Source organism: Fodinibius roseus, from assembly GCF_900129315.1.
GTDB lineage: Bacteria > Bacteroidota > Rhodothermia > Balneolales > Balneolaceae > Fodinibius > Fodinibius roseus.
The window spans coordinates 1-57671 of record NZ_FQUS01000014.1; the positions used below are offsets into that span (position 1 = coordinate 1).

Consider the following 57671-nt stretch of genomic DNA (forward strand, 5'->3'; position numbering starts at 1 on the left):
CCCACGGCATCAACGCCCCGATCCCGGCTTCCGTTCGGGGAGCATGATCCGCTACCATGGCCGTCTCTGGGACAACACCGCTAATATTGGTTTTAATATCAGTGTCGGAACTTTTCTTCTGAGCAAACGCTGGTTCCATAAATAGCAGGGTAATAAGTAATACAAAAAGTATTCTCATGTTTAAAACAGCCTATTTAGTTATAAATAAAAATCGCTGATGCTCTACATTCTTTATTTGCTTTTAACCTTACCCAGTGGGCGCTGAACCCCTTTGGAAACTTAAATTCTTTTGATTGACCCGGTTCTACCGTTATTTTTTTAAATTTGTGCCATCTGTTATAGTCATCTCCCACCATATCAACATTCATAGCAAAATCAATTTCGATGTCAAACCGAACGGGACTGTCAATATCATGTGATAAGGTTAAGATTTTTTCGTCAAATCCTGTCATTAAATAAGGTTCGGAAGGATTGCCGGCATAAACCTTAGCATTTTTCCAGGGTCCACCGATCCCGGTGGGCTTCCCCAACTTCCAGAGATCATCCACATCGCCAGCCCATAAACCCACTTTATCGTCATCACTTTTAAAAAAATGTTCACTTTCGTCACTTATATTATTTTGACAACCAGCTAACACTAACATCCCCCTCCAGGAACAAAAATCAGTGATTCGTTTATTATGAGTAGTAATGGGTTTAATATGAGCAATACCTCCAGAATTAGGCCGGGGTAAGTAATACAAAATGCCATGAGCATTAAAGAGGTCTCGTTCGGTAACGACTTCCCGACGGTTTCGGGGCCAACCAAAATCGGTGGCCGAATCAAATGCAGAATCTCCTTTAGGCAGACGATAAGGGCGTCCATTTTGATCTTTTACAATAACGGAGGCCAAATCTACCGTAAATTCAGGAGTATCAATTCCTGCTTCTTCCTTTAGCTTTTTATGAGCTTGGGGATCTTTTACCCGATGCAGGTTCATATCTTCTCCTATTTCATAATAACCCGCTTCCTTAGCCTGATTTTTGCTGTTTACAGTCCATGCGGCAAATTCGAGCGTCCCACGATCTTCACCGCGAGGGCGGACCAAGCCGACGTTTCGGGGTACATCAGGTGCAGCCGGTGCCAACGCTTGAAAAAGATCAGGGTTATGAATTACTCCGCCGCCGGTGCCAAAATGAAAATATGCTGTAACGTACTTACCTCCCTTATTGGGAATCAACCGGATCCACTCAGCTTCCAATCCTTCCGAAAATGAATGATGAACATAACCGAATGGAGGTATATTTATCTCAGTTAGTTTCTCCCAATTGCCAGATCCTCTGCGATCAATCTCCACTGCAAATGATATGCCATATCTATTCTTATGGCTAATATGGAGCTGCCTGTTTGAAAATCCTTTAAAGGAATAGGAATCGGACGGAGTACCGGCTTCGATACTGTCATGAAGCCACGGGCCGCCAAAACCATAGGGACGCCCGTTATTTTTTAAATCTTCCCATTTTGTGAACCACAAGTTGGACTGCGATTGCCCAACTAAGCTTTCCCATTCTCCAAAAGTACTTAAAGCCGCATCATCACAGGCAAAGACAAGTTTATCATTCCATCGTGCAAAATCTCCGCTAATCTTCAGATGACTTGCTATGGGAGCGGGAGCGCGATAGTTATTCCCGGAAAAATCACCAAAGAACTCAAACCACATTCCGTGGTGATTCATCAAGTACTGCCCATCCGGTCCCACCTGACGAATACGGGGCCACTCCGTATGCCATCCATGCAAACCCTCATAACTGTAGTCTCCTTTGGGCAACCGGAAAGTATCCCATTCCCCGTCTTCACATATTTTCAGTATCAACGATCGATAATCCCATCCCAAGCTCCATAGGGGATCTTCTTCATTCATGTTACCATAAATTCCGCCTGGCCCGGTTACTTCTGTAAACTGCCGATTCTCAATAACCTGCCATTCCTCATCTTCTCCATCCCAAGAGGCCAAACACCCCGAAGGCAACGTAAAATCAGTCATATCACCTCCACCGATTCGTCCGTTGTTTGCATAAATTACATGTCCCTGCCCAGTATATCCTCCTTTGCCATGGTATCCAGGCAAACGTTCTCCGCCCATGGACCGATATCCCGTATAACCGGGATCATCTTGTTGACCGGATTGTCCGGGAGCTACATTCTGATCGCGATAGAGCGTATTAACTTCGAGTGTTTTGACATCTATTTCATACATTCCCTCCTCCATCGTCATATAATAAATTTTATCCGCAGGCTGGGTAAGATGCCGTGCATTAGCGGTTGGGCGACCGGGCATCTTATCATAAGGGATGGGACGAACATTTCGATCTTTATCTATGGCATAAGGCCCGATAAACAGTTGATTTGATTCCCGGTGAATCATCCGATTGGCTGGAGTTCCACCAATAGATTCTTTCCGTTTAATGATGTCAAGATTCTGAGTAATTTCATACAGCCCGTCATGGTCATTACCATAAGGATGATGAGGACTGTAGGTTACGGCCCACAGTCGATCGGCCCAGGGGACCACAGCACCAATACCACACTCTCCTCCGTGATTAAACATGGCTAAATGTGGATACCGGCCACTTATATTTAAGCAAGTTTTTTTTCCATTATCCCACTTATCCAGCCCCTTAATCGGCAAAGAGCTCAACATGATTCCCCCGCCCATTACCAAAGAAGTTGTTTTTATAAAATCCTTCCTTGAAATTTCTTCCATTATAGTCTTTCCCTTATCACCAATATTTTTCATCCTATGTAGCTTTATAAGTTAATTTCCCGATTTTCAGTTATTAAATTTTCCCCTTAGACTATCCATATCCCGGGAAAGCTCTTTAACTACGGAACGATACTTTTCATCATCAATTACGTTAGTCAATTCATGAGGATCGCTATCCAGGTCATACAGCTCTTCATAGGCTATTTTATCCCTATCATTTAATTCATAGGTCCGAATATATTTGTAACGTTGAGTCCGAACGGCATGAAGAGGCCAACTCCCCAGCTGCGGTTCAGGGGCTTCATAATAAAACCGATCTCTCCACTGAATTTTCTCTTCATGTTGAAGCAAAGGCAAAAGGCTCCTACCATGAATCTTATTAGGAATCTCAATATCAGCCAGTTCCATAAGGGTCGGCAAAATATCAATATTCAGAACCATATGTTCGTTTGTTCCCGGTTCTATGTTCGGACCATTAACAAAAAAAGGAACGCGTATAGACTCTTCATAAGCGAGGACTTTACTCGTAAACATATGATCCCCTATAAACCAGCCATTATCCGATAGGACAAAAATATATGTATTCTCATCTAAACCCTCTTGATCCACATATTGAAAGACCCTTCCTAAAGCAGTATCCATATCTGTTATAGCTGCGTAATAGCGTTTGGTTAGATTTGCCAGAGTATCGCGGTCCCGATACCCATAATCGACAGCCAATTGCCTATGCCGGCCTGTTTTCAGGTACGGCGGTTTGCCTGACAAGTCATCTTTCCAATCTTGGGGTGGGTCTAAATTAATATTCTCATATTTCTTAATAGTTTCTTTGCGAGCATCCCATTCGTGATTATGGTCTAAATGAGGCAGTTGAGGATTGAGAAATAAAACAAAAGGCTCATGATTATTTCTATTCTTCAAAAATTCTATTGCCTGGGCCGCATTATAATCCTCTATAAAACCACTTGCCGTTTTCTCTTCTCCCTGTTCAAATACTTTTCGATTATACCACGACCCATTAGAAATAAAATAGCTGTAAAAATCGAAGCCAATATCCTTCGGTGAATTCTCTAAATGCCACTTCCCAACCATTGCTGTCTGGTACCCAACATCATTAAAATAATCGGGGATTGTCCTCTCATCATCATTAATAGTCGGATTTTTATTATACGTGGTAACTCCATTCGCTGAACCATACCTGCCAGTCAGTAAGGCGGCCCTGCTTGGACTGCAAATCGAAAGTGTTACAAACGCATTTTTAAAATTAATTCCGGACCGGCTCAGAGAATCAAGTGAGGGAGTCAAAATATTCGTGTTATCATTTGCTCCAAGCGCATCAAATCGTTGATCATCGGTATATACAATAATAAAATTAGGAGATTCTCTGTTATCAGAACAAGCACCTATCAAAAATAAATACAGAATTATAAATAAATATCTTTTACTAACCATAATAATATATCCAGAAGGTGCCGGCAGACATCCAACTTATCTTTTAGCGCTATATATCCATCTACCGGCATTTCCTTTAATAGCTACTCAATCATCAGTAATTTGGATTTTGTTCTATTTCATCATTCACGTCCAGCTCAGCTTGCGGGATAGGCCATAGATAATCCCTGTCCGGATCGAACCCTAAGGGTAATACACTTCGATACTGATCCTTTAGTGCCCCATAATCCGGATGATAACCCAAATCTTCATCAATTTCGGGGGCACTTTCTATCTCACTATATGCACCACGCGGTCGTCCAACCAAATCACCCGTCATTACCTCCTCTATTATCCCCCAACGACGAAGATCAAATAGTCTAAATCCTTCGTTCGCCAATTCGACCTTACGTTCATACCGTATCTCTCTGCGAAGTTCTGTTTGATTCATAGTGACCACTGCAGGATATTCACTGGTTGCAGATGGATCAACTTCATAGGCTCTTGCCCTTACTCGGTTCATTGCATCTAATACCGATTGATCAATATCATTATTCTCAATTTTAGCTTCAGCATAGGTTAATAATACTTCTGCATATCGTATTAGAATCCAATTCAATGTAGATGCGTCAATGTTTCCCGGGAAATCTTCTTCAGCCAGATACTTACGCCATAAATAACCGGTGAAAGTAGCGAATGGATTTGTCACATCCTGATTACTAACTCTAATACTGTCCGTTCCTACGATTTGCCATGTTTCCGTACTGTCCGGATGCGTTTCGAATACATATCCTGCAAACACACTTTGAGGTCGGACAATTGAAGCATCCAAGCGTGGATCTCTATTTTCAAATGGATTTGATGGATCGTAAACGGATGAATCATCAATCGGTTCTCCATCACTGGCCTGATAAGAATCCACCATATATTGAGAAGGTACATTAGTGCTCCATGCCCCCAAATTTCTTGGGCCAAATCGTCTGGGGATACTTGTCGTCTCAACTCCCTGGCTATAAGGGACATCGAAAATCACTCCTGAACTACGAACACCTTCATATTGAAATTGTCCTTCATAGTCCGGGTACAAAGAATATTCACCTGATGCAATGACCTCTTCAGCGGCTTGAGCAGCTGTCCCATAATCTTCATTATACAATGCAACCCTCGCTTTTAAAGCAAGAGCAGCACCTTGTGTAGCACGGCCTTCATCGTCTCCCGACCAGTTTGCAGGTAAGTTTTCTGCAGCAAAATTTAAATCACCCATAATCTGATCTACCACTTCACTTTTAGGAGAACGGCCAATTTGCGATTCTTCCAATGATGGAATTTCTGTTATCAAAGGTACATCTCCATAGAACTCTATTAAATAATGGTAGAAATAAGCACGTAAAAATCTGGCCTCGGCTTGAATTCTTGCATAGAATTCTTCTGAGACTTTGTCTTCAGCCCGGGACATTTTATCCAGCAAATTGTTTGCCCTTCCAATGCCGCTATAAAAATGATTCCAGGTAGATTCAAAAAGGCCGGTTTCGGAGGAATGAGCGCCCGTTGCCAAATCCTGTAAACCACTTCCTCTTAAGAAACCAATATCAGTGGTATTGTCAATCTCTTCCCAAGCAGGTATCCCCCTACTCTGCCACCAAATATTTTCATACACCCCATTTATTGCCACTTCCAACTCGCTTTCATTAGAGAAAAAATTCACATCTGAAGGTGCATCCAAAGGTGCTTGATTGAGTTCATCCTGGCAAGAAAAAAGAACCGTAAAACTCAGTACTAAAAGCAGTAAAATATTTAACTTATTCATGAGAGTCATTATTTCGAATTAAAATTCTATATCTATACCTACGCTCATCAATCTTGTAACCGGGTAATAGGCACCAGATGTACCATTAGGCACATTGGGATCTACTCCTTGAGGCAAATCATCAAATAAGGTGAACAAATTCTGACCTAAAAAGAAGATCCTGGCGTTTCTTATAGCGAGACTACTTGTCAATTCAGTAGGAAGATTATATCCTATTTGCATGCTTCTTAACCTCAAATAGGAAGCATCATAGACCCAATAGTCAGTAGCCCTAAAGTTATTATGGCTGGTCGTCTGTGTCAGCCTTGGATAGCTGGCGTTTGTATTATTTGGAGTCCAATAATCGTCTGCCTGCCAGGTTCGTATCTTACCAGCATTCCATAAGGCCCAAACGGCATCACCTTGTAACATTACATCCCTGCTTCCAACCCCTTGAAAAAAAGCAGAAACATCAAAATTTCTATAGCTTGCCGACAAATCTATTCCATAATTAAAGGAGGGGAAAGGGTCGCCTATTATTACCCTGTCATCCGAATTGATACTCCCATTCCCATCCTGGTCCACATACTTAATATCCCCGGGTGCAACTTGTCCTGATTGCGTCGCATGTTCTTCAATCTCATTTTGGGAATTGAACAATCCATCCGACTCATATCCGTAGATTGCATTTATTGGATCCCCTACCTGGATAATTTCATTACCATCAATAAAGGGTCCTGCTCCTTTAAGATCAGTCACCTCATTATTAACATCGGACAGATTAAAAGCTATACTATATGAGAAATCAGTACCGATATTTCCGTTATAGCCAGCTTCAAACTCCCAACCCTTATTTTGTACCTCCGCAGCATTTTGAAAAGGTGCATTTAAACCGATAATGCGGGGTACGGGCAGCTGCAAAAGTATATCACTGGAAATCCGCTTAAAGTAATCAAAGGTAAAGTCAAAACGATCATTAAATAGGCTGGCATCAATTCCTATATCCAATGTCGTAGTCTCTTCCCATGAGATATTCGCATTAGCCAAATCTAATTGAGCGCCCCCTGTCACCGTATTTCCTCCGAATATATAGTTCTGCCCAAGATTTACAACAGAGGCGAAGGGATAGTTACCTATTTGTTGATTTCCAAGCTGTCCCCATGAACCTCTTATTTTCAAACTGCTGATAAACTCAGCAGTTTCCATGAATGATTCTTCAGAAATCACCCATCCTGCAGAAAATGAAGGAAAAATACCCCATCGATTATCCTCTGTGAATCTGGAAGATCCGTCATATCTTACGTTGGCTTCAAGCAGATATTTATTTTGATAATCGTAGTTTACCCGACCGAATAACGACTGCAATGCCCATTCTGCTGCACTTCCTGAATTTTGCATATTCGATTGTGAACCGGCATTCAACTGTTCAAAATCCTGCAGTGGAAAATTATCCCTGTATGCATCAAAATAATCGGTGCGGAAATGTATGAATTCATACCCGCCCAAAAGACTGATATTATGATTCTCCAAGCTTTGATCGTAATCGACGGTTAAATTTATATTATTTTCAAAATTCCTGGAAAAATTTTGAGAGAGCTCATTTTTGCTCGGGTGAATGCTTACAACTTCACCTGTGTTGGGATCAACTATCTCAAATTGTTTTCTCATGCGCTTATAAAAACCTGCCTGATATTCGGGTGAATACATTAAGTTTATCTCAATTGCTTCCGCAGGTTGATAGGAAGCATTTAAGCGGGCACGAACTTTCGAAGATTCATTCATTGTTATACCTCCCTCGTGTACGTTACCGACAGGATTATCACCATTCCACCCTGGTCCCCACCCGCCATTTGAGTATTGGGCTGCATATACAGGCGGAACTCTGTAAGCATCTTGGGTAATATGGTTAAGCCCTTCTGCCGGTTCTCGTCTATCACCTCTTTGTACATTAAGATCTACGGCAAAGTCAAATTTTTCAGAGACCGTTACATCGGTATTCAAGCGCACCGAATACCGCTTAAACGAAAAGTTAGGTATATTGCCGTTTTCTTCATCATATGTTAATGATCCCATATAACGTATTAATTCATTCCCACCCGAAATATCCAAATTCTGTTTCTGCTGAAATCCGGGGGCTGAAAATACAGCATCCACCCAATCTGTATTGGGATAGTTATCCGGATCTGACTGGTAATTATTTTCCCATTCTTGAATATAACTCTCTGACCATATAGGATCTTTACCCAAATTAGTCGCACCAATATTTTCTAACTCCATGAATCTTTTACCTTCAACAAACTCTGGCTGTCTTGTAGCTTCTTGCCATCCGACAAATCCCCTATAGCCAACTTGTACCCTTCCTTCCAGACCTCGTTTGGTAGTCACCAATATCACGCCATTAGCCGCCCTTGACCCATATACCGAAGCAGCTGCAGCATCTTTTAATACAGATATACTTTCGATATCAGAAGAGGAAACATCATCAATACTTCCCTCAACCCCGTCAATTAGAACCAATGGATTGGAATTACCCAGGGTTCCGGTTCCTCTTATTCGGATGGTTCCTTGGTTTTCTCCCGGTTGACCAGAGTTTTGAATAACCTGCGTACCTGAAATTTTGCCCATTAATGCCGATGAAGTCTGCACAGCAGCCTGCTCAGCGATATCATCACCTGAGATCTGTTTAATTGAACCAGTTACATTTTCTCGTTGCTGAGTACCATACCCCACAACAACCAATTCCTCACCGGCAATAGCCTGTGTCCGCAGGGCTACATCAATCTCCGTCCTCCCGTTAATCGGCACTTCCCGGGTTTGATACCCAACAAAAGAAAAGATAAGCGTATCCTGCAGCGACTCCACGGTTAACTCAAATGCACCGTCACTGTCGGTAGAAGTCCCGGTAGTCGTTCCCTTTACGATGACATTAACCCCCGGAAGTGTTTCGCCCGATTGAGCATCAGTAACCGTACCGCTTATTTCTTCCTGAGCTTGAATCTTCAACAGCTCCTCTTCGGAGTCATATACCAGTAAATAGCCATCCCGTGAAAACAGATAATCAAGCTTCGTTCCCTGTAGTACATAATCCAGGGCATCACTGACGCTTATCTTGTTATTCACCAATGTTACCTCCTTTCTTTCCATAATATCACCGCGATAAGTCAGCTTCATCCCGGTAATATCAGCGATTTCCCTTAGGGCTTCTTCAACAGTCAGCCCATCCACTACAACGCTGATCTTTGTGTCGAAATCGGTCTTATAAAAAGCTTCGTATTCATCCAGTATTGTTGCATACGATATTTCATTGTATGTATATTTTTGATTATTCTGAACTTGCAGCGCCTCCAGATCTGCTGGTAGAAATCCAACAATAATCAGGCATGTTAATCCGCATCGAATATACCGTATCCACTTATCCATTTGTCTGTCTCCACTATTTAACTTTAACATTTTAAACACCCACTGTTTTCAATGTATTTATCCCTGCTAATTCCCCTATCGGAAAAAAATAATCAGTTACTGTTTTTGGGCCTGTAAAATTCTATCTCATTCCCCTCCCGCCGGTACTCCATTTTCATAGAAGCAGATAGTACTTGTAAGATCTTGCTTAATTCCCTGTCTCTGAAGGTACTGGTAAAAGGCACCTCCAGGATACTCTCAGTGGCTGATACAGAAATATGAACATCAAATTTTCGTTCAATCTGGAGGAATACTTGTTTGAAGGGGACATTATCAAAATACATCCCTCCATTCAGCCAAAGAAGATGCTTATCAACGTCTATATTCCGAACGTCTGAAATTCCCTCTCCTTCTATTACACTCGTAAACTGTCCTCTGCCAAGCAGTACTCTGTCCCTCTGCCTGCCGTTTTCAGCTGTGCTAACCGCTACTTTTCCTTCACGTACCCCCACATCAACGGCGGCATCCTCTTTCCAGGCCCGAACATTAAATTTCGTACCAAGTACCTCCACATCTGCTCTACTGGTATGAACGACAAAGGATTTATCCGCATTGGAGGCTACCTCAAAATAGGCTTCACCCGTCAGATATACCTCTCGTTTTGATCCCTTAAATTGTTTCGGATAACGCAAGGAACTGGCGGCGTTCAACGTCACGACCGTCCCATCAGAAAATGATATCTGTGCTTTTTCACCCTTTTGAGTCTCAATATTCTGTTTCTGCTCTTGATATGTTTGTTCTTCTGTCCCTTGATCAGCCAGGTATTGCCAGGAAAAAAATCCGACAAAGACCATTAGCAATATAGCGGCTGCCGCTCGAAACATTGTTACCATGCGGCGACTGCCCGACGAAGTTCTGGTTCTGTTTCTTTTCTTTTTATTCGACAGAGGACCTCTCATTTCTCGAATCCGAAAACGGTCCCAGGCATCCTGGACACTCATCTCAAAATCTTCTTCCGGGGTAAGCGACCAAATTTGCTCCAGCTCTTCAACCAATTTTCTGTTGGCCGGATCTTCCTCCATCCAGCGCTCTACCTTTCGTTCTTCTGATACGGAACACCGGTCGGTAACATAGCGCTGTATCAATCTCCACATATCTGCTGTTGGCATCTTTCAAATCATTTTTTTAATACCTTTGTTAATAAGACGATTGAAAAATTCAGGACCCTGCAATTTATTTTCAATTAATTTTTAAATCATGCGGTAAAAATTTAAAAATACTTTAACAGGCCGCTTGCAAATCTCATTCATTCCCTCCTGGCGCTGTTATCAATAATTCCTGCAATCACACTTTAAAATCTTTTTTATATCGGAAGTTAATCCGAGTCTCAGGAGTTGACTGGCACGAAGTGTCCAAATAAAGCTCTTGTAAAATAAGGGGGGGGGTGGTTATACGGTCAGAGAAGCAATCAGAAGAAAGGGCAGCAGGTAGGACAGACGCTTCCGCAGTCGTTTTAACGTTCGGGTCATTTGTGACTCCACCGTTTTCACCGAAACATCCATCACTTCGGCAATCTCTTTATAGGTTAAGCCATCATGCCGGTGTAATTTGTAGGTCATCTTACTTCGGGGCGGGAGCGCCTCTATTTCTTTGTTTATGGCTTTTCGAATCTGTTCTTCTCGGCGGGTATCCTGCAAACGTATGGTGGGATGCTCTCTCTTTTCCCTCCACTGGGGATCATATTCATCCCGTACTTGCTCATGTTTCAGGTAATCCAGCGCCTGGTGCTTGACAGACTGGTAAAGATAAAGTTTTAGAGAACTGGTCGGATTCCACACTTTCCTGTTATCCCAAATATCGGCAAAAACTTCCTGGACTAATTCCTCTGCAACAGCCTTTGATTTTACATACCGCCAGGCAAAACGAGACAAATCATAAAAGTATTTCTTAAATAGTCGTTCAAAAGCTTTCTCATCCCCTTGCTGAACATTATCTATCCAGTTCTTTTCGTTGTAGTCTTCTGCATCCATCCAACTTTTTTAAATAAGCAATCAAAAACCACTTTTAAAAAAGCAACTTTTTCCTAAAAAACAAATAAATTTGTTAAACAATATTATAATCAAGGATAAAATTATTCCCTTTTTCCTGTCTCAAAAGGTGAAACATTAAAAATTTGTCTATGAAAATTTTTGGATCAAGCCGGATAACAATCGGGGTAACAATAATGGGCTTTTCCTTTTGAATGAATAAAGTAACTGTACAGAATGAGGCAACCCTATTTTTTATTATTTTATCAGAATCTATAGATAAGTCCCCGTAAAAAAAGCTTTACGATAAATATCTGGAATGGACCAGATCCTGATTCCCGGGGAGCAGTCTCACCGGAAAACCCAACAGTGCCGGAGCCGGGGCATCTCGGTCGAGGAGGCTACGCGCAAGGAATTGCAACGCCTGTGTCGGAAACTCAGAATCAACTTTGCGCTTCAGGAAGTCGGATAAAAATCTTATTCAAGCTCCTTAACTTTGATATTGCGAAATTCTATCCTGTTTCCATGGTCCTGCAAGCCTATATAGCCTTCCCGGGCGTCGCCGAATTCGGGATGCTCACGGAACTTGCTGTTGCGGATCATCTCGTACCACTCGTTGGTCCACAGTTCATATTCCACTACTTTCTCCCCGTTTTGCCAGTGCTCGATATTAGACCCGTCCGCTACTATTTTCACGGAATTCCACTGGCCAAAAGGGTTCGTATTCTGTGGTTGCGCGGGAATCAGGTCATACAGGGATCCCGCCTTGCGATTGCCGTTTTCTCCCCGCTCGGCATCGGGATGATTTTCATTGTCCAGGATCTGTACCTCCGGGGCCGACCAATAGATAGGCTGGGTCGGCTGCTCCATAGCCCGGTAGAAAATACCCCCGTTCGCACCTTTGGCCGCTTTCCATTCCAATTTCAGCTCAAAGTCGCCATATTTTTGCCGGGTAATGATGTCTCCGCCCCCTCCATCCGACAGTACCACTAAATTGCCCTCTTCCAAGGTCCATCCCTGCTCCGGAAAAGCTTCCTTGTTATAGCCCCGCCACCGGTCGGTTGTCTCCCCGTCAAAGAGCAAAGTCCAGCCCTCGTCTTTTTCTTCCTCTGATAATTCATTATGCTGGGCCTGGCTCATGCAACTGCTTGTGATGAGCAGTCCCAGCGATAAACTTAGCACGGATAAAAATTTCATAGCATTCATATAATTATCGTATTTAGTTAAAAACAGGTTAATAATTTTCTTTCTCTTATTAAAAAAGGATCAACATGTATCCCGTCGCTATCGATTCTATTTTCTCCAGGGTTTCCCGGTGATTACGCCTGCACTCCTTATATTCCTGTTTTTTAATCAGCGAGCATTTATTTTAATCCCGGCAATCCTTTCCCAGCAACACCGGAAGCACTCAGGCGGTACTTCTTTTTTTATCAGCGAGACCGATATGTTCAAGGGCTTCGTGAGAACAGCCCTGCCAGTCGTAGGGCTGGTTGCCCATATAGCCGATATCTTCAATTCCGATTTTACTAGACCAAAAACCGGAGGCCACCAAATCTCTGAACCGGTTAAAAAAGGTAACGCCCGGCTGCATTTCGGGTCTCGCCACATCCGGGTAGGCAATCTCATCAAGCATTTCGGTTTTCTCTTGCTCCGTGCAGTCTATAAATTTCTTATTGAACCGTTTCTGGCACTGTACATCCAGCCAGCTCAGTCCTCCGCGGATCGGCGTCTGGTTTTCGGGACGATCCAGCATCATGAAATCGATAAACTCCGGAACGCCGGCATCTTCGGCATTCCCCGAACGCTCATCGGCCGGAATAACCATGTTGGCCAATTGCCGTACTGTTTCAAACTCATGGTCGGTAAAAAACTGCGTTTCCCACTTCTCAAGGTCCTCTTCCGTTACGTGCTTCCAGAACTTGTGCTGTTTAGCCGCTTCTTCGGGAGCCTGCTCGCAGCCGGTCATCGCGAAACTGGCTGCCAGCGTTCCCAGGGACAACGTTTTTATCGCATCTCTTCTGTCCATAGTGTTTGTTCGTCTTTGGTCATGAGTCGCAAGTCACAAGTAAAAAGCACCGGAGATTAATCAAGGGCTTCTCACTACTGTAGGACTTATGACTCACGGCTATAATTATAGATTTCCTTTATTCATTTGATCAGCTATATACTCCGAGGTTCTCATCGACAAGGCCAAAATAGTCCATGTGATATTTTTATGGGCCATAGATACAAAGGGTCCCCCGTCGGCAACAAATAAGTTGGGAACATCGTGTGCCTGACAATATTCGTTAAGTACCGATGTATCGGGATCCTCACCCATTCGGGTGGTGCCGCACTCATGGATAATTTCACCGGGATTGGTAATGCCGTATCCCTCTTCTTTGGGAGGAATATCCCACAGCGGGGTTCCGTCCATCTCTTCTATAATACGGTGAAAAGTCTCCTGCATATGTTTTACCTGGTTATACTCCTGATCGCTCCACTCATAATTAAATCGCAATACCGGAATTCCCCATTCATCTACCACATTCGGATCTATTTCACAATAGTTATCTTCATAGGAAATAGCTTCGCCCCGGCCTGAAAAGCCAACCATGGAGCCATAATAGCGACGGTAATCTTCTTTTAACTGTTTTCCATAGCCACCACCGCCTTTGGGACGATCATCATAAATATCGGTATAATTCTGGATCCCCCCCATAAACCCGTAGCTCGGCATACCGCGTCCACCCCACAGTTCTACGTGATAACCCCGGGCAAAGTCTAAATTGCTGTTGTCTTCCCACCAGGGGATGTACAAATGCATTCCGCCGGTACCATCTTCATTGTGAGCAGGCGCATTCATGAGGTCCGGGATAAGCCCCATAACCGATGTCCCGGTCGAATCATTGAGATATTTCCCAACCACTCCGCTCGAATTGGCAAGCCCATTGGGAAAATCAGCAGATTTTGAATTCAAAAGCAACCGGGCGGATTCGCAGGCGCTGGCTGCTAACACTACGACCTTCGCCCGAACTTTATACTCTTGCTTGTCCTCCTTATTAACATACGAAACCCCCGTGGCTCTGCCATCGCTATACGTCACCTCGCGAACCATAGCGCCGGTCCTAATTTCCAGATTCCCGGTATCCAGGGCCGGGGGAAGCAATACGGAGGGCGACGAAAAGTTAGAATGCGTGGAACAACCGCGGTTACACTGCCCGCAATAATGGCAAGCCGCTCGGTCATTATGAGATTCCGTAATAATCGACAAACGGGATGGAATACATGGAATACCCATATCATCGCAGGCATCCTTAATCAAATATTCATAGCAACGCGGTTCCGGGGGATCCATATAAATCCCTCCGGGGGCATTCGGAATACCTTCGTTCGTTCCAAAAAGCCCGATCAGCCGATCAATCCGGTCATAGTAGGGTTTGACGTCCTCGTAGTTAATGGGCCAGTCATCTCCGTGTCCATCGATACTCTTCCCGTTGAAGTCATCCGGACCAAAACGCAGCGAAATACGTCCCCAGTGGTTCGTCCGTCCCCCCAACATGCGGCCCCGGAACCAGTCAAAATTACTGTCGTTCTTTTGGGTATAAGGCTCGCCCTCAATATCCCAACCGCCGAAACAGGCGTCGAATTCTCCAAAGGGCTGCAGTCGGGTGCTGGCCCCGCGGCGGGGCGACTCATAGGGCCAGGTAAACATGGCAAAATCCTCCGAATCGAACCATCCCCCGGCTTCCAGCATAACGACATTTGCCCCCGCCTTGGTAAGCTCATGGGCCGCCATTCCGCCCCCGGCTCCGGAACCTACAATACAAACATCATACTCTTCGGGACTTTCTTTAATCTGCATAAATATTATCCTGTATACTTGTTATATCTCAAATTATACGAAGGCTTTGCAAAACGGTTCTTTTGGCCAATCGCTGCATTTTTGCGCATTTAACACCCTCATATAGGCCTTGTATGCTGGGGTTTTGAATGCGCTCAGGGGTTGATATTGACTAACATTCCTGATTTTTCAAAGCCTTCTAAAACTACTGGTGTGTAAATAAAAATTACACTGGCTTTCTATTCCTACTATTAAAACAGAATGTTGCATTCTAATCGAAATATATTCGAGATGCAAATCCAACACCAAGAAAGTTTAATACCCCGGATTTTGTTCAAGTGCAGGATTGGTCTGGATTTCATCATCCGGAAGCGGGTACAACAGATGATGTTCTTCATATGTTTGTCCCCAGTTATTGGATTGACCGACCACATCAACAAAGGTGATCTCACCCGGATTGCTTTCCGAGGGTACGGGGTATTGCCGGGTTCGCTGAATATCCGACCAGATCTTAAAGTTCAGTGCCAATTCACGAAGTCGCTCTTTCCAAACTTCCTCAACGAATTCCTGCTCGGAAAGTCCGGTTAAAGAAGCTTCAATCTCACTTCTGTCCGTTTGCCAGTAAGCACGATTTCTTACATCCGTAAGATAGGAAACAGCTTCACCGGTGACCCCTTCCGAACGGGCGATCGCTTCCGCCGCAATTAAAAGGACGTCAGCATAGCGATACACTCTGATATCTCGTCCCCCTCTGCCGGTCTCAAAGATAGCATCTTCCTCGAACCACAGGTAGGGAGCCCACTCTCCAAATTGATATTCTTGTCCGCCGCGTTCGAGGGAATTATAAAACAGCTGTTTATTCTGTATTCGAAGATCTTCATCCGGATTATAGAACCGGGTGAATTCTTCTATAGGCCGATAGGCATTTAAGGTACGCCCGTAATTAATTCCTTCCGGTCGTATGACGCCCGGAACCGTTATGCGGGGATACTCGCTGGGATCGATCTCTGATTCATATTCGATCCCATAAATATACTCCCGGTCGGTATCTGAGGTACGCATTTTATTATAAGCACTCTCCTCTGTGGATTCTCCGTGTTGTACCAATTCATGGGTGCCGGACTGGATAACGGCTCTTGCAGCTTCGGCCGCATTGGCATAATGAGCAGTCTGCTGAAGAGGATAACCGGCCATTTGAAGATTAACCTCGGCCAACAGGGTAGAAGCGGCGGCCTCCGTTATCCGGTAACCGTTCATCGAAAATGCTCCCTCGGTTAATGATCCCTGGTTCAGTGCCCACTCCAAATCCGCTATAATTTGATCATATACCGTTTCAGAACTGGTCCGTTCCACCTCTATATTCTCTAACCCTTCTACCGGTTCCGTAACCAATGGTACATCGCCGAAAAATTTAACCAGGGAGAAATAATTCAGAGCTCTGAAAAAACGGGCTTCCGCCAGCAATTGATTCTTTTCGTCGTCAGATAATCCAGCCATATCCGGAATATATTTCAGGGCTGTGTTGGCCCTGGATATCACTTCATAGTGACCCGACCACCAGCCGTCAAAAAATTGATTCAACACTTCGGGACCAACCTGAAGGTCCTGGGCGACCTGTCCCTGTATGCGTTCTCCCTTCCCTTCGTTGTCGAAATAGCCGGACATGTAGCCGCCCATCATGACATCAGCACCTCCGAAGCCCCCGGAATCGTAAAAGCTCTGACCCTGCCCATCCCGGTACAGCCCATTCACCAGTCCGCGGGCGCCTTCCGGCGTATTCAGCAGCTGGTCCACAGAAATTTCATCCTTCGGGGTTTCCGCCAAAAAGTTATCACACGAACTGAACGCCCCAAAAGACAATACGAGAACAAAAATTAACTTCTTCATAATGTTAGAATATGTATTTTAAAAAATTCGTGTTTAAAACCTGAAGTTCACTCCAAGGGTAAATGTTCGCGGCTTGGGATACTGGTAAAAGAAAATGTTTTGTGTATTCGGATTTCCCTGCCATGACGACCCTTCGGGGTCGTGACCTTTGAAGTCGGGATGATGAATCACAAATGCATTTTCCAGGCTTGCCGTAATCCTCATTTGCTGCACCCCCATCCGGGAGGTCATATTCTGGTCGAACGTATATCCTACCGAGAAAAGATTCCCCCTGATATAGGAACCGTCGACGATCCAGTGACTGTCAGCCTGGGTATTTTGTCCGGAAATAGGCTGGTGCCTGATTCGCTGAATGGGCGTGTCCTGATTGTCTACGGTCCATGCATCATGCAGTTGGGTGCTGATCCCATTCGTAAGCGCCTGCCGGTCTTCGGCGGTATGTAAGAACTGCTGCATGATTTCACTGCCATAGACAAACTGCAGATCAGCCGTAAAATCAAAGTTTCCGAAATTAAACTGGTTGGAAAAACTTCCGGTCCAGTCGGGCATGCCATGACCGATAATTTGCCGCTCTTCCGACCGTTTGGCCTCTCCCGGTATTCGACCAGCATCAGCAGCCTCTTCCGCTTCGTCGGTATTCCATGTACCCATCCGCTTGAACCCATAAAAGGTGCCTATCGGCTCTCCTACTCTGAGTATCGTCTGGCTTCCGGATACCCAGTTGGGACCCGGGAAAATATCTTCATCCTCAGCGCCCAGACTTTCAACCCTGTTGATGTTGTAATTAAAGTTAAGAGTAGTAGACCAGAAAAAGTCTGAAGTCCGAATATTGTTGGTTGTCATCATAAAATCCACCCCGCGGTTCGATACAGATCCCACATTGTCCATAACCACGTCAAAGCCGGTGGTAGCCGGGATCGGACGGTCAAGCAACAGATCATCCGTGAGTTTATAATAGTAATCGGCTTCTAACGATACGATCTGGTTGAACAGGTCGAGCTCCACTCCGACATTGTACTGGGTGGTTTTCTCCCACTCCAGATCCGGGTTGGCTAACCTCTGTAAACTACTGGAGGTTCGACGCGTTCCCCCGATTAAGGCCGTCCCTGAACTTATGGTCGATAACGACTGGTAAACTCCGATTTCAGTATTGCCGGTTTTACCTAAGGAACCTTTAAACTTTAAATAGTCGATAAATTCTATATCCGACATAAAATCTTCGTTTGAAGCCGTCCAACCCAGTCCCAACGATGGGAAAAAACCATATTTATTGTTTTCCCCGAACCGGGACGATCCGTCCAATCTACTCGTAAAAGTTGCGCTATACGTTTCATCATAGGTATAGCTTCCGCGGACAAAATAGGAATTCATTGTCCAGTCATAGGCATTGGAGGCCGGAATGCTGTTAATGTCGGTTGCCGCATCAATATTGTTGGTGCGATACAAATCGTTGGGAAACTCCCGCACATCCGAAGAATTGGCTCTGTAGTCCGTTCCCTGCCAGCTGGCTCCCAAGACCGCGTTAAGACTGTGGCTACCGCTATCAATGATATAGGTAAGATAATTTTCATTCTGCCAGTAGGTGGTTTCACTGTTTTCTATGCTGGCATTTCCTACCGACGTGGATGGAGATTCCAGGTCAGTCGGCTGGTAGTTACGGGCTTCAAAATTGGTATTATTTATTCCGAATTGCGTACGGAATTCTAAGTTTCCCGTAATCTGAAATTCAGCAAAGGTATTACCGAACAGTTGAATTCGATCCCGCAATCTGTCTTCTTCCAGAGCGCGATGGACCGGATTAGGTTGGCCTTCAAGGGTCAGGCTTTGCACATCGTTAAAGTGCGTATATGAACCATCTTCCCATCTTACCGGCAGTATGGGAGCAAACTCAATCATTGTCCGGCGGATCTCCTGGCCACCGCCTCCTTCTTCAATATTGTTTTCCCAGGTTTTATTTACGGTTAGGTTTGTTCCTATGGATAACCAGTCAGTGGGATCGGCATCATACACAATTTTAGCGCTGGCGCGTTTCATCCATGAATTGAGAATAATTCCCTCATTATTGGTATAATTTAAAAATCCACCGAAAGATGACTCTTCTCCTCCCGATTGTACTCCTATCTGGTGATTGTGTGAAAGAGCTGTTCGCGTGACGGCATCCTGCCAGTCGGTATCATAAATAGGGTTACCCTGATCATCAAACAACGTTCCTATATCGGGAGAAAGGTCTAAGGTAGGCTCTTCACCCGGTGCATAATCATCAAACAGAGGGGCATTTTCATAGCCGATCCGCTGAACCTCCATAAACTCTTCAGCATTCATGGCATCCATGCGGCCCCGCATCCTACCGACACTAAAAGAGCCATCATAACTTACAGTAACACCTTCGCCGGCCGAATCACCCCGCTTCGTGGTCACTAAAATAACTCCGTTAGCTCCCCTTGAACCGTAAATGGCCGTAGCTGAGGCATCCTTCAGTACTTCAATGCTTTCAATGTCGTTTGGATTCATATATTCAATGCCATTTTGCATTGCAACACCATCGACAACATATAACGGGTCCGTATCGGCATTTATAGACCCGGATCCCCTGATCACTACCCTGTTGCTTCCGGTGGGAGCACCGGAATTGGTAAAAATGTTAACTCCTGCTACTTTACCTCTTAAACTCTGCAGGGCGTTGAATGAAGGTTGTTTTTCCAACTCCTCTCCGGATACCATTCCGATTGAACCGGTGACATCGGATTTCCTCTGAACGCCATAACCGGTGACAACCAGTTCCTCCCCCGATACGGCTTGAGACTGTAGCGCCACATCAATTACAGTCCGCCCGTTGATCGGTACTTCACGAGTTTGGTACCCGATAAAGGAAAAAACCAGGGTGTCCTGCAAAGAGGGAACATCAAGTTCAAACTGTCCCTCTGTATTAGTAGAAGTCCCGGTGGAAGTCCCTTTGATCAAAATATTTACGCCCGGCAACGTTTCTCCTGTCTGGGCATCCGTGACGGTCCCCGAAATAACCTCCACAGCAGCCTCTTTTTTAGAATCCTCCCGTTTTGTCAAAACCAGATGATTGTTCGGCGACAAAGCAAACCGTAATCCCGTCCCTTCCAAAACTTTCCATAGTGCTTTATTAATGGTCACATTTTGCAAATTTATTGTTATGTGCCTTGACAAGGGAACCTGTTGGTCACTGTATGAAAGCTGAAAGCCCGCCCTCCGGACAATATTCTCAAGAGCGTTCTTTATTGATACATTCTCAAATTCCAGCGAAATCATTTTATTGAGAGATGTAGGAGTCGCACGACTGTAGTTTAAATCGATACCGGATAAAACAGAAGCCTTGGTAAAAAGGCTGCCGTCATTACCGGCTGTCGTATCTTGAGCCTGCAACGAATGCATGGTGAAAAAAAACACTGCAAAAAAGCAGATTAATTTTATTCCCCTTCTGTAAATTCTGAATCGGTTTCGTCCTATCATAAAACCCCCGTTAATTGTTAGTTTACCTGTTTATGATTTTTTAAATAAAAACTGATATTTCGGCCGTCTCTTTGAAATTCTGCATTGAGAGAGAGCGCGAGGATATTTATCACCTCCAGCATGGGTTCATCACTAAATGAAGCTGTCACCTGCCGGGAATAAAGAGCGGTATCCGTTACAATCTTAACATTATACCACCGCTCCAGTTGAGGTATGACTTTTTCGAAAGGAGTTGATTCGAAAACCATTCGGCCATCCTTCCATGCAAAATAAGCTGAAACTCCTTTTACCCTTGTTACCTGCGGCTCTCCGTCAGAACCCAGTAACCCCACCTGATTGGCAGTCAGGTGAAGATCCTCGGCAGCAGACCTGCCAGAAGAGCTCAGGGCCACTTTTCCCTCTTCAACAACAACCTGCACTCTTTCATCCTGAGGATAGGCCTTAACGCCAAATCGTGTTCCTAAAACTCTGGTGGAAGAATGACCGGAATAGACAACGAACGGGACACTCGGATCGCGCGCTACATCAAAGTAGGCTTCTCCCTGCAGCTGGACACTGCGTATGCTGTCTCCAAAAGTTGATGGAATTTGAACGCGGCTGTCGGCATTCAAATACACCTGCGTCCCATCCGCTAACCGAAACGAGGTACGCTGTCCCAGTTCCGTTGAAATTTCCTGGATCTGGGATTTTTTTTGAGCAAGTTCTTGATCGGTTGCCCCGAAGTTCGGCAGAAAAAAATACATCAAAACTCCGGCCAGTAATATCATGGCTGCGGCAATGGAAACGGCAACCGGCCGCCTGTACCCTTTTCTTCCGGGTTTGCCAGATTGAATGGATTGAAAGCCTGTTAACGTTTTTTGAGATGCGTACTCGCCCTCCCCCTCCTTTTCCTCTGAAATTTTTTCCCTGAAAGAGTTCCAGGCATCTTTAGCATCCACCTTTATATTGTGATCGGGCTCGATGCTCCAAATTTTTTCAAGAGAATCATAAAACGCCTGATTTCGTTGATCGGAACGAATCCAGTGCTCCACCTTTTCTTTTTCTGCCTGGGTGCATTCATCCGACAAATACTTGTGCAGTATCGTCCAGTTCATATATTACCGGTGACTTCTAATCTCAGTTTATAATGTTCCTCTGTTGTTAATACAACTGAGAAAAGAGGTACCCTGTAATATTTTTTATTTTTCTTCCAAAAAAAGAAAAAATATTCGATATCCCGTGAAAGATATTCAAAAGCTCACCTGTAATATCACTGTAAGTGGCTTTGAAAAACGTATCAAATAAATGATTATGCCATTCCATGAGTACTTCAGCCTGCCTGACCGCAACACGATTGCACGGAACGGAAAGTATTGCACAGGTGTCTATAGGTCCCGGACTCAATGCATGAAGGAGCATAATAACATCACAAAAATCATGGAAGACTTTGGCATACCAGGAATCTTGACCAATACCAACCCTGAGCGAATTCAGAACCGCAGCACATAAGACATAAGTGAGCATGTTGAATGCGCAAAGATGCAGGGATTGGTCAAAAGAACGGTATTGCAAAGTCGCCTCTACAGATACTGCGAAAGAGAATTGCGTAACTTTTTAAGAGCCCTGCTCATCTGGGACTCCACGGTTTTAACAGATATATCCAGGACGTCTGAGATTTCCCGATAGGTGAGCCCGTCTTTCCGGCTTAGCTTATAAACTTGACGGGCACGATCAGGAAGATTTTCAATTGCTTTTTTTGCAGCCTTCTCAAACTCCGATTGCTCCCCGTAATGATGTGTCTGGGTTACCGGGGTGGGTGATAACCATTCAATTTTGCTATTATACTCCTCCGCCAGTTCCTGATGCTTAATATGATTGAGGGCTTTGTTTCGAACGGACTGATATAAATAGGATCTTACGTCTTTTTTTGAATCAAGCGTTTCTCTTGACTTCCAAACCGCCAGGAACACTTCTTGTACCAACTCCTCAGAAACATGCCGTGAGCGGGTAAACTGCCAGGAAAACTGGCACAGGGGTTCATAAAACCTGAGAAAAAGCTTTTCAAATGCTTTTCGATCTCCTCCCTTTATTTTTTTGACCCATAACTTTACGCCTTTTTTCATATTCCCCAGATGACTTCCGGCAGAGCATTTAGATTTTCTTATGATAAACTTTAAAGTTAAAAAAATCTATCGGGAATCAGAATATCTTTGGCCGGGCAAAGCGACCGGTCCCTTGGTCTTGATAATTGGCAAAAACAAGCACCCTCAGTTGACACTAACCCGTGTGGTCATAATTCCAAATCCATCAAACGTTCCGGCAGTGTCCCCCTGATAAATTTCCTTGACCTAAAAAATTTTGCCTGTAGGTTGATAACCGATCGTAGTGCCCTTTGCTAAGTCATAACCGTATAGTAGATAAGAAAGTCCTCGCCTTTGGTTTTTACCTCTAAATGTGACGAAGCTGTTGTTTTTCCTCTTGGCGCTGTCCCCTTTGGAATGAAGGTACGCTGGAAACTTTTAAATGTCGACAGGAATTCCCTTCCGGCGGTGAATAGAGGCGGATATACGGCGTAGATTGCCTCCTAAAATCATTTTACGCTGCGATCTGCTCATATCACTGTCATAGACGTTAGACAGTTCATTCGCAAAGCTCCTGGTTGGTGCGTGGCAGCCCCATACCAGCCGGTCGGCACCGAGCTCTTTGACCGCAAAATCGACGGCGCCCGATGCTGGGTCCATACCACTGAACTCCATGAGTACATTTTTATGCGGCCGAATGGCCCGTACCCCCAATTCCCAGTCGGTTCCCTGGTGGCCACAGATAAGAGGCACATCGGGAAACCGGGCCGCAAGCTCGGCTACATGGCCCGGATGGGCCTCTCCCACTCTTGTCCCTCCATAATAGGTTCTGGGCTCCCCGCCGACCATATATCCAGAATGGATGTAGATGATGGCTTCGAGCTCGGCAAGCCGCCGGATGATGGGATCGTAGTTGGGGTGTGCAACAGTAACAGGTTCATCGAGCGGTCTCCCCGTCTTGATTCCCACGCAGGGGCCGTTGGCAATGAGCCGGTCGATCAGTTCAAGCGTTTCCTCGACCCGAGTCGGATCTATGCGGATTATCCCGGACATACGCTCATGTTCCTTCTCGAGCAAAGCAATGTTTTCCTGCGCGTTTTTTTCAGCTTCCGCCGCCGAAACGGTTCCGCCGCCCCCTCTGAGGCGGGCAATATCAAGAGAAAACACACGCTCAACTCCCATGCGGTCAAAATAGGGCATGATCTCCGCATGACTGCTCAACCCATGATAGTGAAGATCCCAGATCCGCATATCCACGAGATTTTCTCGTGATGGAAGACCGTATGCTTCGGGTTTGATGGCAAAGTTATAGTCACTCATAGGCTTGATAGTCCCGGCGTAATCCACGCCGTTGTTTTACTTTGACTTGTTGAATTTGTTATTGTACCGCCAGAAGACGTTCTGCGTTTTTGCTCATGATGGTCCTCGCCTGCTTTTTTGAAAGAGGAGATTCCATGAACTTGAACAGCGAGTTTTCGAGCGGGAAATAAGGAAAATGGGACCCGAAAAGTAGTCGTTCAGGTGGAATTGAAACATCCCGCAAATACCAGTGGTCCCCCTCTATTATGCGTCCCAGGGCGCCCAACCCGTCCAGGTTGGAAATCTCGAAAAGAACCCCTGTCTCATCGACCATTAACTGCAGACGTTCCCCCCGCACGTGGCGAAATGGATGCACAAGCTGTAATCGTATCTCAGGTATCCCTTTTAACACCCCGGGCAATGGGCTAACATCCACATTTGGCACCTCTACCAGTGGATGCTGCATTCGCTCATCTTCCATAGCAATAACGAGCTGAACGAGCAGATTCCGCTCTGTGGCTGCCCGGAGCAAGGAGGCAAAAGGCTCCTGCTCAAGTGAATATCCGTGATAGCCCGGGTAGAGCCTTATACCGGGCATCTTGTACTCCTCGTGGCAGCGCCGAAGATCCTCTTTCCAGTCCGGAAACATCGGGTTGACCGTCCCGAAAGGAAGGAGCATTCCGTCACCTTTCTTCCTGCATTCTCTGGTCAGTCTGGCGTTGACATAATCAATATTTTTGTGAAAGAGCGAGCTATAGCTACCGGCCCACGCTTGCTTTATATTGTGGCGTCTGAGTTTGTCCACAAGCTCTTCCGTTGCTCCGTACTTGAAATCCCGAAAAGGATAACACAGCAGGTGGACATTGGTATCAATTACGGCTCCGTCTCCGGAAGGTATGGCCTGCTCATTCTGCCGGTAGGCTTCTCCCCGGCGTTTCCCGACAGCCGGTGCGGTCGAGATAAACGGTGCCCCCAATGCCGCGGCCGCCAGAACAGATTCTTCTAAAAATCGACGTCTATCCATTTGGTTGTTTTTTTGATGTTATCACCTCTTATTTTGTTTAAGAAACGAGAGAGCACCTGCGATTTAAGATTTGCGGGTTAGGAAGCCACAGTTGTCTTTTACTGGATGTCTGCATAACCCGTGCGATCCATTACCTATGCCGAGAGTTCTTTTCCAACGTCCACTAACAACTCTTTTGTCGCCTTGATCCCCTCAATCTCACTGAGCTCACTTCCCTCATATTCAATTCCGATATGTCCGGTATATCCGGCATCCTTCACAATTTTTAGCATCTTCCGATAATCGATATTTGTTTCCTCACCCTCCTCATTAAAGTCGTGACTCTTGGCGCTGACTCCCCTGGCATACGGCATCATTTCTTCGACCCCGGTATAATAGTCATACTCTTCGACACAGGCTCCGTCCTCGCTTTTTAGGCAAAAATTACCGAAATCGGGTAACGTACCACAGTTCTCCATATCAACCTGCTCCATTACATCGGCAAGCCACTTACCATCAGAAGAGTAACCGCCGTGATTTTCAACAATCACATTGATATCATAATCTTCGGCAAAGGTAGCCAGGCTTCCCAAACCATCGACGGCTGTCTTCTTCTGTTCCTCTTTCGTTCCGTCTCCACGAGTATTCACGCGAATGGAATGGCACCCCAGGTATTCGGCCGCTTCCACCCATTTATAGTGATTTTCCACCGCTTCCCGGCGTTTCCCGTCATCGATAGCTGCCAGGGGGCCTTCCCCATCAACCATAATGAGTATCTGATTCACTCCCAGGTCATCACACCTGCTGTTCATCTCATCCAGGTAATCGGTGTCTTCCGCTTTGTCCATAAAGAACTGGTTCACATATTCCACGGCAGTGATCCCAAACTCATTCCTGGTGGTGGCCGGAAAATCAAGATGATCCATCTCCCCGTCAAAGATAGCGTTATGCAAGCTCCATTGAGCCAGAGAGATGTCAAAAAAAAGATCGTCCACCGACTCTGAGGTTTCTCCTGAGCTACATGCTGAAATAAGGCCGGTTACTGATATTGATGCAGCCGCTGCGCCCAATCCTCCCACCTGTAAAAAATGCTTTCTATCCATAATAATCTACGTCAAAAATATTTTTAGCACAAATATCGGTCTTCTCAGATATCCTTCACTACAGTTATCCTGCCTTCCAATAATTGTCGCTGCTGTTGTCAGTTGCATGATTACTTTCGTATTTATAATGTAACAAAATATTTATGGGATGCAATTTGCTCCTTGCTATTTTTTTGTCATATTACCCAAAAAATAATTTTACAAAAACTGTGATATTTTTTTTACATACTTAGTTGTGAAAAAAACGGATACTGCAAATCATAAATCGGACTAAAACGCAAGGATTACTTAATGAATAGATTATTACAAGCGAAGCTTAGCCTCATGATGTTTCTGGAGTTTTTCGTATGGGGGGCCTGGTACTCTACCGTTGCCGTGTATATGACCGCCAATGGAATGGAGAACCTGACACACTGGCCGTTTACCGTGAATCCCATTGCAGCCATAGCGGCGCCTTTCTTTGTGGGACTTATTGCCGATCGCTATTTTTCCACGGAAAAGGTGCTGGGATTCCTGCACATTCTGGGTGCAGTCTTCATGCTTTTAACGCCTATGGCTGTTGACAGTCCGGTTATTTTTATCCTGTTGCTGCTGGCCTACAACCTGTGCTACATGCCGACGATGAGCCTGGCAAACACCCTCTCCTTCCATCATATTAACGACCAGGAAAAGGATTTTCCCATTATCCGGGTGTTCGGGACAATCGGCTGGATTGTAGCGGGACTGATTATCAGTTTTGTATTGGGACAGTTTTTAGCGGAAAATGCCATACCTGAGGAAACCGCTTTGCCCCTCTACTTAACCTCGGCTGCAAGCCTGCTATTGGGGCTTTACAGCTTTACTCTTCCTCATACGCCGCCGCCTGCTGCCGGCGAAGAAACTTCTGTCCGCAGCATTATCGGTATTGACGCACTGAAACAGCTGGGAAGCAAATCGTTTTATGTATTCCTGGCCAGCTCCCTTTTGATCTGTATCCCGTTAAACGTTTATTACAACTTCGCTCAGATTTTCCTGGGTGATGCCGGGTTCAATAACATCGCTGCTACACTTACGATCGGACAAATGTCGGAAGCGATCTTTATGGTGCTGATCCCTGCCATGTTTGTCCGTCTCGGCGTCAAATGGATGCTGGCGGCCGGCATGTTTGCCTGGGTTTTGCGCTATGCCTTCTTTGCCCTGGGAGCCACAGACCCCATCATATGGATGATCCTTACCGGTATTGCGCTGCATGGTATCTGCTATGACTTCTTCTTTGTGACGGGACAAATTTACGTGGATAAAAAGTCGACCCCTGAGATCCGGGGACAGGCGCAGGGACTGATTGTCCTTATTACCTATGGGGTAGGTATGCTGATCGGTGCGCAGGTGGCGGGACAAGTATACAATGCCTTCCTGGGGACGGCGTCGTCGCTGAGCCTGGCCCAGTGGCATGACTTCTGGTGGATACCCGCTGCGTTTGCTGCCGCCGTCCTGATATTCTTCATCATCTTCTTCAATGACCAGGTGCTGGATGAAGACACCACCGCTGAGGATATAACGGTATAATGATTTTAATCAAAAGAAAAAACACTGATGTCGCTTCCCGGAAATGACTGCTATTTGCCAGCTTACGATGAATACCCTATTCTGCTGAAAATACTCCTGCTTTCCTCCCTGTTATTCATGGTCACGGGTTGCGGTAACCAGCCGGAGCTGGAAATCACTTCGATCCCGGATGAAGAAGCCGCAGGGGATGCTAAAACGATTCGCAGTGAGGTGTCTGTTCAACTCGCCGATGATGATCTGGTGCTAAGCCTTTGGGCTTCCGAAAAACTGCTGGCTGATCCCATCGGATTGGATGTCACTAATGACGGGGAGGCTTTTGTCTCTGTTACAAACCGCAGAAGCAGCTCCAAACCCGATATCCGCTGGCATGAGGACTGGATGACAGAATCAATGAGCTGGACCACCGTGGAGGAACGGGCGAATTTTTTAACGCAAACATTATCCCCTGAAAACAGCGGTCAGACCAGCAGCTGGCTGGAAGATCTGAACGGGGACGGTTCGCACGACTGGAAAGATCTGACGGTCGACGGGGAGGAAATTTACAGGATTTCCGACCGTTCCGGCGACGGCATAGCCGACTATTCCCAACTCTATTTGCGGGACTTCCGGAATAGGGAATCGGATGTGGCGGGAGCGGTTTTGTCCCACGACGAGGATGTGTTTGTCGGGATTGCGCCCGACATGTGGCGGACCCGGGACACCAACGACGACGGGATGGCTGACAGCAAAACCTCTATCAGCTATGGCTACGGGGTCCATCTCGGTTTCAGGGGACACGGTATGTCGGGACTTACGACGGGACCCGACGGACGAATTTACTGGAGTGTCGGGGATGTCGGGCTGAACGTGGAGGGACCCGACGGGAAGCGCTGGTTTTATCCCAACCAGGGCGCCATCCTGCGATCCGAGCCGGATGGCAGTAATTTCGAAGTCTTCGCTGCCGGACTCCGTAATCCCCATGAATTCTCTTTTGATCAATATGGAAACATGATATCGGTGGATCACGACGGGGATCATGCCGGGGAGCAGGAGCGTGTGGTATATATTGTCAACGGCTCCGACAGCGGGTGGCGGATCAACTGGCAGTTCGGGAAATATACGGATCCAAAAAATAACGATTATAAAGTCTGGATGGATGAGAACTACTTTAAACCCCGGTTTGAAGACCAGGCCGCTCATATTCTCCCGCCGGTGGCCAACTACATCAACGGGGCCGCCGGCATGGCCTATAATCCCGGCACTGCGCTCAGTGACAAATGGAAAGATCACTTTTTTGTCTCCTATTTCGTCGGTGGTGCCTCCGGTTCAGCGATTAACGCATTTACCCTTGAGCCCAAAGGGGCTTCCTTTGAACTGGATACCGACCAGCCTTTCATGCGGGGCATCCTGCCCACAGGTCTGGACTTTGGTCCCGATGGCGCGCTTTACTTTGCCGACTGGATCGAAAGCTGGAATACGAACGATATGGGACGTATCTGGCGAATTGACTATCCGGATGAAACCGGCTCGGCTATCAGGAAAGAGACCAAACAACTGTTAGGCGATGACTTTGCCGCCTACGAGGAGGAGCGCTTATTCTCTTTGCTGCGACATGAAGATATGCGAGTGCGAAAAAAGGCCCAGTTTGAATTCGTTGACCGGTCGTCCAAACAGCACCTGCTGGAGGCGGTTGAACAACAGGATCATCAGCTGGCACGGCTGCACGGCATATGGGGAGTCGGACAACTGGCCCGGGAAGAGATTGAAGAGGCTGAATCACTGGTGCCCTATTTGAAGGACGGGGATCCCGAGATACGAGCACAGGTTGCTAAAACGCTTGGAGATGTTCGGTATTCGGGGGACGCCGATGCGCTGCTTCCCCTGCTGAAGGATGAATCGCTGCGCGTTCAATTTTTTGCTGCGCAGGCACTGGGACGCATCCGGCACAGGCCTGCAGTGCAGCCTATTGTCGACATGCTGGAAGCAAATAACGACCGGGACATTTACCTGCGGCACGGCGGCGCTATTGCACTCGCTCGCATCGGAGACGTGCAGGCCGTCGCGCAGTTGTCCGACCACCCCTCGGAAGCGGTTAGAATAGCAGCCGTTGTGGCCCTCAAGCGGATGGAAGCCCCCGAAGTAGCCCGTTTCTTGTCCGACGAAAGCGCATTCGTGGTAACGAACGCCGCCCGGGCTATCAATGATGATGCCCTGATCAAAGAGGCCCTCCCGGAGTTGGCCCGCATGCTTGACCAGCGAACGTTTACCAATACCCCGCTCCTGCGGCGGGCTATCAACGCCTGCCTGTACCACGGCACGGGGACCGATGCCCGGCGCCTGGCCTCCTTTGCGACGCGGGAAGGCGTCAGCGATTCGCTGCGTACGGAAGCCATTGCCACGCTCTCGGTATGGCCGGATCCGTCCCCCCTTGACCGGGTAACCGGCCGGTACCGCGGGAAAATTCAAAACCCGAAGGCCGATGCGGTTCAGGCCCTGAGCACTATCATCGATCCCATATTATCCGGCGGCAATGATGATGTTAAAATTGCATTGATCAAGGCTGTCAGTACCCTGAAGCTGAATGAGGCAAGCTCTGATCTCTTTGCTTTGATGCAGGATCGGTCTTCTCCCGAGGTTACCATTGCTGCACTGAATACTCTTCGGGACCTGGACTATGAAAAGATGGACAAAGCTGTCGAAATGGCCTTGTCGTCCGAGAGCCAGCGGCTGCGTATGACAGCCCTCAGGTTGACCCCCTCCCTGGATGTTCCAGGCTCTCAAAAAGTGACGCTGCTGGCTTCCGTACTCAATGAAGGATCGATTGTTGAACAGCAAAGCGCCATAAAGGCACTGGGCACCATCGATTCGGAAGAAGCAACGGAACTGCTCATCGGTCAGTTTGAAAAATTAACGGATGGAAGCCTGCCCGAGGAAGTTCACCTGGATGTCATCAGTGCAGCAGACAGCTCTAATTCCGAAAAACTCAATACCATGCTGAAACAGTATGAAGAGGCCAAGCCCGAAGACGACAAGGCAACCCAATACCGGGAAAGCCTTTATGGCGGGGATGCACGGCAGGGCGAACAGATCTTCTATAATGATAACACGGCGCAGTGTATTCGCTGTCACGCGGTCGGCGGAGATGGCGGGAACGTAGGTCCCGACCTGTCAGCGATAGGTGATGTTCTCACACGCGAACAGCTGCTTGAATCCATGGTAGCACCCAACAAGCGGATTGCTCCCGGCTTTGGTTCTGTGACCATCACGACCGAAGCGGGACAACAAATACAGGGCGTGCTCGAGGAAGAAACCGACAGCTATGTTACCGTCGAGGTAACGGAGGGGGAAACAAGAAAAATTCAAAGAGAAGAAATTGCCGAACAAATCAATTCCCCTTCCGGCATGTACTCTATGGAAGGCATCTTATCCAAGCACGAGTTGAGGGATCTGGTTGAATTTCTCAGCAGGCGAACGAATGGGACCGCTGACTACAACCGTCAATGAACCGTACACTATAACCTTATAATACCTTTGCCGTGAATCCTATTGCCAATGCTACCTGTAAAAAAGTCCTTTTTATTCCCCTCATCGCCGTTTTGGTCCTTGTTTCAATGGGTTTTATGTTTTCATGCAGCTCGGATACGCCTGCCCCGCAGGAAAAATGGATTTCCCTGTTCAACGGGGAAAACCTCGATGGCTGGACTCCAAAATTTACCGGCCATGAGCTGGGCGTTAACTTTAAAAATACGTTCCGGGTGGAAGACGGGCTGCTTAAGGTCTCTTACGAAAACTATGAAACCTTTGATGGCAAATTCGGGCATCTTTTTTATAAGCAGCCCTATTCTAAATATAAGATACGACTCGAATACCGGTTTGTCGGCGAACAAATACCCGGAGCCCCCGACTGGGCGTATCGGAACAGTGGTATCAAATTTCATTGCCAACCCCCCGAATCGATGGCACTGGATCAACAGTCCCCGGTATCTATTGAGGTCCAGCTGTTGGGAGGAGACGGCGAGAACGAGCGTCCCACAGCCAACATTTGCTCGATGGGTACGCATATCGAAATGGACGGCGAACTCATCACCCAGCATTGTACGCAGTCAGGTTCCGATACCTATCACGGCAGTCAATGGGTAGAGGTGGAAGCAGAAGTGAATGGCGGGGATATTGTCAAACATTTTGTGAATGGTGAAGAAGTTCTTGCCTATTCAAGGCCTCAATATGACACAAGCGACACCAATACAAAAACCCTTGTTACAGACCCGGATAACCTGCTGATCGAGGATGGATATATCGCCCTCCAGGCGGAAAGCCACCCCGTGCATTTCCGTAACATCGAGCTGCTGCCTCTTGAGTAAAGGCCTTTGAAATACCAGGGAATTTTGTTCAACACCAAACCCGAGCGAATTCAAAAACCGCAGTGTATAAATAGCCGAGACATGATAATGGTAAAATCGTGAACATATAGAGATTGGCCAAAACAACGGTCCCTAATTCTTTTACTTTACATATCCTAATTCAGCCATCTCCCGGCCGCAGATATCTTCTATCCTATCCAAATTTTCTTCAAAAAATGCCTCCCAGGAGATACTTTTATTCCCTTTGGGCTGGAATTGCACATCTAATCGGTCCTTTATCTCCCTTTTTTGGACAATCCCCAGTTTTTGAGCCAGTTTTTCAATGGTTTGCAATTTATCGGCGTTAAAATCCTCATAGCGAACAAGATGAATACGATCCTGATTATTAAGATATACCCGGGCCGCCCTCACCCACCGCCAGGCTAAAACCTCGACATAGTTGCCATCGGGCAAGTCCCACAATGAAGCGTCAAACACGGCTCTCCAATTCGGTGGTATGACGCGCGCGAGATCTTCATCCATTTGCGGGAGATGGCCGGGAACTGAAATTCTGTTTAACAAACTCCGGATATTGCTTCGGGGATCACGTATTACGAATATAAACTTCGCCGCCGGGTGGATATGAGAAAGCTGATCGAACAGGAATGTTAGATTGGGTTCTTTAATAACTTCCCTTGAAAAATAAAGGCTGTATTTCCGGGCAAAATCTTCTAACGGAAGAGCACCGCCCAATAAATCCTCCAGCGTCGGCCACCACGACTCGGGGATATCCACAGTTTTCGTCAGTCCTCCATAATCGGCAATCAAATGGGTAATTACGGAAGTGCCTGATTTTTGATTGCCAAGTATGATAATGGGAGATCTGTTTATCTTCGAAAAAAGCGAATAAAATCTCACTTTTAATACTCTAAACTTGTGTTTCAACATATCCTTTCCTTGCAAAATTTGAACAACAACTCAGATTTAAGGCAACGCCGGCAGGTACTGGGTTCCGGACCCGCTTTTCTCAACACGGACGGCCCGGGACGGGCCGCTGGCATCGTTTTTCATGCTATACGCCTCAACAATATACGATTCTGAAAATCGCATAACCTCACCGTTTAGCTTGTGGATAACTCTCGTAATATAATCCTATACAATCTTTTCAAATCCGGTACCAGGTTCAACAGGTATTTCTTAAATGAAGAACCGGTAATTCTAAAAATTATAAATCTCCAGGCTAAAAGCGTCAGGCACAGCATTGTCAGTGACAAGCTCAGGGCAATGGCCTCAATTGAAAACAGAGCCCCTATATAAATAGCAGCCGGCATGATGGCTAACACAATCAAATTCCAGTAAAAACCGAGATCAGTGCGCCCGGTAGCAATGATCAGCCCGCCCATCGGATTACCAATCGATCGAAAATACATATAGGCGGATAAAATTTGTACAACGACCACAATGTTCAGGAAACTTTCCCCATATAAAACATAGACCAGCGGGTAGGCACATATAGCCACCAACAGGTACACCATCACGTTCGCTGTAGACACTAAATTCAAAAATGAAAGGAACTTCTCCCTCAGTTTTTGTTGATCATCCTGTACTAACGAGAGTACAGGACTTGCTACTTTCGTAATAATAGGATTCAAAATGGACATCGGCTTCTTTACCAGCTGTTTGGCCAAACTATACCCTCCCAGCACCTCGGACCCTAAAAACTTACCGATGAGCAAAATATCCAGATCGCGGTTGAAGTAGTTGACAATTTGTCCCCCCACCTGGTAGATACCGATTTTTAAAAAAGGCTTTGCTTCCCTGTATTTAAAATGAATCATCATGCCCCGATCCCTCAGCCCCCGGATAAAATATACCGCATTAGAGATCGCATCGTGCGTTAACGCGGCATATACTAATGCGTATACTCCATATCCCCAGACGGCGTACAGGATCCCTACAATGAGTCCCACCGCCGCTCCGGCGATATCCGTCAGGGCAATATAGCGGAAGTTGAGATGTTTCTGCTCTACAGTTTTAAACTGCCTTCCCAGGGCCGAAAGCATAATACTGATCGCCATCAAAGGAATCAGTATCGTTAATTCAGGCTCATCGTAAAAGCCGGCAATAGCGGGACTTACCAGGCTGATGATTCCAAAAAGCAGAAGGCTGAAGATCACATTGATCCAGTACAAGCTGGCGTATTCTTTATCCGTAATATCCTGCTTGTGGAGAATGGCCGACGTCAGCCCCATATCCATAAACAGATCCATAAACCCCAGCACGAAAGTGACCAGCGCCATGAGCCCGAAATCTTCGGCATCTAAAAACCGGGCAAGCACCGATATTTTAATGAGTCCGACAACCGCCAACGTCACTGTTGAAACGGTCGTCCACTTTACCCCGGATATGGTTTTTCCTTTTAGGGACATTCGGTATTAATTCAAAAGAGGATTGAACTTCTGCTGCAGTTCGCTACATATCCTGTCCAGGGATAACTCTCTTTCGAGAATTGTACGATTTTTTTGTATTTGCTCTTTAGTTAAAAGCCGGAAGGCATTTTTATTATCAGGCTTCAGATCCTCTTCAATACAATACAGCTGACATCCGATTCTCGTTAAATATTGATACAGGCTATTCTTTCTGCTGAGATAGACCTTTGCTCCCAAATGCATGGCATGCAATATGTTGCCGGCTCCCTGTTGACGGTAATGGTTCATAATCACGATCCCGCATCCCCGCAATATCTTCTGGTACTCACTAAGCGGTAAAAATTCGGCCAGGGGATGAAATTTGGCGCCAAACAGGGAATTTCCTCTTTTGGCTATCTCATCAGCATATGCTTCGTTTCCGTAGCTCAGGGGACAAATGATCTTTCGGTCACCGATGCCCATCATTTTGAGCAAATCAAACGCTTCTAAATGATTGTTGGAATAATAAGCTGAATTTCCCAATAAAATATTATTATCGCTGACCATCCCTGAATGACGGTCTATTATGACATCCATCGGGTAGTAGGTAAACGGGAGCTGTTTTATATCATCACGCAACTTGATTCTGTCCTTGCAGCGCAGGAGTTCCTCCCTGTGCAGAATGGCTACATAATCCACAGTTCTCATGGCCAGAATAATGTTCCTGTAAAGATCATCGTCCCTTCTGAAAAACCTATAATAGGGCCGCAGCGCATTTTTCAGCATCCTTTTTAAGGTAAAAACAAAGGTCTTGTACGTTTTCGCACCATAAATTTCATTTCCAACCAGGTAGGGATTCCCATACACCTCAGATCCGAATACCGACCAGACCAGGGTGACGTTTTCTTTTTTAATGGATAGCGCAACCTGTGATTGATCGTATTTCATCCCGTGAAAGATCACGATACAACCTTCGTCAATGATGGTATGAACTTCGGCAAGATAACTTTCAGAAGTATACAGGAATTCATAGGCTTCCACTTTTGAGAGGTAGTTTATCTCATCTTCCCTGTCTTGCAGCAGGATGATAAACCTGTTCTTGCCGGGAAATGCCTGTTCATAAATATCATGGGCCGCATCAATAAACTTTTCATCCCTGGCTATGTGAATGATGGGCTTTGAAGTGTTCTTCAAATTCATGAATAGTTCTTATAATATATTCTTGTTCCTCTTCTGTCAACTCATAATAGAATGGTAATCGCACAAGGCAGTCGGAATAGTTGTCAGACTGCGGCAGTTCCCGACCGTCATGCTTATCCTCGTAAAACGTAGACCGGTGAAGAGACAGGTAATGAAATACACTCAGAATATCTCTCTCTTTGAGATAGGAAATAAGGGCATCCCGCTGCTTACCATCCCTGCAGACTAAATAATACATATGGCCATTGTTGGTAGCGTAGTCGGGGATTTCAGGTTGTCTGATATTCAACCTGCCGCATACTTGCTCCAGTTCCTGGTGATACCTGTTCCATATAGCCAGTCGCTTTGCCTGAATTTTTTTTAGGTTTTTCAACTGCGCATATAAAAAAGCAGCATTAAGTTCAGAGGGCAAGAAGGAGGAACCTATGTCGACCCAGCCGTATTTATCGACTTCGCCCCGAAAAAAAGCGGACCTGTTGGTTCCCTTTTCCCATACGATTTCCGACCGCTCGGTAAAATGATCATCATTCACAACCAGCATGCCCCCCTCTCCTGAAATGACATTCTTGGTCTCGTGAAAGGAGAAGGTTCCCAGGTGACCTATTCCTCCCAGTGGACGTTGTCGCCCGTCAGCGTGCGTATAAAAACTATTGACAGCCTGGGCAGCGTCTTCTACCACATATAGATCGTGCTCGTCGGCAATACGCATAATTTTATCCATGTCGCAGGCTATGCCGGCATAATGAACGACCACAATTCCTTTGGTATTTTCATTGACAAGCCCCTCAACCTTCTCCTCATCCATTCCCGGGTGATCTTCCCGGGAATCAACGAATCGGATGTCAGCTCCTCGTAAGACAAAGGCGTTGGCCGTGGACACAAAGGTATATGAGGGCATAATCACTTCATCACCGGGCTCAATACCAGTTAAGATCGCTGCCATTTCCAACGCATCGGTACAGGAGGTTGTTAAAAGGCATTTGTTAAAGCCATACTTTTTTTTAAAAAAATCGTGGCATTTTTTGGTGTATTTGCCATTGCCGGAAATTTTCCCGTCAGTGACGGCATCTTCTATGAAATCAAGCTCCCTGCCCGTGAGAAAGGGCTTATTAAAGGGGATGTTTATACTTTCCTTTTTCATCAGCGGATAACCTTAAGATTGATTTAACAGCGTGTTATACGACAACAGGCAGTGATTCCCCGTCGGATCCGATATGGTTGCAAGCACCGTCTTAACTTCCTTGTCGTTTTGACTTTGGGTGGAAATCCTGGTGTGATATTCTTTTTTAAAAGAAAGAGGTGCTAAGAACACATTGGATCTGGTGATAAATTTTGATCCCCCGGCGGAAAATTTCTCTTCAAGGTAGTCAGATAAATACGTTTCAGTCATAGAGGGTGGTACGATACGGATTTCGGAATCTTCTTCTCTCGCAAATTTATCATTGGGACGAGATATAATTCTGTCCCCTCCGGTCCTATTTAAATCGTCTTCGGTCATCGTAAAACCATCATATTGGACTTCGTTTGCAGAAAAGCTAAGCATCGCATTAATATGATAGGTTTCATAGGAGTGATCCACCCAAAAACCCTCCCGCGTCCATACCTTCTGTGAGGTATAATTCTGGACTTGGGTGGATGCCCATGCATTCTCATATCCTCTTTCTTTAAAATATCCCTGGGCAGACCGGATCATATCGGAATAAATTCCCTGTCCTGCATAATCGGGTAATACGCCAAAAAGTACAAACCTGCAATCGCTGCCTTTGCCATCAAACGAACAGGTCGCAAATCCTGCTATTTTGTTATTCTTCTCAACAAGCCAGGAAATTTTATTTTCTTCATTCATGTAAGAAACGGCCCATTCTACATAGCCGGCACTTATTTTCGCCGGCTCAAGGAAAGGGTTGGAATAATAATGATTCTTATATCCTTCAAAAATCACCGGTATCATATTTTCCAGCTTATCCCGGTTATTTTCATCGACCCTTATAAAGGCAAGGTCATTTCTAATCTCATTTATGTCAAGCTCACTGATCCTGGCTTTATAGTAAACAAGCGTATCAGCGTGCAAATAGGGAAACCCCATCGTTGATAGTTTATGATGATTATCAATACCGGACGAAGGTAATCGTAATACCAGGATATCAACACCCTCATCAATTATTTGCTTTTGCAGGCCGGTAATCTCCAGCGCTTCTGTTTTTAACCTGTAAAACTTTTTGTTAAAACGGTTGCTTTCTTTTTTTGAATACGTTATTGCTTCCACTACTCAACATTTTTTTTGATTATGTTTTGAACATACCTGCCATAGCTGCTTTTCTCCAGTTCCCTTCCTATGGACAGAACCTGTTCTTCTGATATCCATCCTTTTCTCCACGCGACCTCTTCGAGGCAAGCAATTTTCAAGCCCTGTCTTTTTTCTACTATTTCTATAAACTGGGAAGCTTCACTCATCGCCTCATGCGTTCCGGTATCCAGCCATGCAAATCCACGTCCCAACAATTCCACATTCAGCTCACCCCATTCCAAATACTGCTTGTTGACGTCCGTAATTTCGAGTTCACCCCGCCCGGAGGGTTCCAGCTGGTTCGCTATATCCACCACGCGGTTGTCATAAAAATAAAGGCCCGTCACGGCATAACTACTCTTGGGCTTATCCGGTTTCTCTTCAATGGATAGCGCATTGTAGTCATCATCAAACTCTACGACCCCAAACCGCTCCGGATCATGTACCCAATAGCCAAAAATCGTGGCGCCGGAAAAATTCTTTACCGTCTTATCCAGTTTGGATTGGAAACCCTGTCCATAAAAAATATTATCGCCCAGAATCAGACACACATCGTCCCCGTCTATAAAATCTTCCCCAATGGTAAAAGCCTGGGCTAATCCCTTTGGTTCGGCTTGAACTTCATAGGATAGCCTGATCCCCCAGTCAGAGCCATCGCCCAGCAGATTCTTGAAGTGTTCCTGGTCTTTGGGCGTCGTAATAATCAAAATCTCCCGAATGCCTGCCAACATCAGTACCGATAAGGGGTAATAGATCATGGGTTTATCATATACCGGCGCAAGCTGCTTGGAGATCGCCTTGGTTACAGGATAGAGCCGGGTACCACTTCCGCCTGCTAATACAATTCCTTTCATAGTCACTATTCAAGTTAATTTTATTGTCCGATATAACAACTTTCGCTATAAGAAGTTATCGGATAAAAATTATTTATTCTGAATTTTAAATCATGATAATACAACCACGGGATATCGGAGATCAAAATACCGGATTATTTCAACCATAGCTATACATCTCATCTTTTTTATTTCGTTAGATAGCTATCAGGGGATGTTCGTACTCGGACACGATCCCTGTATACAATCACTTCCCCTCATTTGTTCCACTTCCAAATTCTGATGAGCATTCTCCCGGCAGGGCTAATGTTTCTACCGGTGGACGGACATATCATCCATTTGAAAATCTTCATTAAATTCAAAAAAACGGAGCCGGCCGTTATTTTCAGCCGTAATCAATACTTTTCCTCCATCTGTTTCTATCAATTCTACCCTGCGTATTTGTCCCTCTGGAAACCAATTAATATTTCTGTTTGCTATTCTTTTAAGTGTTCCTGCGTCATTTACGAACATTTCTCCATAGCCAGCGTCGTATCTACCGCGTTGTATATTTACATTATAAAAGTTACCTACTCCTATCGCATCCACCCGGTCATCACCGCTGATATCAGTCAGCAAAAAGTCATGCAAAGGGGCAAACTGACTCTCAATGGGAAGGTATTTTTTATCAAATTTTCCCTCTCCCCTGTTATAAAAGACACTGGATTGCAATTCATGGAGGGCATAAATTGTAGCCTCATTAAGTAAATCCCGGTCAATCACATCAGTAAGAGAAGCCTCGGCAAAAGACTGATACGTTTCAAATCGATCGTCTATATAATTTAGTTGTTCAGCTAATTCGTCTTTTGTCGCGAATAACCGTTCTTTCCCTTCCTCATCCACATACGTGACAATTTGTTCAATCGACTCATTTTGATCAAAATCATTGACGTACATTCGAACAGGCGCATCTTCGGTGGCCTTGTATTTTGAATTAAGCCCCAAATTACCGGCCATAATATCCCTTGCGCCATCTCCATTGATATCGGCCACCGCAAGCGTGTTCCACAAACCGGAGGTCCCGGAAATAGCATAAGCTTCTTTCCCTCCCTGGTAGATAATTCTTATCTCCTCCCACTCGGAAGCAACGACAAGATCCGGGGTTCCATCTCCGTTCATATCAGCCCATTCAGCATCCGTCACCATCCCCAGATCGGAAACGCGCTCTCCCAATCCCGTTTTTCGAACCCTGAATGTGCCACCGTCATTAATCAGCAAGTAATTTTCGGGAGGGACCCCATATTTCCAGGGAACGGCGCGTGCTCCAATGAACAGATCAAGATCCCCGTCATCCTCTATATCCCCCCTGGCCAGGACCGATCCTGTAAGATAGATCCCTGGTACGGCCTGCTTATCACGCACAAAATTTCCGCGGCCGTCATTAACATAGAGACGAGGCAGCATATATTCGGAATTACCGTAAAACTCGTTGCCCCCGCTGACAACAAACAGATCCTGGTCACCGTCGCTGTCGTAATCACCGAATTCCGCATCCACATCTTCATAGGTCGAATCATTCCTGAATTCCATCGTCTCTTTTTTTATAAACCCTCCTTGATCCTTTTGCAGGTACAACTCACCCGGCTGCCGCTTGGCTCCTCCGGCATAAAAGTCGTCCAATCCATCCCCGTTTACATCCGCAACAGCCAATGCAGGTCCCTCTCTGGAAACCATTTTGGGAATGAGCGCTTCCCGGTTATATTCCAAAAAATCATTTTCCTCATGCTTATAAGCAATTCCAAAAGTCTCTGTAATCTCTGTAAACAGGTTTTCAGAACTTTCGTCCACATGACCGGGATTGCTTAGCTCTCCTGCATCAGTGTAATTCAAGGTAAGCGTTTGATTGGCAGCTACGTTTTTCCTCCTTTCCACCTTTCCATCCGGCCAGGTAACTTCCACTTCCGGCACGGTTCCCAGCGAATCCAGTCCCACGTGCAAGCCGTATTCCACCGATGATTGATAACCGCGGACCGGGTACATCTCCCGGAAGATCATATTATCTTCCGCTCGAGGTATTCTGACGGCTGCACCAATACCAAACGGGTTCTTTTCCGGACCGTTAAACTGAACCTTCAGGTAATTATTATTTTTAAATTTTTCGCGGGTATTATTCCGGTAAACCGAAGCCTTCCGGTTAACATTATTGACGATCAGGTCCAGGTCCCCGTCCCGATCCAAATCGGCATACGCAGCACCGTTTGAAAAACTATCCCTGCCCAATCCCCAGGATTCGGCAACATTTTCGAATTGCAGCCTGCCCTCATTTTTGTACATAAAATTGGGGACCTTCTCCTCGGGAATCCGCTCTAAATACTCAAGTGCTTCCGGAGCCATCTCTCCCTTCAGGCGGGTCTGAATGGAGTCACGGGAAATAAATTCAATGTAATCCAGCTCATTGGTCCGACCTTTGATTCCGTTTGTCACAAACAAATCAACGTGCCCGTTGTGATCAAAATCGGCCCCAAGCGTGGCCCAGCTCCAGTCTGTTGCATAAACATCGGCCAGCAGGCCGATATCACTGAAGTTGCCGCTTCCTCGGTTCAACTGAAGGGTATTGCGTGAAAATTGATGTTTATAGCCATATTTCAATTTTGTTTGATAAATTCGAATAGGGTCTTCAGCTGCAGAAGCTTTCAGTGTCTCGTATTCCGACGGCAGCATATCGAGCGAGTAGATATCCGTGAGTCCGTCATTATTAATATCAACCAGCTCATTTCCCATTGAAGACCGGCTGGTATGGGGCATCATCTCTCCCAGCGACTCGGTAAACGTGCCGTCCCCGTTATTCAAATAGAGGTAATCGTCCTCGTGAAAGTCGTTTCCAATATAAATATCCGGGTAACCATCGCTGTTCAAGTCGGAGATACCGATGCCCAGTCCATACCCAAGGGCTGAACTATAAATACCGGCCTCTTCAGTGACATCGACAAACGTGCCGTTGTCATTTCGCAGCAATTTATCCCCTGCCAGCGGGTGGGTATTATGGCGAATTTCAGCATGGTCGAAGGTATTGTTGGAATGAACCGAATGATTCATCATATACATATCCAGGTCCCCGTCCCGGTCGTAGTCAAAAAAAGCTGCCTGCGTTGAAAAACCAACCAGGTCAAGCCCGTACCGGCCGGCTTGTTCCTCAAACCGGGGAATACCCTGCCCGTCATTTCCTTTGTTAACGTACAGCCGGTTTTGTCCCTCAATATTCAGGTAATCCCCCACATTGGAAACGTAAATATCCAATCGCCCGTCGCTGTTGATATCCACCATGGCAACGCCCGTGGACCAATCGGTTCCCTTATCTCCGATAGCCCGACCGGTAATATCACGGAATTGAAAGTTTCCCTTATTCAGGTACAGCTTATTCAGCTTCTGGTTTGCGGTGAGAAAGAGATCCGGCAAACCATCCCCGTTCACATCACCTGCGGCCACCCCGCCCCCGTCATAAAAATACAGGTAATTGAAAATGTTTAAGGCGGGCGTCTCTGTCAGCTCATTCACAAAATGAATTCCGGTTTCTTCCGGGGACAAGCGGGTAAACCGATCCGGAGAGAACCGGCAACCTGTTAATAGGAACAAGAAGTACACAATCGTTAAAAAAAAGCGGTATCTATACACTGTTTACTGTTCGCTTGTTATCGTTTGATTACAAATACATGGATCTCTTTGCAAGACCGTTCTTTTGGCCCATTTCTGCATTTTCGCGATTTTTAAAATTCCCCCTTTATAGGCCACATACATCCTGCGATTTTGAAATCGCTCAGGCACTGGTATTGAACAACCCCCGCTTTTTCTCAAAGCCGCAACCCTTGTCCCGCCAACTGCTCCGGGATCAATGTCCCTTCCATATTTCTCTTTTCTATAGGCATGTGGTTGCCTCCCGTGGCTCGGGCACACCATACTTGCAAAGAAAGGGTACCCGACTGAACAGGTAAAATCCCCCTTGCCCCTGTGATGGCTTTTCTTTTCAACAGCACAAGGCGTTTACTGTGTTACTCTTTAATTAAGCTTAATACCCTTCGTTTTGTATCAGGTTCGGATTTGTATCAAGCGCTCTTTGCGGGATGGGGAAAAGTACCCTGAAGGGATCGGAAGGTTCCTTCTCACTCCATGCCTCCGTAAAAGTGCCAAATCGTATTTGATCCGTTCTTCTCAACCCCTCCCAATACAATTCAAAACCACGCTCATTGAGAATGGTTTGCTCATCCACACTGGAGAGCTCGGAAGCATTCCGGTAATCTCTGATCTCGTTTATAATATCAAGTGCCTGTCCCGATTCTCCCTTGCGAAAATGCGCCTCGGCTTTCATAAGCAAAGCGTCCGCATAACGAAAGAAAACATAGTCCGTCCCCGCCTCTTCAGGTCTGTCGGGATTTACCAGGTATTTGATAACGCGAATGCCCATGCGCTCATTGGCATAAAACAAGTCCACTTCGGGTGTAAAAACAAGCGCATTTCCACCCCGGTCATTAAGAGCGGTGCCCTCCACAGGGTCGCCCGGACCGTTGAATTCACCGTACTGCTGTCCCTCCAGAAAACCTGCCAGGATCCCCGTCTCAGAAGTCATTTCGGGAATATAAGCACTCTTTCTTACATCATCCGTATTTTCCGGAAACCTACTGTAAAAATCAGGAGTCGTAGTAAATCCGTTGCAGCATCCCGTGGGACTATGATTGTAATGGAGCGTCATATAAAAATGATTGAAAGTCGTTTCCCCTCCCTCCTCTTCGTCGATGACAAAGATAAATTCATCCGATAGCGTTGTATTATTCCAATGAAAGTTGTCATAAAAATCAGTTAGCGCAAGGTAGCTGTTGGCCTCAAGATTTTCTACCCTTGCGATCACTTCATTCATGTCATCTTCCTCAAAAGTAAACGGACCGGCGGAAGGATTCTCTGCTGAGGAGGAGGTATAAACGGCCCTGTTGAGATACAACCTGGCCAGCAAGAAATCAACCGCTTCCCGGGTTGCCGTAGCAGCGGCCGCCGAGGAAGTCAGAGTGGGCAGATCCGGTCGGGCGGCCGTCAGATCATCGATTATAAACTCAAGGGCCTCCGAACGACTATAGACTTCCGGGATATCATTCGGTCCCGCATCCGAGGGGCGAAAGGGAACCTGCCCAAAAAAATCCATCACATAATACATGAAGAAGGCTCTTAAAAACCGGGCTTCCGCTTTTTGCTGTTGATCCGCCGTTCCAGCATCAATAACCTGGGTGGCCCGAAAGACTCCCGCGTTTAATTGATTCCATGCGTTTAACACTTCGGCATGGGAAGGATCCCACGTATGGAGATGAAGCTGCCGCCACACCCCAAAATCACTCCAGTCAGTGCCCCGGGTCGGCCCCATCAGCTCATCAGAGGGGTGCTCCATCAAGGCAAAGGTCCCCCCCGCTCCCCTCAGATCATTCAGTTGTGTATATACCCCCCGAAGGGCTGCAGCAGGGTCGCTAACTTCATTCTCACTGCCTCCGACCGTTTCACGGCTGATGCCATCTTCGTCCACATCAGCCAAATCGGTGCATCCGCCCGCGATAACCGCTATCAACAACAATAGTGTGTAAGTCAGACTTTTCATAATCAAATACTCCAAATGTTAATTTTATAAATTCTTTAAATATCCAGTTGCACTTTCAGGGATACGGTCCGGGGCCGCGGGTAAGAGGTATAGTCGATGCCAAGGGACGGAACACCGTCAATACTCTTATCCGTATTAACCTCCGGGTCATAGCCCGTATAGCCGGTAAACAGCAGTAAATTCTGCCCGGTAAGTGATACGCGCAACCGGTTTACCGGAGCCATATCCGGAATATTAAAATTATATCCTATCGACAAATTAGCTAAGCGCAGATAATCCCCATCCTCAAGAAACCGGGTGGATACCTCACCGAAATTAGCCGAGGATTCAGCACTTTCGGCTACTTCAGAAGTCACATTCCGGCCATTTCTCAAGTTGCCTTTCAGAAAAATAGCATTTGCGGTATTGTTATAGACCTGGAAACCGAGCGAAGCACTCCAAAACATGCTCATGCTCCACCGCCCGAAATTAAAATTATTGGTCAGCCCCAAATTGTAGTCCGGCAGAGGATCTCCCTGGAAATCAAGTGCTGCTGAATTCGCATACTCGGCAAAGCCATTTTCGTCATATCCTTCAAATTCACGCATGTAGAATGAAAACAGCGGCTGATCTTCAGCAATACGCTGAGCATATGCCCCCGACAGACCCTGACCGTGAATTTCACCGGTATTCACATAAGTACCCAGGTCTTTTACTTCGTTATAGATATAGCTCATGTTATACTGCAGCTGCCAGGAAAAGGCCGGTTTTTCTATCACATAGGCATCGAGCGACAGTTCCAGTCCTGTATTCAGGACGGTTCCGTCCAGATTGACCCATTGTGATTCCACCGCAGCAGGCTGGGCAAAATTGCGCAAAAATATCAGGTTTGTGGTCTGCTTATTGAAATAATCAACGGAACCGTTAATTCTGCCTTCATTAATCCCGAAATCAATGCCGGCACTCAGCTGTTTTGTTTCTTCCCACTGGATATCCGGGTTGGGATTATTGACCTGAACCAGGGAGCCATCCGATTGCACTTCAAATCGGGCCAATGAGGCACCGCCGGGATATTCCTGGTTGCCGGTAATCCCGTATCCTACCCGGAATTTCAGGTTGGTAAGTGTTGAACTCAGACCGGAACCGGTGTAAAAATTCTCTTCCGATATTCTCCATCCGACAGAGCCCGACGGGAAATACCCGTACTTGTTATTTTCCCCGAATTTCGTGGAACCATCCATTCTGAAACTGGCATTGAAGAGGTATCGGTCATCATAGTTCAGCGTTGTTCTCCCAAAAAACGACTGTAATTCTTCTACATTCCGGAATGAAGAAGCCGTAAATGCCTTGTTATCATCATTATTTACCCCATCAACATTATCGACAAGCGATATTTCATCTGTCACAAAATATTCGGCCTGCAGCCAATCTCCACGATCCTCAAACTCCTGGTATGAAAAACCAGCCAGTAAATCCAACATAGCCTCTTCAGATAAAGAAAATTCACTGTTGAGGGTATGCTCTATGACCGTACTGTTATTGTAAAGATTATCTACGACGGCACGGCCATTGCTTCGGCCCGTTTCGGGATCATATCCAAGATCAGGAAACCATAAACGCGGCTCGATACCCGTTCGGCGGACCGCTTCGGAATTATCAAATGAGACATCCAGGTTATAGGTTAACCAATCTGCAATATTATATGTTGCTCCGATGCTGGCCAACAGGCGCGTTGTATTAGCCTTGTCATTGATATAATCCAACATCGCAACGGGATTTCTAAAATCAGAGCTCTGGGTATAGTCTCCATTTTCATCAAATACCGGTCGTGTGGGATTCGCCTGCAGGGCCGCGCCGATCAAGTCCCCTTCAAAACCGGCATTCCGGGTCACCGGAGCATAGGTATCATTTAACCGGGAAGCTACCAAATTGAGACTCAGCTGTATCTTCTCGTCCAGTAACTTATGACTGGCGTTAAGTCTTCCGGTCAAACGCTCTAACCCTGAGGACTCCACAAGACCTTCCTGATCCATATATCCCATGGAAAGTCGGTAATTGGTCGTTTCGTTACCCCCTCCATAGCCCAGTGAGTATTCCTGTGTTAACGCATTGCGATAGATCCGATCCTGCCAGTCGGTCGTACTCCCGAAATCAAGCACGCTTGGGTCGGCTCCCGCTTCCTCAGCCAGTTCGACGTAGTTTTCCGGATCCACGAGATCAATTTTTTTTCGTACGGAACTGATGCTGGTGCTGGCACTGAAATTAAATGTCCCTGTTTCCCCTGCTTGTCCCGATTTCGTCGTAATAAGGATAACCCCGTTTGACCCTCGGGAACCATAGATTGCAGAAGCGGAAGCATCTTTCAGCACACTCATGCTTTCAATGTCATCCGGGTTAAGAAAACTAAGCGGATTCCGAGCCGACTGTTCTCCAGCGCCAAAATCACCGCCCCCGGGCGTGGTATTTCCTCCGGCAAGCGGTACCCCGTCAACCACAATCAGCGGATTGTTTCCACTTCGCACTGAGGAGGTCCCCCGAATCCGGATATTCATCCCGGCCCCGGGTTCCCCGCTTGCAGGCGTAATTTGGACCCCCGAAGCGCGTCCCTGCAGCAATTGCTCGGGAGAAGTCATAACGCCCTGGTTAAACTCATCCTGGCTTACCGACGAGATGGAGCCCGTCGCTTCGCCTTCCCGCTGGGTGCCATAACCTATAACGACGACGTCTTCAAGCTCCTGAACATCTGATTTCAGGGCAACGTTGATGGTATTGCGTCCATTGACCGGAATTTCTCTTGCAATATAACCGACAAAGGAAAAAACGAGCGTATCCTCTGGTGAAGGGACAGTAAGTGAGTATTCCCCATCGGGATTTGTAGATGTGCCCGTGGTTGTGCCCAGAACAGTCACATTCACACCAGGCAAAGGCAATCCGTCAGCGGCATCGGTTACGGTCCCTCTTACTTCTGTCTCCTGTGCATGGAGCTGTTGTATGACACCCAACCCACAAATAATAAAAGCTGCAAGGCACAGCCGGCTAATCCCAGAATAAGCTCCGGAACCGAACAATTGCAGCTTCTTATTTTTTAAAGCTTTTAGTTTTAAATGTTGTAATATCCTCTTACATAGTATCCCATGTTTAATCATGTCAATCCCCTTCTAATTTTAGTTTTTGACCTATATTGAATTCACTGCCTCCCGGCTCTGAATTTAGTCACTTTCATTACTTTTGTTTGTTATTCAGTAATAGAAGTCTTTGAAAACCAGGAATTTTGTTCAAGGCCGGAGGGAGGTTGGAATCGCAGTATATAGGCCATATGGGAGAATTTCAACCTACCGATAACGCCGGCATCGGCCAAAAGAACAGTTTTGCAAAGTCTTCCAATGATGTTATCCCTGTATTAAATTATTTAATCTTTTATTCAAAGAAGCAAGTTTTTTAGCGTAAATGGAATTTTTTGCTACAAAAAAGGTTCTATCCTGAGGCATTGTAGCTACAATAGCATACCCATATCTATTTACTGTTACTAAAATTATCAGCGTGAGTTCCACATCCTTAACCCGAAGAATCCCCTGCAAAACCGTGTTTTTGGCCAATCGCTGAATTTTACGATTTCAACATCCTCATATATCGTCGATGTATACACCAAGGTTTAGAAATTCCTCAGGCTTTCGTATTGATTCAAAACCTCTGTTTTTTAAAGCCTCATGTAACCTTTATTTCCCCTGGATGACGGTCATAATACCCTGCATTGTCTGCCAATGTCCCGGGAAGGTACAGACATAGGGATATTCACCGGTCGTTTCGGGAGCGGTGAAATAGATCGATTCCGATTCCCCGGCTGCAAGCAAGCTTGTAAAGAACAGCACATTATCGGATGCGGGAACATATCCCCTGTCGGGTCCCTTAAGTCCCATATTCAGGGCTTTTTGAGCAACTGTTTCCAGAGAATCCGGCCTGACCACCAGGAGGTTATGCAACAGGTCCGTGGGATTGTTCACGGTGAGTCGCACCCTGCTTCCCGCCTGTACTTCAAAACCCGTGACATCAAACTCCATGTCCGAAGTGGCCTCTATGGTGATCACTTCATCAGGGCCCCCGGTCCAGGATTCAGGCAACTCCGTCTGATGCTTGTGCCCTTCCCCGGCAAATGGGTTATCTTTCCCGGGTACTTCGGAAGGAGGATCTGTCGCCGTTTCCACCCCGTCCACTGCCAGTGAGTCGCCCTCCGGAATATTATTGAGCGTATAATAACCAACGGCGTGTAACAGCGGATATGCTGTTTCCTGCTGTCTGACTCCCCCTGCCTTGATTTCGTGGACATAACCTTCCCGCAGTCCCTCCACCACCAGGCGAGCCGACAACCCGTCTTCGGCGACTTCAACATGGGTTACCTGCGCTGGTTCCCGGTTGAGGATATCACTGCCGTACCTCGAATGATAATGATAGGTAAAACCGGTAATCTCATACGAAGCAGGATCACGGGCCGAACTTCGTTCGACCGGCTTTGTGAATGTCAGCTCAAACCCATCAGGCCTGGCATGGACTTCTTTAATCTCAAAGGGCACCTCGCCCTTCCAAATGAGTTGTTGCAGTCCGTAGGGCTCTTCTCCGGTTGAGGCCCATCCCCGGCTGGTCATGCCTACCAGCATCGAGTGGGCCTGCCCCCATTTCATCCGAAATACGCCTGACTCAAATCCATCTCTGAATGGAAATGCCACTCCCTGGTACTCCCCCTTAACCTTCTCATGGAAGACCCGCATCACCTTGCTTTGTCCCTGGTCCCCCACAAAAAGTTGTCCCTCAAACGGGCCGAATCCGCCGCCGGTCGTATCCGCAAGTATGCCGGAGGTGGAAATGCCCATCACACCGTGAGGAAACCATACGGAGGGTACTTTCAACTCCGGGACCTCCCGGGCGATTTCATGCATCGGTCTGCCGCTGTCGGGAATATCTTCCGGGGTCAATGAGATGGGTGATCCGGGCAGGCCGGACCAGCGCAATCCTTCGGGATTCCCTGCAAAATCACCCTTTTCCAGGTGCGTAAGATTACCGGAACCTACCCATCCCCCCTGGTTTTCGGCATAAAACAGGTCTCCGCTGGCATTATAGGCGAATGCCGCCGGTGATCGCAGTCCACTCGCCAGGGGTTCAACCTCCCCGTCGGCCGAAACCCGGAGCATCCAGCCGTCCCATTCGGATAAACTGGCGCCGTGCCCGATCCAGGCCAGGTTCACCGTTACCAGCATGTCTCCGGAAGGTGTAAAAAGCGGACCGTAAAAATATTCGTGATAGTTCCCCGAAACCGGCCGTATAAACACGGTTTTATAGTCGTCAGCACGTCCGTCCCCATCGCTATCGGTCAGGCGGGTAATTTCGGTACGCTGGGTTACGTATACAGCATCATTCCTGTACGAAAGTCCCAGGGGCTCATGCAATCCTTCAGCAAAGAGATGATACTCCGGGGAATTCCCATTTTCAAGGGCAGGATTTTCAATAAACCAGACTTCGCCGCGTCGGGTACACACCGCGAGGCGCCCGCCGGGTAAAATATCCATCCCTCCAACTTCGAGAACGATGTCCCCGGGAATCGGTATATCCACGATCTCGTAATAATCCGACTCCGCGGGAAAAGACGATTGGGCCGGTCCCGCTACGGGAGACAAAAGAATGATGGTCAGCAGGCTCAGAAGAGCCTTCAAACCCACATGCATGGGCGGGCTGGGATCTCCTCCCCGGACGTTATCCGATTCCAAAAAGTTTGGTGTTTTACTCATGATGTTCTGTCACTTTCGGGAATATATATTGAAGATTGTAGATGTAATCCCTCCGTTACCTTGTACATGACGATATCGGCCGGCACATCTTCTGATAAGGAAATCTGTAGAAAAAGTCATCCAGATAACAACTGCTGGCATTTTTTTGAACCAGATATCGCTCATAATGCTCGGAATTATTGTTATACCGTTAAGCAGCGGCTATTTTCACTCACCAAATAATAGCGTATTCTACCCTTGCAGCCGGTGACTTGGTCAGCACCGGTATACGCAGATCCTGTCCTTTTCCCGTTTTAACGATCCGGGGCCTCCCTCCCCCTGCATCGATTATATCGAGGTAAAAAGTCCGGTCATCGACAACATATTCGCCCGCCTCATCCTGGATAATCTCCTCTCCGGACGCCAGATGAAGCCAGAAACCGTTTCGGGACTCATTTGCCTCGACATGCACAGTGCGTACCAGCCGGCGATCCTCAGCAAATCCTTCAAAGGAATCCTCTATGCGCACGCCATCCAGCATGTACCGGAAAACAGGCCGGCCATCTTCCGAAATCCGGTAGCCTTCCACCCTCAGCTGGTCCCACGACAGGGAATCCGGCCACTCCGCGGTAGCGGTGGGTAGCCTGGCGGCAACCGGCCGTCCGTCAAACGAAAAAGCAGGTCCCGCCGGGCGGGCAGTCTGGGACTCCCCCCGGTTGATCCACATTTCTTTGGCATTCAGGAAGGAACCGTTCCAGGCCTGCAGCAGGGCTACCTGTCCCATATCGTAGCTGTAGTGGATCTTATTCGGAGCGCCTACATTGACCACATGCGTTCGCTTGGTATCGTCGTGCATAGCAAATGAACGAAGCACTTTCACACGATCTCCCGCCTCTACCATCAGGTCGGGTAGAGGACCCCCGCCCCCGGGGACAGAAGCGGCGGCATGGAGCTTTTGATAGCGCAGCCGCGGTCCCTCCGCGAAAAGCGCAAGCCCCCGATACCAGTCATTGTGATGATCAATATACTCCAGAGTGAAGTCATGACGACCGCTTTCCAGCTCTACGGTTTCAGAGACCGGTTCATGCATCCGGTAAAAACGATCCTGCTCAAAAATGATATTGTCCCCCACCACCAACCGTATTTTCCCGGCATTCCGCAGCTTGAACAGGTAAGTGCCGCTGTTGGGCGCCTCGAACGTGCCGTCATATCGCAGGGCATAGCGGTCGCCTTTGTCCACAACACTGCCAGAAAGAGAATCCACCGTGCCCGATTCCGTCACATCCAGCGTATCGAATTCCGGCAACTGATCAAATGATTTGTCGTAATAGGTATAACGGAGATCATACAGGCCGATACTGTCTTTGTCGTATTTTTTATAGCTGATATTGCGAACGGCAACGGGACCCTGGTCACCCTGAATCACCAGTGGCCCCTCAGGCTGCTCATTATTGAAGGGCGCCGCCCTGGTGGGACCCTCGACCTCTATCCCCTCCTGAACCAACACGCCATTAATCCATACCTCTTCAAATTCAGCGTTGGCAATCTTTTCGTTCTGTTCATTAAACGCAGGCGCCTTAAACAAAATCTTTGCATGCTGCCAGAGTCCCGGTGCTCTCGCAACATTCATGCGCGGCGCATGGCCTTCATATCCTTTTTTTCCCGGCGTACTGTCTTGACCTACTTGCGGGTAAACACTCCCGAGACCGGGATACCCGGTATTTTCTACGCCCCAGCTGTCAGCAAGCTGAACTTCGTACCTCCCCATGAGAAAGAGCCCCGAATCGGATCCCCCCGGCATCAGAAAATCAACTTCCAGCTCAAGATCTCCGTGGGTCCATTTCGTAATAAGATGATCTTTAGCTTCCCCGGACGGAATATTTACCAGCGTACCCCTGCCATCAATGCTTTGCAGGTTATGTACCTGCCTTCGGTTACTCTCTATATCACCGGCGATCGTCCAGTTCCCCCCGACTGAATGAAAAGCATCCAGGCTGTTAAGCGAAAGGGAATCCATGGGAAGTGTCTCTGCCGCTTGTTCCCGGCATTCTCCCTCCACGTCCCCGGAGCAGCTTTGCAGCAAGAGCACAACCAACGCAATCCCCATCGCCGGGAACCACTTATTGAAATTAAAAACCCTGTGAACGTTTGAACAGATCATAACTCTGTTATTCTCTATATATAAAAAAGTAAACCTATTGTAATAATTTAACTCCTGATGTTTAATGAAGTCGCTGCAAAACCGTGTTTTTGGCCAATAACTGCATTTTCGCGCATTCAACATCCTCACTCCTGCCTTATAAGCTACGGGTTTGGAATTCGTTCCGGGTTGATACTGATTAAATTCCTGGTTTTTCAAAGGCTTCTATACTACTTTTGTTCAGGACGAAACTGAAGCGTTGGAAACGTTCGCGCCATCCCCTGCTCCCCCGGTATTGTTCCGGTCATCCCACCACAATTCCAGCATCATGGCAAGCGGGCCCACAATAAACAGGGCGTAAAAAGGAGCATATACGGCTTCATTAAGGCGTAAAATCATTTCCACAAAGGCTACCAGGATAATCACCACATATTGTCCCCACCTCCGGTGAACCGTTGTTTTGGGATCCGTAATCATAAAGAATGTAAACAGCTGGTACATCGGTCCCGTTATAGGGGCAACCTCAGCGAGATACGGATCGCCGGAAATCCAGCTTCGGACAAGAGCAAAGGCGAGAAAAGAGATTACATAGGTGGCACAGATATGAAAACGTCGAAGCCGGTAGATAGAAATGGAGCCGACGATCCAGATAACAAGCATGGCCCACATATTGTTGCCCCACTGGATACTCAACACCGCCACGCTCTGGGGGGCCAGCAGGAGCATCATCACCACCCCGAAGTTGGAAGGATTCCAGATGTGCTGATCTTTAAACCGGAGCACATACTTCGAAGCGATAGAAATGGCCGCACATAGCGCAAAAGGCCAGAGCTGTGGAGAGCGGATGAGAATCCCCACGCTGATCCCCGATATATAGGCACTGGAAAGATCGCGCCAGGTACCCACAATCAGCCGGTGCAACATCAGCTCCGTGGCAAAGCTCGCCACAATAGCCGTGATCAGCTTGGGATAACTTTCCAGGATACCGAATGAAAGATGAGCTGCCAGCAGAATACCGGTAATCAATAACGGAGGCGTGTACTTATGGCTGTAGTTTACCCCTCCCAGCTTAGCGCTCATCGAACCCATCCTGTTCATGATTGTGCTGAAGTTTCGGTAACGGCGTGCGTTTTGTTAATCTCCGGATGTTTCAGTGTGTCTGTCTTTCCGGACGGCCATTCCAGGATAACACGATCCACCTGGTCTGCTTCGCCCAGGCCAAAATGGAGGGGACGCTGATTCTGGGCACTGAATCCACTCGCCGACTGCACTACCTGAACCTGGCGTTTTCCGTCCCATACAACCTCCGCGCGGGCACCGATGGCACTGCGATTACTTTGCGTGCCCTCAAGCCGGAAACCAATCCAGTTCTGCTCCTCTCTTGTTACCGTTTTATACACCTTCAGCGGTCCCCTTTGGGTGGCTACCAGTATTTCCAGATTCCCATCATCATTAAGATCCGCAAAAGATACCGCACGACTATCCAGTTCCAGGGAACCGCCGACAGCATCGGCCACCTCTCTGAATTTTCCGGCCCCGTCATTCAGCCAAATTCTGTTTTTCTGGTATCCCGACAGACTCCTGCCTTCCATGTCGGGCCAGTTTTCCGCATTCGAGATAATCGTTTTATTTCCTCCCGCAACCTTGGAAAAGTCGTACCAGTAATCCGTATCTTTCTCCGCCGAAATGTATCCATTGGCTACATACAGATCGAGATGGCCATCCAGGTTTAAATCCCCGAACTGGGCTCCATAGCTCCATCCGCCCAGCTCAACCCCGAAATTACCGGCTAAGTTTTGAAAAGCTGTTTTCGCGCTGTCTTCCGAGGAGGGCACCCACAGGTTATTGCCCTGGATGAGTACGCCCGGTTCTGAAATATTGGTTACATAAATAGAAAGCCGGCCGCTGTTCATCACATCCCCGAACGTAACATTCATCCCGCTCTTGGGCGCAAATCCCATCCCCGCCTGGGTTCCCGAGCTTGCAAATTTTTTACCCTCCCGGTTCAAAAACAGCTCGTCCACCCCATAGTCATTGGCAATCACCAGGTCGGGATAGCCTGAACCATTGATATCGGCCGAAGCAGCGGCATACGACCACCGGTTGCTGATCAGTCCCACTGCTTTGCTTACTTCCTCGAAGTTGCCGTTCCCGAGGTTGTGGAACAGGAATTTTCGTCCCCCATTCCGGGCATACTCAAAACTCTCGGGCATAATCTCCGTGGTTTCAAGCTCCCAGAGGTTGATGCTTTCGTCAAAATAGCCTCCCATAAAAAGATCCAGCAAGCCATCCCTGTCATAGTCAAACCAAACGGCGGTATTTGAATTAACCCAGTCCGGAAATTCGGGCATATCCACCTTTGTAAAGCCCTCTCCCTCCTCGTTGTGAAACAGAAGGGGCTTGCCCCATTTCACTACCAGCAAATCTTCATAGCCGTCATTATCATAATCCGCCCAGACCGAACTCATGGAGACGCCGGTTTCCCGTGTGTTCACCTTAGCTACCCCCAGCTCCATCGCGACGTTTTCGAATTGACCGTTACCCAAATTCTTGTACAGGGCATTGCTTGTCTCCCGCGCGCTGTTGGTGACATAAAAATCCTGCAAACCGTCGTTATTAAAATCTGCGACCGAAACAGAGGCCCCGACCGAAGCTATCTGAGGCATAATATGGCTGAGTTTTTTATCGAGCGCAGGCGCCTGGTGGACAAAATCGATCCCCCATTCCCGGGTCACATCCTCCACATAGAACCCGTACTGGTCCAGTGCTTTCTGCCGGTCCAGCTCCGTATCCGAAGCATTTCTCCACTTCTCATAGTTCGAAATGAGGAAAGGCGTAGCCAGCAGGACCACAAAAAAGGCGATCAGCAATATGTTTTTGTTCTTATTGCTTCCCATAGGATATAAAGTTACAAATATTCTTCATTTTGTAAACTGCAGCGCCGTGTTAAAATTTTCGGCTGTTACATACCGCGTGTGATACTCCGCCCAATCCTGCTTATGCTTCTTATATACGGGATCTTCCCACAGGAAACCCGGGTCCCGGGAATAGTCCTCCATCCCGTGGTAAGGCAGCGGAAGGACCGTCTTGGAATGCCCGGTATTATAATCCCCGTCTTTCACCCAGCCATCGCCCACGAGTACAAAGTCGCGTTCCCATCCTTCCCCGGGCGGTTCAAGCGCAGGAAAGCGAAATACGAGCTCATCTCCCGCATTCATAATAACATACCGGTCGTCAAACTCGTTCGTCAGCTCCCGGACATCCCCGAATCGAGTATAATAGCCGGTAAGGTCACGCCATTTAGGGGTCGTCCCGGTAACCTGCTGATAATCGCCACGGGTCGGCTTAAACCGCTCTTTGTTCACCAGTCTCGAAAATCCGCGATGCCGCAGTTCCGAGGTTTCAGCAGCCAGCTCCGTGGTTTCAAGGTTCATACCCGATGCCTGCAGTCCGTGCTGGAGCTGATCCCAGTAAATTTCCATATTGGTATAAAGACGAACTTTCCGTTCGGTATTCGGTTCAAATATTCCCTCCAGGTTGATCACCATGGTTTTATTTTTGCCGGCGGGAAAACCTATATTCTCACGAGCCACCTTCCATCCACCCGCACCGTCAGGCACTTCCACGCGGATACCGTGGGGGGGCGTCTTGTCACTCTGGCTGATCGCAATATTGACAGAACTGTCCGTGGGATAAATCCAGCCGGAAGCGATCAGCCACTCGGTACCCGGTTCCGAAAACCCGCTGTCCAGTTCCACTTCAATATAGTGTTCCCCGGCAAGTCCCTGGTAAGCCGTCAGGGGCAGAGCATCAACATACTCCCCGTCCTGTTCTCTGACAGCACCGGTTACCTCATTTCTGCGGAAGTCCTTGGCTGACCTGACCGGGCGCACCCGGCTCATGGCATATAATTCCTGCTCGGGTGCCGGCAGTGCGAAGCGCTCGTCAACAAATACCTCGATATCTTCGGGATGATCGACGGCCATCAGCGAGACATGATCAAAAAAGTGTGTCTCCCACAGGTCGGCTGTAATTCTGACGTCGTAATAGCCATTGCGGGGCAACAACTGGTCGCCATCCAGTTTTACCCAGTCGACACTATGAATCACATTTGCCTTTCCCTGGGCATTGATGCGAAGTCCCAATGCCGTGCGCCATAAAAAGTCAGTCACAAATTCCATTTCTTCTCCGTTGTAGGCGAAAATCCAGGGACACGATCCCTTTAGGATTTGCTCATTCATAATTTTCGACTCGTAACCCAGCTCTGCGAACTCGGCCTGCGTTGAGCCGTTTGGCCACGTAATGCGGACCATAGCCGCCTCCTCGTACGTACCCAACCCCAGGTGAACCCAGGGATCCCGGATCGCCTGTTTACTATATTGCAGGCCCGACCGGCTTTCGATTTCACCGCCGATGCCAAAAGAATTGATACGCTGATCTCCCAACTCTCCCGATGCGCGGGGGCGTAAGACACGCGCATGGTATCCTTTCGATCCGCTGTTACCCAAAACAACCGGGATCCCTTCGCTGTTCACGCCAAACATATCCAGCCGGGCATCACCGTCCATATCAGCTATCCCGTGAAGTTGAATATGCTCCGTACGACGTGCACTGCCGGCTATATTCATATGTTCATCCGACAACCAATAGGAGGTCGTATCACCGCCGGAGATCATTACGTCCAGGGCCCCGTTATTATCCAGATCCGCTATATAAAGCTGTGCATTCAAATCCTCCGATCGTATCGTATCGGTCAGTGCCAGCAGCCGGCGGTGTTGCCATCCGCCGGTAGAATCGGCAAAGCTGGTACTGCTAATCTGCCCCTCTTGCCAGCCTACCAGCTCGAAATACCCATCCCCGTTCAGATCACCATAATCAACAGCGTAGACCGGCTGATCCATCCGCAAGCGGTCATCCCGCTGAAATTCACCAGACCGCTCATTGCGGTAGTAATGGATGGCACCTTCTTCTGTCAGCAGTACCGCATCGGGATCACCATCCTGGTCAAAATCAGCCCACAGGAAGTTCCGCACATTTTCCGTCTCGTCAAAATAAGATCGCACTTCAAAACTGTTGTCTCCATTATTTCTAAGCACCTGTACGGACCCTTCATGCGGAGCCAGCACCAGATCCAGGTCCCCGTCCAGATCAATATCGCTCGTCCACACCCCGTAATAACTTTCATTAAGCACTTCGTCAGACAGATTCAGCTCATCCGTGACATCCGTAAACGTAGAATCATGCTGCAGTTCATAGAACCGTAATCCCGCAGTGCCGGCCAACGCCAGGTCGTTAAGGAAGTCATAATTGTAGTCGACGGTGGTCACCCCATGAGGAGACGATGGTTCTGCATTTTGTCTTCCCGGGAAGACCAGACTGATCGAATCGTTGACCACGGCCTTACCGGGATTAGCCATAATCGTGCTCGCCGTCTTCTCATCAGCAAAGCCGACCGGCTTAAATAAATTGGAGACTTTCCCGGACGATCTGTCTTCTGCACTGAAAGACAACTGCTCATCCCGGGGAGCAGCCTGGTGGGTCGGGTTGGGCAACC

At 47.1% G+C, this 57671-nt stretch carries 36 protein-coding genes (1 of these 36 running past the window's edge); 4 read left to right on the forward strand and 32 right to left on the reverse strand.

Annotated elements, in window-relative coordinates; all coding sequences use genetic code 11:
- Positions 1–194: 194 nt before the first annotated feature.
- The 6 genes from BUB16_RS13140 to BUB16_RS13165 form a co-directional block, all read right to left on the reverse strand.
- Entirely contained in the window at positions 195–2744 is a 2550-nt protein-coding gene (locus BUB16_RS13140) for a hypothetical protein (RefSeq protein ID WP_139240303.1), read from the reverse strand.
- A 66-nt stretch (positions 2745–2810) separates the two neighbouring features.
- Complete coding sequence (locus BUB16_RS13145) at positions 2811–4193, reverse strand: sulfatase-like hydrolase/transferase (protein WP_084088273.1); 1383 nt, start codon at positions 4191–4193, stop codon at positions 2811–2813.
- Between the two features lie 94 nt (positions 4194–4287).
- The gene (locus tag BUB16_RS13150; protein WP_073065140.1) at positions 4288–5979 is read right to left on the reverse strand and encodes a RagB/SusD family nutrient uptake outer membrane protein; all 1692 of its coding nucleotides are present in this window, start codon (positions 5977–5979) and stop codon (positions 4288–4290) included.
- 18 nt (positions 5980–5997) lie between these two features.
- A complete protein-coding gene (locus BUB16_RS13155; protein ID WP_073065144.1) occupies positions 5998–9378 on the reverse strand; it encodes a SusC/RagA family TonB-linked outer membrane protein in 3381 nt (1126 codons plus the stop codon).
- Between the two features lie 92 nt (positions 9379–9470).
- A complete protein-coding gene (locus BUB16_RS13160) occupies positions 9471–10526 on the reverse strand; it encodes a FecR domain-containing protein (protein WP_084088276.1) in 1056 nt (351 codons plus the stop codon).
- A 279-nt stretch (positions 10527–10805) separates the two neighbouring features.
- Positions 10806–11387 (reverse strand): RNA polymerase sigma-70 factor, encoded by a 582-nt coding sequence (locus BUB16_RS13165; protein ID WP_073065150.1) that lies wholly within the window; start codon positions 11385–11387, stop codon positions 10806–10808.
- A gap of 316 nt (positions 11388–11703) precedes the next feature.
- On the opposite strand from BUB16_RS13165, the gene BUB16_RS21550 reads away from it, so the two are divergent.
- On the forward strand, positions 11704–11856 hold the full coding sequence (locus BUB16_RS21550; protein WP_170864388.1) for a hypothetical protein: 153 nt from the start codon (positions 11704–11706) through the stop codon (positions 11854–11856).
- A 5-nt stretch (positions 11857–11861) separates the two neighbouring features.
- Here the strand turns inward: BUB16_RS21550 and BUB16_RS13170 are convergent, their stop codons facing one another.
- The 11 genes from BUB16_RS13170 to BUB16_RS13220 all read right to left on the reverse strand — a co-directional run bounded on the left by BUB16_RS13170 (position 11862) and on the right by BUB16_RS13220 (position 26039).
- Positions 11862–12581, reverse strand: a complete 720-nt coding sequence (locus tag BUB16_RS13170; RefSeq protein WP_073065385.1) for a 3-keto-disaccharide hydrolase — start codon at positions 12579–12581, stop codon at positions 11862–11864.
- 211 nt (positions 12582–12792) lie between these two features.
- Entirely contained in the window at positions 12793–13410 is a 618-nt protein-coding gene (locus BUB16_RS13175) for a gluconate 2-dehydrogenase subunit 3 family protein (protein ID WP_073065153.1), read from the reverse strand.
- A gap of 105 nt (positions 13411–13515) precedes the next feature.
- Positions 13516–15228 (reverse strand): GMC family oxidoreductase, encoded by a 1713-nt coding sequence (locus BUB16_RS13180; RefSeq protein WP_073065158.1) that lies wholly within the window; start codon positions 15226–15228, stop codon positions 13516–13518.
- 294 nt (positions 15229–15522) lie between these two features.
- Positions 15523–17094, reverse strand: coding sequence for a RagB/SusD family nutrient uptake outer membrane protein (locus BUB16_RS13185; RefSeq protein ID WP_073065161.1), 1572 nt, complete (start codon positions 17092–17094; stop codon positions 15523–15525).
- A gap of 33 nt (positions 17095–17127) precedes the next feature.
- Positions 17128–20574, reverse strand: a complete 3447-nt coding sequence (locus BUB16_RS13190) for a TonB-dependent receptor (RefSeq protein WP_139240304.1) — start codon at positions 20572–20574, stop codon at positions 17128–17130.
- A gap of 17 nt (positions 20575–20591) precedes the next feature.
- A complete protein-coding gene (locus BUB16_RS13195; protein WP_073065165.1) occupies positions 20592–21668 on the reverse strand; it encodes a FecR family protein in 1077 nt (358 codons plus the stop codon).
- Between the two features lie 46 nt (positions 21669–21714).
- The gene (locus tag BUB16_RS13200) at positions 21715–22125 is read right to left on the reverse strand and encodes a hypothetical protein (RefSeq protein ID WP_139240305.1); all 411 of its coding nucleotides are present in this window, start codon (positions 22123–22125) and stop codon (positions 21715–21717) included.
- 8 nt (positions 22126–22133) lie between these two features.
- Positions 22134–22676 carry an RNA polymerase sigma factor gene (locus BUB16_RS13205; protein WP_073065171.1) on the reverse strand — a complete coding sequence of 181 codons (543 nt, stop codon included), beginning with the start codon at positions 22674–22676 and terminating at the stop codon, positions 22134–22136.
- A gap of 396 nt (positions 22677–23072) precedes the next feature.
- The gene (locus tag BUB16_RS13210) at positions 23073–23954 is read right to left on the reverse strand and encodes an amidohydrolase family protein (RefSeq protein WP_073065174.1); all 882 of its coding nucleotides are present in this window, start codon (positions 23952–23954) and stop codon (positions 23073–23075) included.
- 58 nt (positions 23955–24012) lie between these two features.
- Positions 24013–24957, reverse strand: coding sequence for an amidohydrolase family protein (locus tag BUB16_RS13215; RefSeq protein ID WP_084088277.1), 945 nt, complete (start codon positions 24955–24957; stop codon positions 24013–24015).
- Positions 24958–25091: 134 nt separating this feature from the next.
- Positions 25092–26039 (reverse strand): sugar phosphate isomerase/epimerase family protein, encoded by a 948-nt coding sequence (locus BUB16_RS13220; RefSeq protein ID WP_073065177.1) that lies wholly within the window; start codon positions 26037–26039, stop codon positions 25092–25094.
- 291 nt (positions 26040–26330) lie between these two features.
- On the opposite strand from BUB16_RS13220, the gene BUB16_RS13225 reads away from it, so the two are divergent.
- From BUB16_RS13225 to BUB16_RS13235, 3 genes are read left to right on the forward strand one after another with little or no spacing between them, the layout of a single operon-like run.
- Positions 26331–27584 carry an MFS transporter gene (locus BUB16_RS13225; RefSeq protein WP_073065180.1) on the forward strand — a complete coding sequence of 418 codons (1254 nt, stop codon included), beginning with the start codon at positions 26331–26333 and terminating at the stop codon, positions 27582–27584.
- A gap of 27 nt (positions 27585–27611) precedes the next feature.
- Entirely contained in the window at positions 27612–31067 is a 3456-nt protein-coding gene (locus tag BUB16_RS13230; protein WP_073065183.1) for a DUF7133 domain-containing protein, read from the forward strand.
- A 32-nt stretch (positions 31068–31099) separates the two neighbouring features.
- On the forward strand, positions 31100–31924 hold the full coding sequence (locus tag BUB16_RS13235; protein WP_073065186.1) for a 3-keto-disaccharide hydrolase: 825 nt from the start codon (positions 31100–31102) through the stop codon (positions 31922–31924).
- Positions 31925–32065: 141 nt separating this feature from the next.
- Here BUB16_RS13235 and BUB16_RS13240 read toward each other — a convergent pair whose 3' ends face one another.
- The 15 genes from BUB16_RS13240 to BUB16_RS13305 form a co-directional block, all read right to left on the reverse strand.
- The gene (locus BUB16_RS13240; RefSeq protein ID WP_073065189.1) at positions 32066–32821 is read right to left on the reverse strand and encodes a sulfotransferase family protein; all 756 of its coding nucleotides are present in this window, start codon (positions 32819–32821) and stop codon (positions 32066–32068) included.
- A 66-nt stretch (positions 32822–32887) separates the two neighbouring features.
- Positions 32888–33013 carry a hypothetical protein gene (locus tag BUB16_RS22050; RefSeq protein WP_280173657.1) on the reverse strand — a complete coding sequence of 42 codons (126 nt, stop codon included), beginning with the start codon at positions 33011–33013 and terminating at the stop codon, positions 32888–32890.
- An 11-nt stretch (positions 33014–33024) separates the two neighbouring features.
- On the reverse strand, positions 33025–34332 hold the full coding sequence (locus tag BUB16_RS13245; RefSeq protein ID WP_073065192.1) for an MOP flippase family protein: 1308 nt from the start codon (positions 34330–34332) through the stop codon (positions 33025–33027).
- Positions 34333–34338: 6 nt separating this feature from the next.
- Complete coding sequence (locus BUB16_RS13250; RefSeq protein ID WP_073065195.1) at positions 34339–35511, reverse strand: TDP-N-acetylfucosamine:lipid II N-acetylfucosaminyltransferase family protein; 1173 nt, start codon at positions 35509–35511, stop codon at positions 34339–34341.
- Complete coding sequence (gene rffA / locus BUB16_RS13255; protein WP_073065198.1) at positions 35462–36652, reverse strand: dTDP-4-amino-4,6-dideoxygalactose transaminase; 1191 nt, start codon at positions 36650–36652, stop codon at positions 35462–35464. The genes BUB16_RS13250 and rffA overlap by 50 nt, the downstream gene beginning before the upstream one ends.
- Before the next feature lie 12 nt (positions 36653–36664).
- On the reverse strand, positions 36665–37777 hold the full coding sequence (locus BUB16_RS13260; protein ID WP_073065201.1) for a GNAT family N-acetyltransferase: 1113 nt from the start codon (positions 37775–37777) through the stop codon (positions 36665–36667).
- The gene (rfbA, locus tag BUB16_RS13265; protein WP_073065204.1) at positions 37777–38652 is read right to left on the reverse strand and encodes a glucose-1-phosphate thymidylyltransferase RfbA; all 876 of its coding nucleotides are present in this window, start codon (positions 38650–38652) and stop codon (positions 37777–37779) included. Before rfbA ends, BUB16_RS13260 begins: the two co-directional genes overlap by 1 nt.
- Before the next feature lie 291 nt (positions 38653–38943).
- The gene (locus BUB16_RS13270; RefSeq protein ID WP_170864389.1) at positions 38944–42165 is read right to left on the reverse strand and encodes a VCBS repeat-containing protein; all 3222 of its coding nucleotides are present in this window, start codon (positions 42163–42165) and stop codon (positions 38944–38946) included.
- 508 nt (positions 42166–42673) lie between these two features.
- Positions 42674–44242 (reverse strand): RagB/SusD family nutrient uptake outer membrane protein, encoded by a 1569-nt coding sequence (locus BUB16_RS13275; protein WP_073065210.1) that lies wholly within the window; start codon positions 44240–44242, stop codon positions 42674–42676.
- A 35-nt stretch (positions 44243–44277) separates the two neighbouring features.
- On the reverse strand, positions 44278–47223 hold the full coding sequence (locus BUB16_RS13280; RefSeq protein WP_170864390.1) for a SusC/RagA family TonB-linked outer membrane protein: 2946 nt from the start codon (positions 47221–47223) through the stop codon (positions 44278–44280).
- Positions 47224–47937: 714 nt separating this feature from the next.
- Positions 47938–49998: a plastocyanin/azurin family copper-binding protein gene (locus BUB16_RS13285; RefSeq protein ID WP_211483174.1), complete on the reverse strand. Its 2061-nt coding sequence runs from the start codon at positions 49996–49998 to the stop codon at positions 47938–47940.
- Positions 49999–50209: 211 nt separating this feature from the next.
- The gene (locus BUB16_RS13290; RefSeq protein ID WP_073065212.1) at positions 50210–52138 is read right to left on the reverse strand and encodes a 3-keto-alpha-glucoside-1,2-lyase-like domain-containing protein; all 1929 of its coding nucleotides are present in this window, start codon (positions 52136–52138) and stop codon (positions 50210–50212) included.
- A 219-nt stretch (positions 52139–52357) separates the two neighbouring features.
- Entirely contained in the window at positions 52358–53197 is an 840-nt protein-coding gene (locus BUB16_RS13295; protein WP_139240306.1) for an RnfABCDGE type electron transport complex subunit D, read from the reverse strand.
- Positions 53198–53211: 14 nt separating this feature from the next.
- Positions 53212–55014: a CRTAC1 family protein gene (locus tag BUB16_RS13300; protein ID WP_073065217.1), complete on the reverse strand. Its 1803-nt coding sequence runs from the start codon at positions 55012–55014 to the stop codon at positions 53212–53214.
- A gap of 24 nt (positions 55015–55038) precedes the next feature.
- Positions 55039–57671, reverse strand: partial view of a CRTAC1 family protein gene (locus tag BUB16_RS13305; protein WP_084088281.1) — the 3' portion only. It continues 895 nt past the right edge of the window; only the last 2633 of its 3528 coding nucleotides appear in the window; its start codon lies off the right edge, out of view; its stop codon occupies positions 55039–55041.

Coding starts and splice junctions, on each gene's coding strand:
- BUB16_RS13140 (WP_139240303.1), bottom strand. CDS start 2,744: ATGGAAGAAATTTCAAGGAAGGATTTTATAAAAACAACTTCTTTGGTA.
- BUB16_RS13145 (WP_084088273.1), bottom strand. CDS start 4,193: ATGGTTAGTAAAAGATATTTATTTATAATTCTGTATTTATTTTTGATA.
- BUB16_RS13150 (WP_073065140.1), bottom strand. CDS start 5,979: ATGAATAAGTTAAATATTTTACTGCTTTTAGTACTGAGTTTTACGGTT.
- BUB16_RS13155 (WP_073065144.1), bottom strand. CDS start 9,378: ATGGATAAGTGGATACGGTATATTCGATGCGGATTAACATGCCTGATT.
- BUB16_RS13160 (WP_084088276.1), bottom strand. CDS start 10,526: ATGCCAACAGCAGATATGTGGAGATTGATACAGCGCTATGTTACCGAC.
- BUB16_RS13165 (WP_073065150.1), bottom strand. CDS start 11,387: ATGGATGCAGAAGACTACAACGAAAAGAACTGGATAGATAATGTTCAG.
- BUB16_RS21550 (WP_170864388.1), top strand. CDS start 11,704: ATGGACCAGATCCTGATTCCCGGGGAGCAGTCTCACCGGAAAACCCAA.
- BUB16_RS13170 (WP_073065385.1), bottom strand. CDS start 12,581: ATGAAATTTTTATCCGTGCTAAGTTTATCGCTGGGACTGCTCATCACA.
- BUB16_RS13175 (WP_073065153.1), bottom strand. CDS start 13,410: ATGGACAGAAGAGATGCGATAAAAACGTTGTCCCTGGGAACGCTGGCA.
- BUB16_RS13180 (WP_073065158.1), bottom strand. CDS start 15,228: ATGCAGATTAAAGAAAGTCCCGAAGAGTATGATGTTTGTATTGTAGGT.
- BUB16_RS13185 (WP_073065161.1), bottom strand. CDS start 17,094: ATGAAGAAGTTAATTTTTGTTCTCGTATTGTCTTTTGGGGCGTTCAGT.
- BUB16_RS13190 (WP_139240304.1), bottom strand. CDS start 20,574: ATGATAGGACGAAACCGATTCAGAATTTACAGAAGGGGAATAAAATTA.
- BUB16_RS13195 (WP_073065165.1), bottom strand. CDS start 21,668: ATGAACTGGACGATACTGCACAAGTATTTGTCGGATGAATGCACCCAG.
- BUB16_RS13205 (WP_073065171.1), bottom strand. CDS start 22,676: ATGAAAAAAGGCGTAAAGTTATGGGTCAAAAAAATAAAGGGAGGAGAT.
- BUB16_RS13210 (WP_073065174.1), bottom strand. CDS start 23,954: ATGAGTGACTATAACTTTGCCATCAAACCCGAAGCATACGGTCTTCCA.
- BUB16_RS13215 (WP_084088277.1), bottom strand. CDS start 24,957: ATGGATAGACGTCGATTTTTAGAAGAATCTGTTCTGGCGGCCGCGGCA.
- BUB16_RS13220 (WP_073065177.1), bottom strand. CDS start 26,039: ATGGATAGAAAGCATTTTTTACAGGTGGGAGGATTGGGCGCAGCGGCT.
- BUB16_RS13225 (WP_073065180.1), top strand. CDS start 26,331: ATGAATAGATTATTACAAGCGAAGCTTAGCCTCATGATGTTTCTGGAG.
- BUB16_RS13230 (WP_073065183.1), top strand. CDS start 27,612: ATGTCGCTTCCCGGAAATGACTGCTATTTGCCAGCTTACGATGAATAC.
- BUB16_RS22050 (WP_280173657.1), bottom strand. CDS start 33,013: ATGCGATTTTCAGAATCGTATATTGTTGAGGCGTATAGCATGAAAAAC.
- BUB16_RS13245 (WP_073065192.1), bottom strand. CDS start 34,332: ATGTCCCTAAAAGGAAAAACCATATCCGGGGTAAAGTGGACGACCGTT.
- BUB16_RS13250 (WP_073065195.1), bottom strand. CDS start 35,511: ATGAATTTGAAGAACACTTCAAAGCCCATCATTCACATAGCCAGGGAT.
- rffA (WP_073065198.1), bottom strand. CDS start 36,652: ATGAAAAAGGAAAGTATAAACATCCCCTTTAATAAGCCCTTTCTCACG.
- rfbA (WP_073065204.1), bottom strand. CDS start 38,652: ATGAAAGGAATTGTATTAGCAGGCGGAAGTGGTACCCGGCTCTATCCT.
- BUB16_RS13275 (WP_073065210.1), bottom strand. CDS start 44,242: ATGAAAAGTCTGACTTACACACTATTGTTGTTGATAGCGGTTATCGCG.
- BUB16_RS13285 (WP_211483174.1), bottom strand. CDS start 49,998: ATGAGTAAAACACCAAACTTTTTGGAATCGGATAACGTCCGGGGAGGA.
- BUB16_RS13290 (WP_073065212.1), bottom strand. CDS start 52,138: ATGATCTGTTCAAACGTTCACAGGGTTTTTAATTTCAATAAGTGGTTC.
- BUB16_RS13295 (WP_139240306.1), bottom strand. CDS start 53,197: ATGAGCGCTAAGCTGGGAGGGGTAAACTACAGCCATAAGTACACGCCT.
- BUB16_RS13300 (WP_073065217.1), bottom strand. CDS start 55,014: ATGGGAAGCAATAAGAACAAAAACATATTGCTGATCGCCTTTTTTGTG.